General features: G+C 64.9%; 52 protein-coding genes and 3 tRNA genes. 24 read left to right on the top strand and 31 right to left on the bottom strand.

Features of this window, described 5'->3' with window-relative positions; genetic code table 11:
* The first annotated feature begins 87 nt into the window (after positions 1-87).
* Positions 88-255, top strand: coding sequence for a 50S ribosomal protein L33 (rpmG, locus tag L0963_RS15200; RefSeq protein ID WP_003042331.1), 168 nt, complete (start codon positions 88-90; stop codon positions 253-255).
* Between the two features lie 150 nt (positions 256-405).
* On the opposite strand, the gene L0963_RS15195 is transcribed toward rpmG, so the two are convergent.
* The 8 genes from L0963_RS15195 to ectA all read right to left on the bottom strand — a co-directional run bounded on the left by L0963_RS15195 (position 406) and on the right by ectA (position 8,930).
* Positions 406-1,446, bottom strand: coding sequence for a rod shape-determining protein (locus tag L0963_RS15195; protein WP_234180433.1), 1,041 nt, complete (start codon positions 1,444-1,446; stop codon positions 406-408).
* 181 nt (positions 1,447-1,627) lie between these two features.
* A complete protein-coding gene (locus L0963_RS15190) occupies positions 1,628-2,959 on the bottom strand; it encodes an MFS transporter (RefSeq protein ID WP_234180431.1) in 1,332 nt (443 codons plus the stop codon).
* Positions 2,960-2,966: 7 nt separating this feature from the next.
* Positions 2,967-4,205, bottom strand: a complete 1,239-nt coding sequence (locus tag L0963_RS15185; protein WP_234180429.1) for an MFS transporter — start codon at positions 4,203-4,205, stop codon at positions 2,967-2,969.
* Between the two features lie 23 nt (positions 4,206-4,228).
* Positions 4,229-5,689: an aspartate kinase gene (locus L0963_RS15180; protein ID WP_234180427.1), complete on the bottom strand. Its 1,461-nt coding sequence runs from the start codon at positions 5,687-5,689 to the stop codon at positions 4,229-4,231.
* Positions 5,686-6,606, bottom strand: coding sequence for an ectoine hydroxylase (gene thpD / locus L0963_RS15175; protein ID WP_234180424.1), 921 nt, complete (start codon positions 6,604-6,606; stop codon positions 5,686-5,688). The genes L0963_RS15180 and thpD overlap by 4 nt, the downstream gene beginning before the upstream one ends.
* 26 nt (positions 6,607-6,632) lie before the next feature.
* On the bottom strand, positions 6,633-7,058 hold the full coding sequence (locus tag L0963_RS15170) for an ectoine synthase (protein ID WP_062767508.1): 426 nt from the start codon (positions 7,056-7,058) through the stop codon (positions 6,633-6,635).
* Positions 7,059-7,074: 16 nt separating this feature from the next.
* A complete protein-coding gene (gene ectB / locus L0963_RS15165; protein WP_234180422.1) occupies positions 7,075-8,379 on the bottom strand; it encodes a diaminobutyrate--2-oxoglutarate transaminase in 1,305 nt (434 codons plus the stop codon).
* 38 nt (positions 8,380-8,417) lie between these two features.
* Positions 8,418-8,930, bottom strand: a complete 513-nt coding sequence (ectA, locus tag L0963_RS15160) for a diaminobutyrate acetyltransferase (RefSeq protein WP_081611148.1) — start codon at positions 8,928-8,930, stop codon at positions 8,418-8,420.
* 268 nt (positions 8,931-9,198) lie between these two features.
* Between ectA and L0963_RS15155 the strand changes: the two genes are divergently transcribed.
* A complete protein-coding gene (locus L0963_RS15155) occupies positions 9,199-9,678 on the top strand; it encodes a MarR family winged helix-turn-helix transcriptional regulator (protein ID WP_003042359.1) in 480 nt (159 codons plus the stop codon).
* 28 nt (positions 9,679-9,706) lie between these two features.
* Here L0963_RS15155 and L0963_RS15150 read toward each other — a convergent pair whose 3' ends face one another.
* Together L0963_RS15150 and L0963_RS15145 are read right to left on the bottom strand one after the other, a co-directional pair.
* Positions 9,707-10,087 carry a hypothetical protein gene (locus L0963_RS15150; RefSeq protein WP_086457911.1) on the bottom strand — a complete coding sequence of 127 codons (381 nt, stop codon included), beginning with the start codon at positions 10,085-10,087 and terminating at the stop codon, positions 9,707-9,709.
* An 11-nt stretch (positions 10,088-10,098) separates the two neighbouring features.
* A complete protein-coding gene (locus L0963_RS15145; RefSeq protein WP_062901355.1) occupies positions 10,099-10,776 on the bottom strand; it encodes an EI24 domain-containing protein in 678 nt (225 codons plus the stop codon).
* A 109-nt stretch (positions 10,777-10,885) separates the two neighbouring features.
* Between L0963_RS15145 and L0963_RS15140 the strand changes: the two genes are divergently transcribed.
* Positions 10,886-11,884 (top strand): adenosine kinase, encoded by a 999-nt coding sequence (locus tag L0963_RS15140; protein ID WP_062901354.1) that lies wholly within the window; start codon positions 10,886-10,888, stop codon positions 11,882-11,884.
* An 8-nt stretch (positions 11,885-11,892) separates the two neighbouring features.
* Here the strand turns inward: L0963_RS15140 and L0963_RS15135 are convergent, their stop codons facing one another.
* The 3 genes from L0963_RS15135 to tsaD form a co-directional block, all read right to left on the bottom strand.
* On the bottom strand, positions 11,893-13,431 hold the full coding sequence (locus L0963_RS15135) for a lipopolysaccharide biosynthesis protein (protein WP_234180420.1): 1,539 nt from the start codon (positions 13,429-13,431) through the stop codon (positions 11,893-11,895).
* Between the two features lie 94 nt (positions 13,432-13,525).
* Entirely contained in the window at positions 13,526-14,518 is a 993-nt protein-coding gene (locus tag L0963_RS15130) for an NAD(P)H-dependent glycerol-3-phosphate dehydrogenase (RefSeq protein ID WP_234180418.1), read from the bottom strand.
* Between the two features lie 11 nt (positions 14,519-14,529).
* Complete coding sequence (gene tsaD, locus L0963_RS15125; RefSeq protein WP_234180417.1) at positions 14,530-15,564, bottom strand: tRNA (adenosine(37)-N6)-threonylcarbamoyltransferase complex transferase subunit TsaD; 1,035 nt, start codon at positions 15,562-15,564, stop codon at positions 14,530-14,532.
* A 115-nt stretch (positions 15,565-15,679) separates the two neighbouring features.
* Between tsaD and hemC the strand changes: the two genes are divergently transcribed.
* From hemC to L0963_RS15100, 5 genes are read left to right on the top strand one after another with little or no spacing between them, the layout of a single operon-like run.
* Positions 15,680-16,633, top strand: coding sequence for a hydroxymethylbilane synthase (gene hemC / locus L0963_RS15120; protein WP_234180416.1), 954 nt, complete (start codon positions 15,680-15,682; stop codon positions 16,631-16,633).
* Positions 16,630-17,337, top strand: coding sequence for a uroporphyrinogen-III synthase (locus tag L0963_RS15115; RefSeq protein ID WP_234180414.1), 708 nt, complete (start codon positions 16,630-16,632; stop codon positions 17,335-17,337). Before hemC ends, L0963_RS15115 begins: the two co-directional genes overlap by 4 nt.
* Before the next feature lies 1 nt (position 17,338).
* Positions 17,339-18,250, top strand: coding sequence for a mitofilin family membrane protein (locus L0963_RS15110; protein ID WP_234180412.1), 912 nt, complete (start codon positions 17,339-17,341; stop codon positions 18,248-18,250).
* 45 nt (positions 18,251-18,295) lie between these two features.
* Positions 18,296-19,498 (top strand): acyl-CoA dehydrogenase, encoded by a 1,203-nt coding sequence (locus L0963_RS15105; protein ID WP_062901348.1) that lies wholly within the window; start codon positions 18,296-18,298, stop codon positions 19,496-19,498.
* 19 nt (positions 19,499-19,517) lie between these two features.
* Positions 19,518-20,636, top strand: a complete 1,119-nt coding sequence (locus L0963_RS15100) for a CaiB/BaiF CoA transferase family protein (RefSeq protein WP_234180410.1) — start codon at positions 19,518-19,520, stop codon at positions 20,634-20,636.
* 87 nt (positions 20,637-20,723) lie between these two features.
* Here L0963_RS15100 and L0963_RS15095 read toward each other — a convergent pair whose 3' ends face one another.
* Entirely contained in the window at positions 20,724-23,066 is a 2,343-nt protein-coding gene (locus L0963_RS15095) for a TonB-dependent receptor (protein WP_217372915.1), read from the bottom strand.
* 206 nt (positions 23,067-23,272) lie between these two features.
* On the opposite strand from L0963_RS15095, the gene L0963_RS15090 reads away from it, so the two are divergent.
* Both L0963_RS15090 and L0963_RS15085 read left to right on the top strand, forming a co-directional pair.
* The gene (locus tag L0963_RS15090; protein WP_234180408.1) at positions 23,273-23,938 is read left to right on the top strand and encodes a TetR/AcrR family transcriptional regulator; all 666 of its coding nucleotides are present in this window, start codon (positions 23,273-23,275) and stop codon (positions 23,936-23,938) included.
* 111 nt (positions 23,939-24,049) lie between these two features.
* Positions 24,050-24,562, top strand: a complete 513-nt coding sequence (locus L0963_RS15085) for a DUF1993 family protein (RefSeq protein WP_234180406.1) — start codon at positions 24,050-24,052, stop codon at positions 24,560-24,562.
* A gap of 39 nt (positions 24,563-24,601) precedes the next feature.
* Here L0963_RS15085 and metW read toward each other — a convergent pair whose 3' ends face one another.
* Both metW and metX read right to left on the bottom strand, forming a co-directional pair.
* Positions 24,602-25,189 carry a methionine biosynthesis protein MetW gene (gene metW, locus L0963_RS15080; protein ID WP_086457899.1) on the bottom strand — a complete coding sequence of 196 codons (588 nt, stop codon included), beginning with the start codon at positions 25,187-25,189 and terminating at the stop codon, positions 24,602-24,604.
* Between the two features lie 2 nt (positions 25,190-25,191).
* Entirely contained in the window at positions 25,192-26,313 is a 1,122-nt protein-coding gene (metX, locus tag L0963_RS15075) for a homoserine O-acetyltransferase MetX (RefSeq protein WP_062901342.1), read from the bottom strand.
* Between the two features lie 79 nt (positions 26,314-26,392).
* On the opposite strand from metX, the gene hisC reads away from it, so the two are divergent.
* Together hisC and L0963_RS15065 are read left to right on the top strand one after the other, a co-directional pair.
* The gene (gene hisC, locus L0963_RS15070) at positions 26,393-27,511 is read left to right on the top strand and encodes a histidinol-phosphate transaminase (protein WP_234180404.1); all 1,119 of its coding nucleotides are present in this window, start codon (positions 26,393-26,395) and stop codon (positions 27,509-27,511) included.
* A 5-nt stretch (positions 27,512-27,516) separates the two neighbouring features.
* Positions 27,517-28,425: a prephenate/arogenate dehydrogenase family protein gene (locus L0963_RS15065; RefSeq protein WP_234180402.1), complete on the top strand. Its 909-nt coding sequence runs from the start codon at positions 27,517-27,519 to the stop codon at positions 28,423-28,425.
* Between the two features lie 40 nt (positions 28,426-28,465).
* On the opposite strand, the gene L0963_RS15060 is transcribed toward L0963_RS15065, so the two are convergent.
* The 4 genes from L0963_RS15060 to ftsE are packed head-to-tail and all read right to left on the bottom strand — an operon-like array spanning position 28,466 to position 31,367.
* On the bottom strand, positions 28,466-29,197 hold the full coding sequence (locus tag L0963_RS15060) for a lysophospholipid acyltransferase family protein (RefSeq protein ID WP_217372917.1): 732 nt from the start codon (positions 29,195-29,197) through the stop codon (positions 28,466-28,468).
* Positions 29,194-29,724 carry a YdcF family protein gene (locus L0963_RS15055; protein ID WP_003042416.1) on the bottom strand — a complete coding sequence of 177 codons (531 nt, stop codon included), beginning with the start codon at positions 29,722-29,724 and terminating at the stop codon, positions 29,194-29,196. Before L0963_RS15055 ends, L0963_RS15060 begins: the two co-directional genes overlap by 4 nt.
* Entirely contained in the window at positions 29,721-30,626 is a 906-nt protein-coding gene (locus L0963_RS15050; protein WP_234180400.1) for a cell division protein FtsX, read from the bottom strand. Before L0963_RS15050 ends, L0963_RS15055 begins: the two co-directional genes overlap by 4 nt.
* Positions 30,627-30,638: 12 nt before the next feature.
* Positions 30,639-31,367: a cell division ATP-binding protein FtsE gene (gene ftsE / locus L0963_RS15045; protein WP_058810882.1), complete on the bottom strand. Its 729-nt coding sequence runs from the start codon at positions 31,365-31,367 to the stop codon at positions 30,639-30,641.
* Positions 31,368-31,572: 205 nt separating this feature from the next.
* Between ftsE and L0963_RS15040 the strand changes: the two genes are divergently transcribed.
* Positions 31,573-32,373: a zinc-ribbon domain-containing protein gene (locus tag L0963_RS15040; RefSeq protein WP_234180399.1), complete on the top strand. Its 801-nt coding sequence runs from the start codon at positions 31,573-31,575 to the stop codon at positions 32,371-32,373.
* 31 nt (positions 32,374-32,404) lie between these two features.
* On the opposite strand, the gene L0963_RS15035 is transcribed toward L0963_RS15040, so the two are convergent.
* Entirely contained in the window at positions 32,405-33,469 is a 1,065-nt protein-coding gene (locus L0963_RS15035; protein ID WP_234180397.1) for a YeiH family protein, read from the bottom strand.
* A 118-nt stretch (positions 33,470-33,587) separates the two neighbouring features.
* Between L0963_RS15035 and L0963_RS15030 the strand changes: the two genes are divergently transcribed.
* Positions 33,588-33,664, top strand: a tRNA-Arg gene (locus L0963_RS15030).
* 91 nt (positions 33,665-33,755) lie between these two features.
* On the opposite strand, the gene L0963_RS15025 is transcribed toward L0963_RS15030, so the two are convergent.
* The 8 genes from L0963_RS15025 to L0963_RS14990 form a co-directional block, all read right to left on the bottom strand.
* Positions 33,756-34,181 carry a hypothetical protein gene (locus L0963_RS15025; protein ID WP_234180395.1) on the bottom strand — a complete coding sequence of 142 codons (426 nt, stop codon included), beginning with the start codon at positions 34,179-34,181 and terminating at the stop codon, positions 33,756-33,758.
* Between the two features lie 553 nt (positions 34,182-34,734).
* Positions 34,735-39,372 carry a hypothetical protein gene (locus L0963_RS15020; protein ID WP_234180393.1) on the bottom strand — a complete coding sequence of 1,546 codons (4,638 nt, stop codon included), beginning with the start codon at positions 39,370-39,372 and terminating at the stop codon, positions 34,735-34,737.
* A 23-nt stretch (positions 39,373-39,395) separates the two neighbouring features.
* Complete coding sequence (locus tag L0963_RS15015; protein ID WP_234180391.1) at positions 39,396-41,081, bottom strand: hypothetical protein; 1,686 nt, start codon at positions 41,079-41,081, stop codon at positions 39,396-39,398.
* Between the two features lie 179 nt (positions 41,082-41,260).
* Complete coding sequence (locus L0963_RS15010; RefSeq protein ID WP_234180389.1) at positions 41,261-41,779, bottom strand: hypothetical protein; 519 nt, start codon at positions 41,777-41,779, stop codon at positions 41,261-41,263.
* A gap of 84 nt (positions 41,780-41,863) precedes the next feature.
* Positions 41,864-42,259, bottom strand: coding sequence for a winged helix domain-containing protein (locus L0963_RS15005; RefSeq protein WP_234180387.1), 396 nt, complete (start codon positions 42,257-42,259; stop codon positions 41,864-41,866).
* Positions 42,252-42,443 (bottom strand): helix-turn-helix transcriptional regulator, encoded by a 192-nt coding sequence (locus L0963_RS15000; RefSeq protein WP_234180385.1) that lies wholly within the window; start codon positions 42,441-42,443, stop codon positions 42,252-42,254. The genes L0963_RS15005 and L0963_RS15000 overlap by 8 nt, the downstream gene beginning before the upstream one ends.
* A gap of 131 nt (positions 42,444-42,574) precedes the next feature.
* The gene (locus L0963_RS14995; protein WP_234180382.1) at positions 42,575-43,330 is read right to left on the bottom strand and encodes a hypothetical protein; all 756 of its coding nucleotides are present in this window, start codon (positions 43,328-43,330) and stop codon (positions 42,575-42,577) included.
* Between the two features lie 106 nt (positions 43,331-43,436).
* Positions 43,437-44,612 carry a tyrosine-type recombinase/integrase gene (locus L0963_RS14990; RefSeq protein WP_234180380.1) on the bottom strand — a complete coding sequence of 392 codons (1,176 nt, stop codon included), beginning with the start codon at positions 44,610-44,612 and terminating at the stop codon, positions 43,437-43,439.
* A 273-nt stretch (positions 44,613-44,885) separates the two neighbouring features.
* On the opposite strand from L0963_RS14990, the gene L0963_RS14985 reads away from it, so the two are divergent.
* The 3 genes from L0963_RS14985 (at position 44,886) to L0963_RS14975 (ending at position 46,975) form a co-directional block, all read left to right on the top strand.
* A complete protein-coding gene (locus tag L0963_RS14985) occupies positions 44,886-45,449 on the top strand; it encodes a peroxiredoxin (protein WP_062901335.1) in 564 nt (187 codons plus the stop codon).
* Positions 45,450-45,590: 141 nt separating this feature from the next.
* Positions 45,591-45,664: transfer RNA gene (locus L0963_RS14980), tRNA-Gly, on the top strand.
* A 57-nt stretch (positions 45,665-45,721) separates the two neighbouring features.
* Entirely contained in the window at positions 45,722-46,975 is a 1,254-nt protein-coding gene (locus tag L0963_RS14975) for an MFS transporter (RefSeq protein ID WP_082819856.1), read from the top strand.
* Here the strand turns inward: L0963_RS14975 and L0963_RS14970 are convergent.
* Entirely contained in the window at positions 46,948-47,709 is a 762-nt protein-coding gene (locus L0963_RS14970; RefSeq protein WP_234180379.1) for a competence/damage-inducible protein A, read from the bottom strand. The genes L0963_RS14975 and L0963_RS14970 overlap by 28 nt on opposite strands.
* A gap of 99 nt (positions 47,710-47,808) precedes the next feature.
* Between L0963_RS14970 and L0963_RS14965 the strand changes: the two genes are divergently transcribed.
* Positions 47,809-48,444: a glutathione S-transferase family protein gene (locus L0963_RS14965; RefSeq protein WP_234180377.1), complete on the top strand. Its 636-nt coding sequence runs from the start codon at positions 47,809-47,811 to the stop codon at positions 48,442-48,444.
* A gap of 26 nt (positions 48,445-48,470) precedes the next feature.
* On the opposite strand, the gene L0963_RS14960 is transcribed toward L0963_RS14965, so the two are convergent.
* The gene (locus L0963_RS14960; protein WP_062903060.1) at positions 48,471-48,953 is read right to left on the bottom strand and encodes a flavodoxin family protein; all 483 of its coding nucleotides are present in this window, start codon (positions 48,951-48,953) and stop codon (positions 48,471-48,473) included.
* Between the two features lie 101 nt (positions 48,954-49,054).
* Here L0963_RS14960 and L0963_RS14955 point away from each other — a divergent pair, with 101 nt between their 5' ends.
* From L0963_RS14955 to L0963_RS14930, 6 genes are all read left to right on the top strand, one after another.
* Positions 49,055-51,016, top strand: a complete 1,962-nt coding sequence (locus L0963_RS14955) for an alkyl/aryl-sulfatase (RefSeq protein ID WP_234180376.1) — start codon at positions 49,055-49,057, stop codon at positions 51,014-51,016.
* Positions 51,017-51,041: 25 nt separating this feature from the next.
* A complete protein-coding gene (locus tag L0963_RS14950; RefSeq protein ID WP_234180374.1) occupies positions 51,042-51,572 on the top strand; it encodes a PH domain-containing protein in 531 nt (176 codons plus the stop codon).
* Positions 51,569-53,110, top strand: coding sequence for a PH domain-containing protein (locus L0963_RS14945; protein ID WP_234180371.1), 1,542 nt, complete (start codon positions 51,569-51,571; stop codon positions 53,108-53,110). The genes L0963_RS14950 and L0963_RS14945 overlap by 4 nt, the downstream gene beginning before the upstream one ends.
* Positions 53,107-54,876, top strand: coding sequence for a single-stranded-DNA-specific exonuclease RecJ (gene recJ / locus L0963_RS14940; RefSeq protein ID WP_234180369.1), 1,770 nt, complete (start codon positions 53,107-53,109; stop codon positions 54,874-54,876). The genes L0963_RS14945 and recJ overlap by 4 nt, the downstream gene beginning before the upstream one ends.
* A gap of 91 nt (positions 54,877-54,967) precedes the next feature.
* Positions 54,968-55,043: transfer RNA gene (locus L0963_RS14935), tRNA-Glu, on the top strand.
* A 195-nt stretch (positions 55,044-55,238) separates the two neighbouring features.
* Complete coding sequence (locus tag L0963_RS14930; RefSeq protein WP_234180367.1) at positions 55,239-55,793, top strand: hypothetical protein; 555 nt, start codon at positions 55,239-55,241, stop codon at positions 55,791-55,793.
* Positions 55,794-55,868 lie beyond the last annotated feature (75 nt).

The raw sequence follows: 55,868 nt of genomic DNA, 5'->3' as shown, positions 1-55,868 counted from the left end.
TTTTTCATAGCAACCGTCGGGGCCCCCAGTCCCGCCACATGTGCCGGACGATCCGGCGGATGTGCCAATAGTTCGAGGATCAGGGCCATGGCCAAGCCGACGACCGTCAAGATCAAGCTGGTGAGCACCGCCGACACGGGCTTTTTCTATGTCACCAAGAAGAACCCGCGCACGATGACCGAGAAGATGTCGGTGCGCAAATATGACCCGCGTGCGCGCAAGCACGTCGAGTTCAAGGAAGCCAAGATCAAGTAAGCGCGCTACCCGCGTCTTGATGGCGCGGGTCGGCAAAGGCTTGTCCCGGCATCGTCGGGATTGCGAAGGGCGGCGCTGAGCCGCCCTTTTTGCGTGCGCGAGCAGCGCGCCGTAAAGCGCCCGCACCGCAGGACGGCGCGGCCAGGGAAATCAGGCGGCCATCAATATGCCGCTGTAGGACCGGTCGTCGAACGTCAGTCCGGCGCCCATGGCAACGCAGATCAGCGCATCTTCGGCGACCAGCACCGGCAGGCCGGTCGCCGCCGAGATCGCCTGATCCATCCGGCGCAACAGCGCGCCGCCGCCTGTCAGCATGATCCCCGCATCGATGATGTCGGCCGACAATTCGGGCGGGGTCCGTTCCAGCGCCGCCTTTACCGCGCTGACGATCTGGCCCACCGGTTCGGCCAGTGCTTCGGCGATTTCGGCTTCGGAGACGCTGATTTCGGACGGGCGGCCACTGACGAGATCGCGCCCTTTGACGGCCATGACGACGCCTTCGCCCTGCGGCGGCACGGCGGAGCCGATCGCGAGCTTGATGCGCTCGGCCGTCATCTCGCCAATCATCATATTATGCTTGCGGCGGATATGCGACGCGATCATGTCGTCCATCTTGTCGCCGCCGACGCGCACCGAACTGCTGTGCGCGACACCGCCGAGCGACAGCACCGCCACTTCGGTGGTGCCGCCGCCGATATCGACAACCATTGTTCCCTGCGGTTCGGTGACGGGCAAGCCGGCGCCGATCGCCGCGGCGAGCGGTTCCTCGATCAACTGAACGCTGCTCGCGCCGGCGTTGGAGGCCGCGTCGCGGATCGCGCGCCGCTCGACATGCGTCGATCCCGACGGCACGCACACCACGACATGGCCGCGTCGCCGCAGGCGACTTGTGCCGTCGAGGGCCTTGTCGATGAAATGCTTGATCATCTGTTCGGCCAGATCGATGTCGGCGATCACCCCGTCGCGCAGCGGTCGCAGCGCATCGAGATTGGCGGGCGTCTTGCCCATCATCAGCTTGGCATCGGCGCCGACCGCCTTGACGCGGCGCACGCCGTCGCGCGTTTCGATCGCGATCACCGATGGTTCGTTGAGCACGATACCGCGGCCGCGGACATAGATGACGGTGTTGACCGTGCCGAGATCGATCGCGACATCTTGTGCGTGCGATGCGAAGCGTTGGAAAATCTTCATAAGCGGGGCGAAACCTCGATCCTTCCAGAATCCGATACAAGCGCCCCGCCCCCCGGCCTTCGCTCGCTCAATCCATAGATCGCCGCTTGGAAAACTGCGCCCGCCAGGTCAATGCCCGTGCGAGCCAAAGCGTGGGTTTCGCGCGCCTGATCGATAAGCTGGGCCGGAACTGTGCCGGTTTCTAGCGCCGGAACGGGTCGTCGCGCAGCGAACGGCCCGCGGTTTCGGGCATGTAATGAAGGGCGACGAGTCCGACGAGACACGCCCCCATCATGTAATAGGCAGGCATCAGCGGGTCGCCGGTCGCGGAGATCAGCGCGCTGCCGACCATCGGTGCGGTGCCGCCGAAGATCGACGTCGAGATATTATAGGCGATCGCAAAGCCGGCAAAACGCACCGCGGTGGGAAAGAGCGCGGGAAAGGTCGCCGAGATTGTCGCGAGCTGCGGCACATAGAGCAGGCCGAGCAGCAGGAAGCCGGCGACCGCCCCCGCGAAGCCCGTGCCGATCAGCATATAGAGCGGGATGACCGCGACGAGCAGCGCGAGGAGTGAAAAGCGCCACATCGGCCGCCGTCCGACCCGATCCGACAGCGCCCCCGCAAAGGGCAGAAAGACCATCATGAACAGCATCCCGATGATCGGAACGAGCAGCGCCTGATCGGGCGCCAAGCCGATCCGCCGCTCGAGATAGGTCGGCATATAGCTGAGCAGTGTATAATTGACGACGTTCAGCGCGACGACGAGCCCGCCGACGACGAGCAGCGGCCGCCAGTGATCCCTGCCCAGCGCGGCGAGTCCGGGCGAGGGCCGGTCTTCGGCCGACTGCTGCGCCTCCAGAAAGACGGGCGTATCCTCCATCTTCGAGCGGACATACATGCCGATCAACCCGATCGGACCGGCGACAAGGAAGGGGATGCGCCACCCCCATTCGTGCATCGCCGCATCGCCAAGGTGCAGCGAATAGCCGAGCATCAGCGCGGCGCCGAAGGAAAAGCCCGCGAGTGTTCCGAATTCGAGGAAGCTGCCATAGAAGCCGCGCCGGGCGTCGGGGGCATATTCGGCCATGAAAGTCGCCGCGCCGCCATATTCGCCGCCGGTCGAAAAACCCTGGATCATCCGCAGCAGGACGAGGATCGCGGGCGCCCAGAAGCCGATACTGTCGTAGGATGGGATCAGGCCGACGGCGAAGGTCGCGCCCGCCATCATCAGGATCGTCATCGCGAGCACGGACTTGCGGCCGATGCGGTCGCCGAGCGGCCCCCAGAACAGTCCGCCGAGGGGGCGGACAAGGAAGGAAATGGCGAAGGTCGCGAGCGCGAAGAGCACCGCCTCGCTCGCCTCGCCGGGGAAAAGCGCGGCCGAGATGTAGGTGACGCCATAGGCGTAAATGCCATAGTCGAACCATTCGACCGCATTGCCGAGCGCCGACGCCCCGATCGCGCGACGCAGCGTCGATTGGGTGGGGAGCGGCGCGGGCTGTCCGGCGGCGGGGAGCGGGGACGAACGGTCCATGGGTCAGTTAATCCTTTGCGGTGGCGGCTTCGGGGCCGGAGGGGTCGAGCAGCGCCGCGACCGGGGTCGTGCGGGGCAGCATCTGGAAATCCTGCTGCGCCGGACCAGGCACCGGCGCGGTGGCGGCAAGCCGCCACAGGCTGAACCCCAGCATCGCCGCGGCGCAGGCCGCGATGAACAGGAACAGGCCGCCCGGACCCATCCAGTTCATCGCCGCGGCGCCGCCAAGCGGGCCCAGCGCGGCTCCCGCCGAATAGAGAAGCACAAGCTGGCCGCTGGCGCTTACCCGCTCGGCCGGGAGCAGGCGGTCGTTGGCGTGCGCGACGCACAGCGGATAGAGCGCGAAGCTGAGCCCGCCGAAGGCCGCGCCGAACAGCAGCAGCAGGCCGCCCCCGGGCGCGGCGGCGAGCGCCACGCTCACCGCCAGTGCAAGCGCGAAGCAGGTGATGATGACGCGGCGGCGATCATAGCGGTCGGAGAGGCGTCCCAGCGGCCATTGCAGCGCCACGCCGCCGAGAATCACCGTCATCATGAAGGTGGCGATCGCGCCGAGACCCAGGCCGATCCCGCGCGCATAGATCGCAGCCATGCCGTAGAAGGCGCCAAGGATCAGCCCGGTGATCGCCGCCCCCGCCAGCCCGAGCGGCGAGGCGGCAAACAGCCGCGCGAGGGGAAGATTGTCGGCTTCTCCCAAGGTCGGTGCGGTGCTGCGCGTGAGGCAGACCGGCAGTATGGCGAGCGAAATGAGGATCGAGGCGATCTGGAAGGGTACGGCCGGCGTTGCCGCGCCGGTGCTCAGGAAAAGCTGTCCGATAGCCTGTCCCGAATAGAGGGCGACCATATAGGCGGCGAGGATACCGCCGCGCGTATCGGGTTCGGCGCGGTCGTTGAGCCAGCTTTCGACGCAGATGAACATGCCTGCGACGCACACGCCGTCGACCAGCCGCAGCAAGGCCCACAGCAGCGGGTGCTGGACCAGCGCATAGGTGAGCGTGCTCGCCGAAAGCAGCGCGACGAAGGCGGCAAAGGCGCGGATATGCCCGACGCGGCGGACGATCGCGCCGGCGCGCAAGGCGCCGAGCGTCAATCCGCCGAAATAGGCGGTGGCGACCAACCCGATCAGGATCGTGTCGCTGCCCGCCCGCTCGAGCCGCAGGCCGATCAACGTCGACAAGAAGCCGCTGCCCGCCATCATCACGAAGATGGCGAGCAGCAGGCTGCGAACGGGAGCGAGGGTGGCGAGCATCGGAAGGGTGCGGGTGCCGCGCGTCAGGCGGCGCGGCGCCCTTCTGCCCCGCCGGAATCCTCTTCGACCAGCGCGCGGTGCAGCGCGCGGACGGCAGCATCGAAATCGCGGCTTTCGACGATGAACTGGACATCGACGTTACGGATCTGATGCTGCATCGCGATCATTGCGACACCGGCGTTGTCGAGCGCGCGCAGCGCATCGGGCACCAGCCCCGGCCGCGCGATGTCGCTGCCGATCACCGACACCATTGCGACCGGATGCGCCGATATCGCGGCGTCGGGATATTGTTTTTGCAGATCGGCGATCACCTTCTTCACCGCGCCGGCGCTGGCCGACAGATAGTGGGTGATGGTGTTGGCATTCGACGCCTTGCTGACAATCCACAGGCCGTGACGCGTCAGCACGTCGAGGATTGCGGCATCATAGCCCTTCACCCCGACCATATCCTGTTCGAAGAATTGCAGCGCCTGCATCTGGCGGATGCCGGTGACGATCTCGACCCGCGGCACGTCGGAGACATAGGTGCCGGTGACGAGCGTGCCGCCATCTTCGCGGTCGAAGGTGTTGCGCACGCGTAGCGGAATGTCGGTCTGCCTGAGGCCGCGTCCGGCGCCCGGATGGATCGCCTCCATGCCCAGATTGGCGAGCTGGTCGGCGACATCGTAATTGGTGCGACCGATCTTGCGCGCTTTATCCTCGCCGACCAGCTTGGGATCGGCGCTCGACAGGTGAAATTCCTTGTGGATGATCGCCTCGCGCGCGCCGGTCAGCACCGCGATGCGCGAGAAGGTCATCTCGGTATAGCCGCGCGCAAAGCGTTTCACCATGCCGCCCTGGCAGCCGGCATAGCCGGTGACGATCGGCAGCGTCGTCGCCAGATCGATGTTGGCAAAGGCCTCGGTGATCCGCTCGTCGAGCGTACGCAGATCCTCCTGATCCCAGGGGGTCAGATCGATGAAGCGCGCGTTGACGTCGCGATCCCGCAGCAGCAGCGCGGTGCTGTGGGCGCTGTGCGCTTCGCCCAGCCCGGCGAGCAATTCGCGGGCGGTGACGAGCTGTTCCTTGACGCAGAAGCGGCCGTGGCTGCGCAGCCGCGCCAGATCGTCGAGGCAGGCCGCGACCGCATCGAGTCGCATGTCGACGAAGGCATCGGCCTCGTCGCGGCTCTCGCGGCGCGCGAACATCGCTTCGTTGCGCGCGTGCATCGCACCGCGCACCGCCTCCATCGCGCGGCGCCAGCCATCGCTGTCCTCGTCGTCGGCGACGAAGCGCCCGAACACGCCGGGTTCGCCGGTTTTCTTGTCTTCGAGCAGCAGATTGGTGATCCCGGCATAGGCCGACACCACGAAAATGCGATTGTAGAGATCGGCGCCCGAGCGGCCAGCGATCAGCACATTGTCGAACAATGTCGCGGTCGCCGCCATCGACGTGCCGCCGATCTTTTCGACGCTGTGTCCACCCTTTTTGACGTCCTGTGTCATGCCGCGATCCTTTCGATCAGCGGGCCCGCCTCGATGGCGAGCGGTTCGGGGACGCCGCGATGCGCGAGGAACCAGGGGCGCGGCTTGTCGACCCCGAACGGCTTTTCGAGCCGGTTGCTCACCGCATTATAGACGAGGAAGGCATTCGCGCGAGGGAAGGGGGTGATGTTGCCGTTCGACCCGTGCATCAGGTTGCAGTCGAACAGGATCACGGTTCCCGGCGCGCCGGTCGGCGCAACGATACCGTGATCATGCGCCAGTTCGGCAAGGCTGTCCTCGTCGGGAACCCCATATTCCTGGCGCTTCAGCGACTGGCGATAATGGTCGTCGGGCGTTTCGCCGACGCAGGTCAGATAGGTGCGATGCGACCCCGGAATGACCATCAGCGGGCCATTGTGCGGCGTGTTCTCGGCAAGCAGAACCGACATTGAAAGCGCGCGCATCCGCGGCATGCCGTCCTCGACGTGCCAGGTTTCGAAATCGCTGTGCCAGTAGAATTCCTTGCCCTTGAAGCCGGGTTTGTAGTTGAGGCGCGACTGGTGGATGTAAACCTCGTCGCCGAGCAGGAAGCGCGCGACCCCCGCCAGCCGCTCGTCGGCAGCAAGCCGCGCCATGATCGCGCTCTGGTTGTGAATGTCGAAGATCGACCGGATTTCGCGGCTCTGCGGCTCGGTGACGATCGTTTCCTCGTCGAGCGCGTCGGGATCGGCGAGCAGCTTGCCCGCGGCGCGCTGCAAATAGCTCACTTCCTCGTCGTCGAAGAGATTTTCGAGCAGCAGATAGCCGTCGCGATCGAAGGCCTCCGCCTGCTCGCGGCTGATCGGTGCGTCGGGCGTCCAGGCGCTGCGGACGATCGGGTCGAGCCGCGGCCGCATTTCTGGCGCGGCCGCGTGACGCGATGGGTAGATGTCGGTCATGGGACTTCCCCCTGTTGATATGGTTTTTACTCTGCGGGTGCGGCCTCGCGCGCCGGCTCGCTCGCCATGTCGGCCTCGGCCGGATAGGCGCCGCTTGCGTCATGCACTTCCTTACCGGTGACCGGCGGATTGAAGGCGCAGGCGGTCAGTATGTCGGTTTCGGGACGCACGATGTGGCGGTCGTGCTTGTCGAGCGCATACATCACGCCGGGTTCGAGCCGATGGATTTCGCCGCTGTCCAGATCCTCGATCGTCCCCGTGCCCTTGAGCACGAACACCGCCTCGAGGTGGTTCTGGTAATGCATTTTGAGTTCGCTGCCTGCGAACATGGTGGTGACGTGGAAGGAAAAGCCCATCCCGTCATCCTTGAGCAGCATGCGCGCGCTGGCCCAGCCGTTCGAGCGGACGTTGCGGTCGGATTTGCGGATCTGGTCGAGATTGCGGACGATCATGGTCGGTCTCCTGTCTTCATTCGGCGGCGACGGCGTAATCGTCGGCCATCGCTTCGCGGATCTTGGTTTCGAGAATGTCGAGCCCTGCCGAGAGCAGGGCGTCGTCGATGACGAGCGGCGCGAGCACCTTGACGATTTCGTCGTGCGCGCCGCTGGTTTCGATGATGAGGCCGGCGTCGAAGCAGGCGGCGGTGATCGCCCCGGCGCGTTCCCCCGACCCGACGTTGATGCCGCGCATCATCCCCCGACCGCGCGTTTCGAAGCCATGTTCGGCGGCGATGCGCGTGAGCCGCTCTTCGAGCAGCGCCCCGCGGCGGCGCACATCGTCGGCGAAAGCGTCGCTGCTCCAGAAATGGCCGAGCGCGGCGGTCGCGGTGACGAAGGCATGGTTGTTGCCGCGGAACGTCCCATTATGTTCGCCGGGCGACCATTGGTCGAGCTCGGGGCGGAAAAGGGTCAGCGCAAAGGGCAGGCCCATGCCCGACAGCGATTTGGCGAGCGTGACGATGTCGGGGGTGAAGCCCATTTCCTCGAAGCTGAAGAAGCTTCCCGTGCGGCCACAGCCCGCCTGGATGTCGTCGACGATCAGCAGCGCGCCGTGGCGCTTTGCGATGTCGGCGATCTTGCGCAGCCATTCGGGCGAGGCGGCATTGAGGCCGCCTTCGCCCTGCACCGTTTCCACCAGGATCGCGGCGGGGGCGTCGAGGCCGCTCGACGGATCGGCCAACCGCTGGTCGAGCAGTTCGGCGGTGTCGACCTCGGGGCCGAAATAGCCGTCATAGGGTTCGTGCGCGACATGGGCGAGCGGGACGCCCGCGCCGCCGCGCTTGGCGGCATTGCCGGTGCAGGCAAGCGCGCCGAGCGTCATACCGTGAAAGCCGTTGGTGAAGGCGATAACCAGTTCGCGACCCGTCACCTTGCGCGCGAGCTTGATCGCTGCCTCGACCGCGTTGGTGCCGGTCGGGCCGGTGAACATGACGCGATAGTCGAGTGCGCGCGGCTTCAGGATCACATCCTCGAACGTGTCGAGAAAGGCGGCCTTGGCATCGGTGTGCAGGTCGAGCCCGTGGGCGATGCCGTCGGCGGCGATGTAATCGAGCAGTGCCTGCTTCAAAATCGGATGGTTGTGACCATAGTTGAGTGTCGAACAGCCCGACAGGAAGTCGAGATAGCGACCGCCCTGATCGTCGTGCATCCATACGCCTTCGGCCTTGCCGAACTGACGCGGCATCGCGCGGGCATAGCTGCGGACCACCGATTCGCGGCGTTCGTAAATGCTCCGGTCGGGAATGGACTCGGACGGTTTGGGTGCGTTGATCATGTGAATACCCCTATTCTGCCTGTGTCATTGTGCCTGAGTCATTCAGGCGATGTCGTATCGGTCGGTGTCGTATCGATGGCGAATGGCCCGATGCGGGCTTGAAACTCGCTGGGATGGACGCCCGCGAAATGGGCGTCGCGCTCGAAGACGATACTGCGGTCGAGCGTCGTATCGTGGCGCCGGGCAAGGCCGTGGAACAGCGCCCACGACGCCGCATTGTCGGCGGTGATCGTCGCCAGAACGTGCGTCACGCCCGCCTGCGCCGGCCGCGTGAGCAGTTCGTCGAGCATACGGCTGGCGAGCCCCTGTCCGCGCCCTTCGGGCGCGACCGCGACCTGCCAGACGAAGAAGGCGCTCGGTTCGGCGGGCGGGCGATGCCCCGAAATCCAACCGAGAATGCGACCGCCGCGTTCGGCGATGATGCAATTGTCGGCGAAATGGGTGCACTGGATCAGATTGAAGTAGCGCGAATTGCGGTCGAGCGGCGGGCAGGCCGCGATCAGCGCGGTGATCGCCGGCCCGTCGGTAGCGACCGGCTTGCGAAATTGCAGCGACGCGGCGGGTCGGCCGGACGGCGTGTCCTTTGCGGATGGCGCCGTGTCCCGTTCCTGTGGCCGGTCAAATATCTTTCATCTCCTGAAATATTGCTATGCGCACATTCGAGCCAACCGGCCCGGAATGCCGCGAAATATAGGATGTTCGTCGCCTCGTTCAACCCCGCGGCGACCATAATGTTTCATATAATGAAATAAAATTCTGCATCCCGGCGGGCGCGACTTTGCAATTGGCGCCCTCCGCGGGCGCGGCTAACAAGGCGGGATGGAGTCCGAAATTGCCAACGCCACCCTGCGCGCGCTGCGGCGCATCCTGCGCGCTACCGAGACGGGCAGCCGCAAGCTGGGGGCGGCGACCGGCCTGACGCCGTCGCAGCTGCTCGTGCTGCGCGATGTGGCGGGGGCGCAGGGCGCCACGCCGGGGCAGGTCGCACAGCGCCTGCAATTCAGCCACGCGACGATCACCGCCATCGTCGATCGGCTGGTTGCCATGGAGCTGGTGACGCGGACGCGAAGCGAGCGCGACAAGCGACAGATGCTGCTGACCGCGACCGACGCGGGTCAGCGCCGCGTCGCCGAGGCGCCCGATATGCTGCAACAGATATTCGCCGACCGCTTCGCCGCGCTGCCCGCATGGGAACAGGCGATGATCCTGGCCGCGACCGAGCGGCTGGCGATCGTGCTCGGCGCCGCCGACATCGACGCCGCGCCGTTACTCGATACGGGCGCGATCGATCGCGCCTAGCGCACTTATTTCCGGATCGATCTTTGCCCTACCGCCGCAGCGCGGCGATGCAGCTGTCGACATTCGCGTCGCGCCCGTCGGGGGTGCGCGCGTCGACATGGGTGGCAAGCGCTTCGGCGCCTGAGCGCTGGGCGTAATAGTAAACATCCAATATGCACGCCGACCCGGCGAATTGCAGCTTGCGACCCGCGCCCTCGCTGACGTCGAGCCGCGGCTTGCCGAACAGACGCAACGCGCTGTTGGCATCGCGCCCGACGAGGGCATTATTCTGGGTGACACGCGGCGGGTTGAGCGGCGCCGGGGCGCTGCTTGTCGGTGGCGGCGTCACGCGCGGCACGGCGGTGGCGGCGCAGCCGCCGAGCATCAGCGAAAGGCCCGCGAGTGCGGCCATGTTGGTGGTGCGGGTCAAGCCGGTCCCCTTTATCTGTCTGCCCGGCGCAGATGGAGCATGTGGACGGCCATAGCCGCGCTCGCGATGGGCGCCAACAGATTGGCGACGGGAACCAGAAAGCTTGCGGCGGACAGCAGGCCGAGCGACCAGCGGGCGCTCCGCTCAAGCCGTGGCCGGCCGGGATGGCGCGCGAGAACCATCGCCTCGAGATCGCGGCCGAGCAGCATCGCGTTGACGAAAAGGGCAAGGATCGGCGTGCCGATTCCCGTCACCAGGAGGAGGACATAAAAGGGCAGCGCGGCAAGATTGCCAAGGAACAGGCGCGCGAGCGATGCGAGCGCGAGGGCGACCGACTGCCGCCAGCCGACATCGACCGCGCCTGCTGCGGCGGCGGGATAGTGGCGCCTCTCGACATCGGCGACGATGGCGTCGGCGAACAGCCCGACGACGACAATCGCGACGGCGCGAAACAGGAGCCAGCTCCCCGCGATCAGCAGCAGCAGGAACAGCACGCTCGCCATGTCGATCCCCGCCGCGCCCAGCCACTGCCAATGCGCGAGCGCCCAGCGCGCGCCAGCCAAAAGCGCCGCGCCCGCCGCAACGAACAGCAGCAGGGTGAGGGCAAGGCTGATCGCCAAGATACGCAGCACCCGCGGGCTCGACAGGTCGCCGATGGCGAGGAACAGGGCTTGGACGGCGCGGGCCATGCCCCCGAATGGCGCGGCGGGCGCTGCGCCGTCAAGCGTCGCGCTTGCCTTGGCGCCCGCGGCCCCCTAAGGCGCGCGGCATATTTTCCCACGCATCACAGGATTTTTCATGGCCTCCACCGCCCGTTTCGAAGTCGTTGCGATCGGCAATGCGATCGTCGATGTCATTGCTCGCGCCGACGACGCACTGATCGAGGCCGAGGGCCTGACCAAAGGGTCGATGCGACTCATCGATGCCGAAGAGGCTGGGCGGCTGTATGCGGCGATGGGCCCGGCGATCGAAATGTCGGGCGGATCGGCAGCGAACACGCTTGCCGGCATGGCGGCGCTCGGCCGCCGCTGCGCCTTCATCGGCCAGGTTGCCGACGACCAGCTCGGCAGCGTTTTCACGCACGACCTGCGCGCGCTCGGCGTTGCCTATGAAACCCCGGCGCTCAAGGAAGGCGCGCCGACCGCGCGCTGCCTGATCCTCGTCACGCCCGACGGCCAGCGGACGATGAACACCTTCCTCGGCGCGAGCCATCTGCTCGAACAGGCGATGATCGCCGAAGACTGGATCGCCGACGCCGACATCCTCTATCTCGAGGGCTATCTGTGGGATCCGCCGCTGTCGCGCGCCGCGATGCGCCGCGCGATCGACGTCGCACGCGGCGCCGGACGCAAGGTTGCCTTCACCCTGTCCGACGCCTTCATCATCGACCGCCACGGCGATGATTTCCGCGCGCTGATCGGCGAGGGACTGTTCGACATATTGTTCGCCAACGAGGTCGAGATCTGCGCGCTCGCCGGTACGCAGGACTTCGAAGCTGCCGTCGCGGCGATCGCGCCGCGCGTGCCGCTGCTCGTCGTGACGCGCAGCGAAAAGGGCGCGATCGCGGTCGCGAACGGTGAGAGCGTTGCGGTCGGCGCCGAGCCGATCGAGACGGTCGTCGACACCACGGGCGCCGGCGACCTGTTCGCCGCCGGGTTCCTTGCGGGCCAGGCCGAGGGCCGCTCGCTCGCCGATTGCCTGACGATGGGTGCGGTGTGTGCGCGCGAAATCATCGCGCAGGTCGGCCCGCGCGCGCAGACCGATCTCAAAGCCGAAGTCGCCGCGCGGCTCGGCTGACGCGCGAATCAGCTTGCCGGAGCGGCCGTTTCAGGCTGCTTGCGGAACAGCGCGCGGTCGGCCGGGCCAAAGCCGCGCGTCCAGATCAGCCACGCATAGATGCCGAGGATGAAGGGGACGCCGATCAGCAGCTCGGCCCATTCGGGCATCTGCGTCGCGCCCCAGCCGAGAACCGTCGCTCCGGCGGTCGCCCAGACGAGCGCCCAGCGCAGGCTGTTGACCGGTGCGCCGAGGATACGCGCAAGCAGCCGCGCCTTCACCACCGACGCGAAGCCGAGCGCGAGCATCAGCGCGAGCGCGACCGCGCCGGCATAAGCGATCGGCGGCAACCCCATCGATTTGGCGGTGAGGATCAGCGCGACGCTGAGCACCGCCTGCAGTGCGAGCGTCGCGACGCTGATCAGCAGATTGCGGTGGCGCGCGACATAGACGAGCGCGGCTTCGCTCACCACCGCCGTCGCCGCCACGACCTCCGCTGCGAGCAGGAAGGCGAGCGCTACATTGCCCTCGACGAATTGCGGGCCGACAAGGCCCATCACCGCCTCGCCCGGAATGCCGAGCGCGAGCGCGATTCCTGCTTGCGCCGCGATGATCCAGAAGCCGACCTGACTGACCTGCGCGGCGACGGCGGCAAGGCGGTTCTCGGCCAGATTGCGGGTGATGACGGGGCCGAGGATCGGCTCGAAGCTGGTCTTGAGCTTCTGCGGCAGCGAGGCAACCTGCTGCGCCATGTAATAGATGCCGTAGATCGCTGGCGAGGTGAATTGGCCGAGGATGAACAGGTCGAGCCGGCGCGTCCCCCATTCGATCGCATCGGCGGCGGCGAGCGGCGCGTTGCGGCGCGCGAGAGAGATGAGCTGCGCGGGATGCGGGCGCCAGACGCCGGGGCCGCCATAGTGGCGAATCATCGGAATGAGCGCGGTGAAGAAGGTCGCAATCATCGCGGCGGCGTAGGAAAGGATCAACCCGTCGCGCAGCGAATAGAAGGCGAAGCCGAAGGCGGCGGCGCTGATCGCCCAGGGTTCGACGATCGAACGCGCGCGCACCGTGGCGCCGATGTCGTAGCGATAGGCGCAGGCGGCGAGTGCGATGTCGGCACCGGCGATCGCGAAGACGGTGATCGCCACCCAGCGATCCCAGCCGTCGATATCGCCCGAGGGGAACATGAGCTGCGGAAAGGCGAAGAGAATCGCCGAGCCGAACGCCGAGGCGAGGAAGGCGACGAACATGCCATCCCACACGATATGGCGATGATCGGCGCCCGGCTTGCTGAGCTGTTCGGCGAGGCCCCGCTTGAGCCCGAGCGTCGCAAGCTGCGCGATCAGCTCGATGACGAGCACGGCAAAGGCGAAGCGGCCGACCGCTTCGGGGCCATACCAGCGCCCGGCGAAATAGAGAAAGGGCAGGCGCGCGACGAGGCGCAGGATAAAGCCGAAGAAATTGGTGCGGCCGCCCCTCGCGAGCGCGGCGGTGTCGGCATCCTGCCCGGCCGGGTCGGCCGCCGGGGATGCGGAAGGGGGCGCGGCTGCGCTGTCCGTCTGGCTCAAGCCTGGCGCCCCTTCTGCTGCTCCCCTGTGCGCTGTTTAGCGCGCGGAAAAGGGCGAGGCAATCCGGGCAATCCAGGCAATCGGCAGCAGTGCATCATCGGCCCTCGGGTCGCAGCGGGCGGCTGAGCAGGGCCTGAATGGCGTCGGCAACGCGCGTTTCGCCCGCGACGAGCCGCGCCACCGCGTCGGTGATCGGCATGTCGATCGCATCGGCGCGCGCAGCGGCGGCAATCACCGGGGCGCTGAACGCGCCTTCGGCAACGGTGCGGCGGTCGGCCATCAGGGCCGCTGCGCTCTCGCCGCGCCCCAGCCCTTGGCCGAGCGCGAAATTGCGCGAGTTGGATGATGTGCAGGTAAGGACGAGATCGCCGAGCCCGGCGAGTCCGGCGAGCGTTTCGGCCAGTGCCCCGCGCGCGAGCCCGAAGCGCGTCATCTCGGCAAAGCCGCGGCTGATCAGCGCGGCGCGCGCGTTGAGCCCCAGCCCGGCACCGTCGACGATGCCGCAGGCGATGGCGAGGACATTCTTGATCGCCCCGCCGATTTCGGCGCCGATCATGTCGGTCGACACATAAGGACGAAAATGCGGCCGGGCGAGCGCGCGGGCGAGCGCTTCGGCAAGCGCGGCGTCCTCGGCCGCCATCGTGATTGCGGTCGGTAGCCCCGCCGCGACCTCGTGCGCGAAGGTCGGCCCCGACAACACGGCAAAGCCGCGCCCGGGAAAGATTTCGCGCGCGATGTCGATCGGGAAGTCGAAGCTGCCCGCCTCCATCCCCTTGCTGCAAAAGATCAGCGGCGCATCGCCTGCGGGCAGCGCCGCGAGCACGGCGCGCAGATAGGGCACCGGCACGACGACGAGCAGCGCGTCGAGCCCCGACAGCGCGCCAAGGTCGCTCGTTGCCGTGAGCGAAGGCGACAGCGCCGCACCGGGCAGGAACAGTGAATTGCGATGCTCGGCGTTGATCGCCGCCACGACGTCTTCCTCGCGCGCCCACAGACGCACCGGCGCGCCCTCGGCGGCCAGAAGCTGGGCGAGTGCGGTACCCCAGGCGCCGCCGCCGACGACGCCGAACTTTTGAAATGACGTCATGCTGTCGTGCGTCATGCCTTTACCCCGGCGCCGCGCACCGCTTCGGCGGCGGGATCGAGCGGCCAGCGCGGCCGCGCCGCAGTGTCGAGCGGGTCGCTGAGCCCCGCGGCGAAACGCTCGACGCCCGCCCAGGCGATCATCGCGCCATTGTCGGTGCAGAGCCACAGCGGCGGCGCGACGAAGGATTTGTCGAACGCGGCGGCGAGGCCCGTGAGCGCGGCGCGGATCGCCCCATTGGCAGCGACGCCGCCCGCGACGACAAAGGCGGTCGCTTCGGGGCAGGCGGCGAGTGCGATGCGGCTGCGATCGATCAGGCAGTCGACGACCGCTTGCTGGAAAGACGCGGCTACGTCTGCGGGACGGTGCGCGCCCGATGCGACCGCGCGCGCCACGGCGCTCTTGAGACCGGCGAAGGAGAAATGCGGTTCGGCGCTACCGACCAGCGGGCGGGGGAGCGGCACCGCATGCGGATCGCCGTCGGCCGCAAGCCGTTCGACCGCCGGACCGCCCGGATAGCCGAGCCCGAGCAGCTTTGCGGTCTTGTCGAAGGCCTCGCCCGCGGCGTCGTCGATCGTGGTGGCAAGCCGCCGATAATCGTCGACACCGCGCACGAGCAGAAGCTGGCAGTGCCCGCCGGAGACGAGCAGCAGCAGATAGGGAAAGCGAAGGTCGGGGTCGGCGAGCCGCGGGCTGAGCGCATGGCCTTCGAGATGGTTGATCGCGATCAGCGGCTTGCCCGCGGCATGGGCGAGCGCCTTGCCGGTGACCAGCCCGACCATGACGCCGCCGATCAGCCCGGGGCCGGCGGTCGCGGCGATGGCATCGACATCGGCGAGCGTCACCCCGGCATCGGCGAGCACGCCTTCGACGATCGGGGCGAGGCGGTCGACATGCGCGCGCGCCGCGATTTCGGGAACGACCCCGCCATAGGGCCTATGCTCGGCCTCCTGCCCCGCGACCCGATGCGCGAGGATGCGCCGGTCGTCGGTGACGAGCGCTGCCGCGGTTTCGTCGCAGCTCGATTCGAGGCCAAGGATGAGAGACATAATGTTGCGCCCCCTTACCCGTGCCAGGGGGGCGGGGGCAAGCGGCGGACGATCGAGTCCCTGCGAGGCCGTGCGCCACCTTTTCTTTCGCGCGCCGAAGCCCTAGCAGGCGCGCATGGCATCGATTCCGCTTCCCACGCCCGACCGCCCGCTCCGCCTCGGTACGCGCGCCTCGCCGCTGGCAATGGCGCAGGCCAATATGGCCGCCGCGGCGCTGATCGCCGCCTATGGCATCGCGCCCGAGGCGATCGAAATCGTTCCGATGACCGCCACCGGCGACAAGATCCAGGACCGCGCGCTCGCCGAGGTAGGCGGTAAGGCGCTGTGGACGCGCGAGCTCGACGCGGCGCTCGACGGTGGGCGGATCGACATCGCCGTGCACAGTCTGAAGGATGTCGAGACGCTGCGTGATCCGCGCTTCGCGCTCGGCGCCATGCTCGAGCGCGCCGACCCGCGCGACCGGCTGGTGGTTCGCGACGGGATCGCGGGTGCGGCGATCGCCGACCTGCCGCACGGCGCGCGGCTGGGTACGAGCAGCCCGCGCCGCGCCGCGCAGGTCCGCCGCCTGCGTCCTGACCTCGAAACGACGCTGCTGCGCGGCAATGTCGCGACGCGGCTCGGCAAGCTGGCGGCGGGGGAGGTCGATGCGACTCTGCTCGCCGCGGCGGGGCTCGAACGGCTTGGCATGCATGCGGTCGGAACCGTGCAGCCGGCGGAGATACTCTTGCCCGCCGCGTCGCAGGGCGCGATCGGTATCGAATGCCGCGCCGACGATGCGGTCACGCGGGGGCTGCTGCGCGGGGTCGATCACGAACCCACCCACCGCGCGGTTGCGGCCGAACGCGCGTTTCTGGCTGCGCTCGGCGGCGATTGTCGGTCGCCGGTCGCGGCCTATGCGCGCTGGCTGGCCGACGGGACGCTGCGCCTCGATGCCGAAATCTATTCCGAAGATGGCGCCGACCATGCGATCGGCGAGACGCTGGTGCCCGATCCGGCCGCGGCCGAAGCGCTGGCGCGGCGTCTGCTGGTCGAGGCGCCCGAATCGGTGCGGCGCCTGTTCGCGGCATGACCGAATCGCTGCCGCTACTCGTGACGCGCGCCGACCCCGGCGGCGCGGCGACGGTGGCGCGGGCGCAGGCGCTGGGGCTCGACGCGCGCAGTATGCCACTGTTCGCTGCGCGCGCGATCGACTGGATCCTGCCCGATCCCGCGGGTTTCGACGCACTGCTTGTCACGAGCGCGCAGGCGATGCGGCTGGCCGGACCCGGTTTGCAGGCCCTTGCCGCGTTGCCCGTTCATGCCGTGGGCGCCGCGAGCGCTGCAGCCGCGGAAGCGGCGGGCCTGCGCGTCGTGGAGGTCGGTACGCGCGATGGCCAACAGCTTCTTGATGGCATGACGTCCAGAAATTATCGCCATATCCTGTGGCTTTGTGGCCGCGATTATAGCGCGCTGGCGGCGCGCGATGCTGCGTTGACCCCGCTGCCCTGCTATGCGGTCGATCCCGTCGAGCCGCCCGCCGATTGGGCCGCGCTGATCGCTGCGCCGGCGGTGCTGCTCGCCCATTCGGGGCGCGGTGCGGACCGGATCGCGGCGCTGACCGAAGGGCAACGCGGGCATTTGACGCTTGTCGCGATAAGCCCCGCTGTGGCAGCAAGGGCCGGGGGGGATTGGCAGGCGATCGCGCTTGCCGACCGGCCCGACGATGCGGCGATGGTGGCACAGGCCCGCGCTTTGTGCCACAAGAGCCCCAGACAGGGTCGTGCGAAAGAATAATATGGCAATCGAAAACGACAAACCCGTGCGTATGGACGATGGCGTCCGCGGCAGGGGGCTATCGTTCCGGACGTTGATAATTGCGGCGCTCGCGCTGCTCGTGGTCGGGATCGTCGGCGGCGGCTGGGCGATGAGCCGGCTGCTGACCGGCAAGGATGTGCCGCCGGTCGCCAAGGTCGCCGATGTCCCCGCGACCGGCACCGCGCCGCCCGCGGCGCCCGCCGGAGCCGCACCCGATGCGGGGCAGAGCGGGCAGCCGGCGCTGGTCGTCGCGCCGGTCGATGGCGCGAACGCGCTGGCGGCGCGCGTGGCCGAGCTGGAACAGCGGCTGTCGCGCCTCAATCTCGAAGCGGCGTCGGCGTCGGGCAATGCCTCGCGCGCCGAAGGGCTGCTGGTCGCCTTCGCGGTGCGCCGCGCGCTCGATCGCGGGCTGCCGCTCGGCTATCTCGAGGCGCAGCTGCGCCTGCGCTTCGGCGACGACCAGCCCAATGCGGTCAAGACGATCATCGATACGTCGCGCGATCCGGTGACGCTGGAGCAGTTGCGCGCCGAACTCGACGCGCTGGCGCCCGAACTCGTCGGTCGCAGCGACGGCGGCGGCAGCTTCTGGACCGGCCTGCGCCGCGAGGTCAGCGAATTGTTCGTCGTGCGTCAGGCGGGCACCCAGTCGCCGCGTGCATCCGAACGGCTCGATCGCGCGCGCCGCTATCTGGCGGGCGGGCAGGTCGACAAGGCGATCGAGGAGGTGCAGGCGATGCCCGGCGCCGCCGAAGCGAAGGACTGGCTGATCGCGGCGCGCCGCTATCATGAGGCGCGGCGCGCGCTTGACCTGATCGAGACCGCGGCGATATTGGAGCCGCGCGACGGACCGACCGCCGCGATGGCCCGCAAGCCGGGCGATCCGACCTCCTGAGCGGGCCTGTATCGACGGGTCCGCGCTTTTGAAGAAAGCTGACCCATGGCCCTCGCCGATCCGCAGCGCATCGAAGCGCTCGACCCGTTCGATCCTCTCGCGCTCGACGCGCAGCTTTCGGAAGAGGAGCGGATGGTCCGCGATGCGGCGCGCGCCTATGCGACCGGCGAGCTGTTGCCCCGCGTCACCTCGGCTTTTCTCGACGAACGCTTCGACCGCGAGATCATGTCGGAAATGGGCGCGCTCGGCCTGCTCGGCGCGACGATCGACCCCAAATATGGCGGCGCGGGGCTCAATTATGTGAGCTACGGCCTGATCGCGCGCGAAGTCGAGCGCGTCGATTCGGGCTATCGTTCGGCCTGTTCGGTGCAAAGCTCGCTCGTGATGCACCCGATCAATGCCTATGGCAGCGAAGAGCAGAAGATGCGCTTCCTGCCCGGCCTCGCCTCGGGCGAGCTTGTCGGCTGCTTCGGCCTGACCGAACCCGACGCCGGCAGCGACCCCGCCGGGATGCGCACGCGCGCCGAAAAGATCGCGGGCGGATACCGGATCAAGGGCGCGAAGATGTGGATCACCAATTCGCCGATCGCCGACGTCTTCGTCGTGTGGGCGAAGTCCGACGCGCACGACGGCGCGATCCGCGGCTTCATCCTCGAAAAGGGCATGAAGGGCCTGTCGGCTCCGAAGATCGAGGGCAAGGTCAGCTTGCGCGCGTCGATCACCGGCGAGATCGTGATGGACGGGGTCGAAGTCGGCGAAGACGCGCTGTTGCCGCATGTCTCGGGGCTGAAGGGGCCGTTCGGCTGCCTCAACCGCGCGCGGTACGGCATCGGCTGGGGCGCGATGGGCGCGGCCGAATTCTGCTATGAGGCGGCGCGCAATTATACGCTCGAGCGCAAGCAGTTCGGGCGCCCGCTGGCGGCGAACCAGATCGTCCAGCTCAAGCTTGCCAATATGCTCACCGAAATCGCGCTCGGCACCCAGGCGGCGCTGCGCGTCGGACGGCTGATCGACGAAGGGCATCTCGCGCCCGACATGATCAGCTTCCTCAAGCGCAACAATTGCGGCAAGGCGCTCGATATCGCACGGGTGGCGCGCGACATGCACGGCGGCAACGGCATCTCGGCCGACTATCATGTGATCCGCCACGCGGTGAATCTGGAAACCGTCAACACCTATGAAGGCACGCATGACGTCCATGCGCTGATCCTCGGCCGCGCGATCACCGGCATCAGCGCCTTTGCCTGAGGCATCGTCGCCAGCGCCGGTGGCCAAGCCCCTCGAGGGACTGCGCGTCGTCGAACTGGCGCGCGTCCTCGCGGGGCCGTGGAGCGGGCAGCTGCTCGCTGACCTTGGCGCCGAGGTGGTGAAGGTCGAGCGCCCCGGCGCTGGCGACGATACGCGCCAATGGGGGCCGCCCTTCGTCACCGGCGCGGCGGGCGAAAATCTGGGCGCCGCTTATTATCACAGCTGCAATCGCGGCAAGCGCAGCGTCGCTGTCGACATCGCGACCGCCGAGGGGCAGGCGGCGGTGCGCGCACTGATCGCCGAAGCCGATGTCGTCATTGAAAATTACAAGGTTGGCGGACTCGTCAAATATGGGCTCGACCCTGCGACGCTGCGCGCCGATTTCCCGCGTCTGATCGTCTGTTCGATCACCGGCTTCGGCCAGACAGGCCCTTATGCGCACCGCGCCGGTTATGATTTCATCGTCCAGGCGATGAGCGGCTTCATGTCGCTGACCGGTGAACCGGACGGGCCGCCACAAAAGGCGGGGATCGCCTATGCCGACATCTTCACCGGCATGTATGCGACCGTCGGCATATTGGCGGCGCTGCGGCGTCGTGACGCCACCGGGGCTGGCGCGCATGTCGATATGGCGCTGCTCGACAGCCAGGTCGCGGTGCTCGCCAATCAGGCCGCCAATTATCTGGCGAGCGGCATCGCGCCCAAGCGGATGGGCAATGCGCATGTCAATGTCGTGCCCTATCAGCTGTTTGCGACCGCTGACGGCCAGCTCGTCATCGCGGTGGGCAATGACAGCCAGTATCGCAAGCTGTGCGCGATTTTGGGCGCGCCCGAATGGGCAGAAGATCCGCGCTTCGTGACCAATGCGGCGCGGCTCGCCAATCGCGCCGCGCTCATTCCGCTGCTCGCCGCAAGGATCGCGACCTGGGACGCGCAGCCGCTGTCGCTCGCGCTCGAAGCCGAGGGCGTTCCGGCGGGGCCGATCAACGATCTGGCGGCGGTGTTCGCCGATCCGCAGGTCATGGCTCGCGGCATGCGCATCCGGCCCGACGGCGCCTTTATCGACGGCGTGGCGAGTCCGATCGTGATCGATGACGAACGCATGGTTGCCGCCACCGGCGCGCCGCCGCTGCCCTGATCCGCCGAGCCGCGACGCAGCGACCCAAAAAAAGGGGCGCCGCAGCGGGCGCCCCTTTCCGTTTTTTTTTGGCTGTTCGTCGGCAGGTCAGAATTTGACCGTGCCGGTGACGAAGACCTGACGCGGGTTGCCGTAGAAGGCGGTCAAAATGCCTTCGAGGCCGAGCGTCGAGGCGCCCGCCGCATTCTGATAATTGTAGCCCGACGTGATATAGCGCTTGTCGGCCAGATTTTTGCCGTGGAGGCCGATCGAATAATTGCCGCTGTCGGCGGTCCAGACGAGGCTGGCATCCCACAGCGTGTAGCCCGGCTGGTCGAGCGCGGGGATCGGCACTTCGAACTGGTGCGTCAGGCTGCGATAGGACAGCGTCGTCGATGCGTCGATATTGCCGCCCATCGCCGGAATGCCCGCGGCGAGCGTGCCCGACACCGTCCATTTCGGCGTGTTCTGGAAGGTCCGGATATTCGAGACATCGGTGCCGGTGGGGCCGATGAAGCGCTTGTACTTGGCGTCGATATAGCCGAGCGATCCGTTGAAGCGGATGGCCGAACCGGCGCCGGCAAAATCGCGCGCGAGCACTGCATTGGTTTCGGCCTCGACCCCCTGGAGGCGCGCCTTGGCGGCGTTGGTGGTGATGCCGCAGAAGCTCTGCACCCCGCCGACGAGGCAGCCGACCGACCCCGGAATCTGCACATCCTTATAGTCCATGTAGAAACCGGCGAGGCTCAGCGTCAGGCGGCGATCGAGCAGCGATCCCTTGTAGCCGATTTCATAGCTGTCGACCTTTTCGGGGTCGAAGGCGAGGAAGTTGTAGATATCGTCATAGGTGCGGCCCGCCGACGGATTGCTGATCGGTGCCGAGGTGCCCGAACCGCGCGGATCGAAACCACCGCCCTTGAAGCCCTTCGAATAGGAGGCATAGATCATATTGTCCGCATTGGGCTTGAAGCTCAGTGAGGCGCGCGGGGTGAATTCCTTGAAGGTGCGCTCGCCGCGGAAATTGGTCGCCACCGCGATGGCGATCGGAGTCAGCGTGCCGCCGAACTCCGGCGACAGGCCGGTGATGCGGTTCGCCTTGTAGACAAAGGCGTTGCGATTGTCGCTCGTGTAGCGACCGCCGACCGACAGGCTGAGCTGATCGGTGAAGTCATAGGTGAAATCGCCGAACACCGACCAGGTCTTGGTCCGCACGTCGCCCGCAGTATAGCCGTTGAGGCCGGGCAACGGCCCGCCGAACGCTGGCGGCAGCGCGGCGCCCGTCAGGCCGAGCAACACGTCGAACGACGTCGCGGCCTGCGCATCGAGATAATAGAAGCCCAGGAGACCTTTCAGCTTGTCGCCTTCATAGAGCAGCTGGAATTCCTGGCTGATTTGCTCGTTGCGGTAGACCGCAGGCACGTCGACGTCGACCGACGGCAGCGAGTCGAAGTCGATCGGGGTGAAGCTGCGGTCCTTGCGCCACGCACTGATCGAACGCAGCGTCAGCGTGTCGGTGAGATTTGCCGTGACATTCATCGCCAGGCCATAGGCCCGGACGTCCTGTTTCGGATCGTTGAGCCCGGCGCGGGTGTCGTAGACATTGTCGAGCACCGGCGCGCCTGAGAAGAGGCCCGGGATCAGGCGATGGCCGTTGCGCGGCGATGATTTGTCGTGGGTATAGTCGCCCGAGATGCGGATAAGCACCGGCGCGCCATTGCCGCCGAATTCCAGCGTGCCGCGGCCGGCCCACACATCCTTGTTGTAGTTTTCGAGGCCGGGGATGTTGAGATTGTCGCCGAAACCGCCGCGCGACAGGCGCGCAACCGACCCGCCGACGCGCAGCATGTCGTTGATCGGCACGCTGGCGGTGACGACCAGATCGGCCTGATTATAGCTGCCATAGGTGCCGCGGATGCGCAGCTCGGGCGAATCGGGGTTGAGCGCGCGCGTCACATATTTGACCGCGCCGCCGATGGTGTTGCGGCCATAGAGCGTTCCCTGCGGACCGCGCAGCACCTCGATCCGCTCGACGTCGTAGATGTCGAGCACCGCCGCCTGCGGGCGGTTGAGATAGACGTCGTCAAGGTAGATGCCGATACCCGCTTCGAAGCCGGGGACCGGATCCTGCTGACCGACGCCGCGGATGAAGGCGGTGAGCGTCGAATTGGTCCCACGCGAATTCTCGAGCGTGGTGTTCGGCGTCATGTTCGCGACATCGGTGATGTCGATCGCGCCGCGGGTTTCAAGCGCTTCGCCCGAAATGGCGGTGACCGCGACGGGAACGTCGATCAGCCGTTCGTCGCGCCGGCGGGCGGTGACGATGATCTCGGCGCTGTCGTCGGCGGAGCTGGCGCCTTCGTCCTGAGCGAAGGCAGCAGGGGTGAAAGCGATCATCGAGAGCGCGGTCGAGGCCAGAACGGCACGACGCAGCGGGCGAGCGAAGGAACGCATGATGTGTCTCCCATGTGACGGGTGACCCCTCGTCACCCTTTGCGTTTTTTTGGGCCGGTCCTTGCCAAGCCGCGCCGCACCCAATAATGAAACCTGAACCAAGTTTCAACTTGGAAGTTGTGAAGGCTATATTTTGCCCTCCGGTGATGCAAAAAGGCCACGCAAGGGGGCCGCCGGACATTCGGGGCGGAGAGGGAAGGCACAAGATGGATCAGCCGCGATCATCGGCACCGCCGGGCGAAGGGGGCGCAGGTCCCGTCGATGCGGCGGCGCCGGGCAATCCCGACAAGGCGCCGCGCACCGAACGCGGGCGGCGCACGCTGCGCAAGCTGCTCGACGCCGCGGCGATCGAATTCGGCGAGCGCGGGTTTCACGACGCATCGATCAGCGGCATCACGCGCCGCGCCGGAACCGCGCTGGGCAGTTTCTACACCTACTTCGATTCGAAAGAGGAAATCTTCCAGGCGCTCGTCCGCTATATGAGCGAGCAACTCCGCGACCATGTCACCCCGCTGGTGCAGGCGGCGCCCGACGAAATCGCCGCCGAACGCGTCGGCCTTGAATCCTTCCTCCGCTTCGTGCGCGAGCATAAGGAAATCTATCGCATCATCGACGAGGCCGAATTCGTCGATTATGCCAGCTATCGCCGCCACTATGAAACAACGGTCGAACGCATGCGCCAGCGCCTGGAAAATGGCGCAGCGCGCGGCGAAATCCGCGCCGATGCGGGCGAGGTCAATGCCTGGGCCATCGCCGGCATGAACGTCTTTCTGGGCATGCGCTACGGTCTGTGGGACGAAAGCGCCGACATCGCCGACGTCGCCCGGATCGCCAACGACATGCTGGCGAACGGGCTCAGGAGGAAGGATTGATGCGGACGGCGACGGCGATATTAGCCGAAAAGGATGACATTGCCGGGCGTTGCGATTAACGGCCCGCGCCGATGTTCTAGCGTCAGGCACCGCCCGCCATAAAGGATCATCATGACTTACGCGCAATCCGCCCGGATGACCTTCGCCAATATGCTGGGCACGCTCGATCATCTCGTCGCCAAAGCCATCGATGCCGGAATGACGGATGAGGTGCTCGCGGACAAATTGACTGATGACATGTTTCCGCTCGAACTGCAGTTCCGCGTTGCCCTCAATCAGGTGGTGTTGGCGCTCAATCAAGTAGGCGGACAAGCGCTACCGCTCGAAGAGGTGGCCTACAAATCGCTCGCCGAGGTGCGCCAGCGAATTTCCGCGATTCGCTTGCTGGTCGAACAGACCGGCCCCGCCGAATGGGCCGACGCCGATGCCCTCGTCGATCTGACCTTGCCCAATGGCGTTCGTTTCCTGATGTCGGCGGAGGAAGACATCCGCGACTGGATCCTTCCGAACTTCTACTTTCATGTTACGATGGCCTATGCCTTGCTGCGCAATGCGGGTTTGCTCATCGGAAAGGTGGATTTCATACCCCATATGGCGCGCCACAAGGCATCGACTGCGGAATAGAGCAAATGTTCCGGACTTCTTGACGCCGCGCCTTGCGACTCAGCCGCGCGAAATCAGGAAGATCGCATGTTCAGCGCGCCAGGTTGCGGCAGCGGCGCTGGTCGGCTTGTCGCCCGATAGATACCAGGCCGCCTCGACGCCGATCCCACGCGCGCGCACCAAGTCGCGAAAATCGGCGACGGTGACATGGTGGATGTTCGGCGTTTCATACCATGCGACGGGCAGCAGGCGCGTCACCGGCATCCGCCCGTTCCACAAGAGCGCGAGCCGCACGCGCCAATGCGCGAAATTGGGAAAGCTGACGAAGGCGCGCGGGGCGATGCGCAGCAGCTCGGCAATGACGCGGTCGGGGCGCTCGGTCGTCTGCAGTGTCTGCGACAGGATCGCATAGTCGAACGCATCGTCGGGATAGTCGGCAAGGTCGTGGTTTGCGTCGCCCTGGACCACCGATTGGCCGCGCGCGATCGCCGCGGTGACATTGGCGGCATCGATTTCGAGTCCGCGGGCATCGACGCCCTTGTCGCGGAGCGCCGCGATCAGGTCGCCGTCGCCGCAGCCGACGTCGAGGACGCGGGTGGCCGCGGGGACCGCGCCGGCGATGATCGCAAGGTCGGGACGCAGCGCCATGCTCAGCCGCCGTTCCGCAACGCACCGGCGACGAGGCGGTCGAGCGCCGGGACGTCGAGCAGGAAGCTGTCGTGGCCGAACGGTGCCGACAGTTCGACGAAGCTTGCCGCCGCGCCGACGCTTTGCAGCGCCTGGACGACGCGGCGCGATTCGCTGGTCGGATAGAGCCAGTCGGTATCGAAGCTGACGAGCGTGAAGCGCACGTCGCGCGCCTTGGCAAATGCGCCTGCGAGGCGCCCGTCATGCGGTTCGGCAAGGTCGAAATAGTCCATCGCGCGCGTGATGTAGAGATAGGCATTGGCATCGAAGCGGTCGGTAAAGGCCAGCCCCTGATGGCGCAGATAGGATTCGACCTGGAAATCGGCGTCGAAGCCGAAGCTCTTGGCATCGCGTGCCTGCAGCCGGCGGCCGAATTTTTCGGTCAACCCGGCTTCGGACAAATAGGTGATGTGCGCCGCCATGCGCGCGACCGACAGCCCTTTGGTCGGGGCGCGGTCGCTGCCGTAATATTGGCCGTCCTGCCAGTCGGGATCGGCCATGATCGCCTGCCGCCCCACCTCGTGAAAGGCGATATTCTGTGCCGAATGGCGCGCGGCGCTTGCGATAACGACCGCCGACGCCAGCCGTTCGGGATAGGCCGCAGCCCAGCCGAGCGTCTGCATTCCGCCCATCGATCCGCCGATGACGGCATGCAGCCGCGCAATCCCCAGATGGTCGAGCAGCATAGCCTGCGCGCGCACCATGTCGGCGATAGTGATGACAGGAAAAGCCATGCCGAGTGGTGCGCCGGTGGCCGCATCGGGCGTCGCCGGACCGCTCGTCCCCATGCAGCTGCCGAGGACGTTGGCGCAGAGGACGAAATAGCGGTCGGTATCGACGGGCTTGCCGGGACCGACCATGCGCGCCCACCAGCCCGGCTTGCCCGTCGCCGGGTGGTCACTCGCGACATATTGGTCGCCGGTCAGTGCGTGGCAGACGAGCACCGCGTTCGACCGGTCGGCATCGAGCGTGCCATAGCTTTGATAGGCGATCGTCACCGACGGCAACGCCTGACCGCTGTCGAGCGGCAGGGGCCGGTCGATCGTCACGCTCTGGTGCCGGATCTGATGGAGGAGGCTCGCCATGCTTTCCGGGGCGCTAGGCCGGTGCGCGAAGGCTGTCAACGTACTGGACTCGGCGCGCACAGCCGCTAAACGGCGCCGCATGACCGGTGACAGCAAAACCCTCGCCCCCAAGCCGTGGATCAGCGGCATCGCTCCCTATGTGCCCGGCAAGTCGGCGGGCGCTGACGGCCGGCCGCTGATCAAGCTTTCGGCGAACGAAAATCCGCTCGGCACCGGCGACAAGGCGCGCGAAGCCTTCCGGGCGTCTCAGGCGGCCGCCGACGCGCTCTCGCGCTATCCCGATCCGGGCGCCGACGTGCTGCGCGCGGCGATCGCGGCGAAGTTCGGGCTCGATCCGGCGCGCGTTATCTGCGGCAACGGGTCGGACGAACTGCTTCACCTCGCGGCGGGCGTCTATGCCGGCGAAGGCGACGAAATCCTGTATGTCCGCTACGGCTTTGCAGTCTATGAAATCGCGGCCCGGCGGGTCGGCGCGGTGCCGGTGGAAGCCGAGGACCGCGACTATGCGACCGATGTCGATGCGCTGCTCGCCGCGGTGACCGGCAAGACCCGCGTCGTCTATCTCGCCAATCCGAACAATCCGACCGGAACGCTCGCAACGAAGGAAGAGGTTGCGCGCATCCACGCCGGCCTGCCCGGCGACGTGCTGTTCGTGATCGACCAGGCCTATGCCGAATATCTGGATGCCGATCAGGATGATGGCGGCCTCGAACTGGCGAAAAGCGCGCCCAATGTGTTCATCACGCGCACTTTTTCGAAGATCCACGGGCTGGCGGCCGAGCGGATCGGCTGGGGCTATGCGAGCGCCGAGGTGATTTCGGCGCTGCACCGTATCCGCCTGCCCTTCAACGTCACGCGCGCCGGACAGGCGGCGGCGGTCGCGGCGCTGGCCGATGATGATTTCGTCGCGCGCAGCCGCGCGCATAATGCGAAATGGCGCGCCTGGCTGGCGGGCGAGATCGAAAGCCTGGGTAACCACGGGCTGCGTATCGTCCCGTCGGCGACCAATTTCCTGCTCGTGCTGTTCGAAGGCGCGATCAGTGCCGAGACGGTCTACAACCGGCTGATGGAGGCGGGCTATATCGTCCGCTGGCTGCCTGGACAGGGTATCCCTGAGGCGCTGCGCATGACGATCGGCACCGAAGACGAGACGCGCGGGCTCGCGGCGGCGATCCGCGCCGCGATCGCCGCGGGCTGACTGGCATGGCGCGCGCGATCGGGCGGGTTGCGATCGTCGGGCTGGGCCTGATCGGATCGTCGGTGGCGCGCGCGATCAAGGCGAAGCTGCCCGATTTGGCGGTAACCGGCCACGATGCCGATCCTGATGTCCGCGCCGAGGCGCGCGCACTCGGCTTCTGCGATGCGGTGAGCGACGATGCGGCGGTGGCAGTAGAGAGCGCCGACCTGGTGATTCTGGCGGTACCCGTCGGGCGCATGGCGGAGGCCGCCGCGGCGATCGCGCCGGGCCTGTCCGCGCATGCAATCATTTCGGACGTCGGGTCGTCGAAGGCGGGGGTCGGCGCCGCGCTGCGCGCCGCTCTGCCCGATCATGTCGTGGTGCCCGCCCACCCGGTCGCGGGGACCGAGAACAGCGGCCCGGCCGCGGGCTTTGCGACGCTGTTCGACGGACGCTGGTGCATCGTCACCCCGGCGCCGGACGCGCCCGCCGATGCGGTCGCCGCGGTGACGGGAATGTGGCAGGCGCTCGGCGCGAAGGTCGAGACGATGGACGCGGCGCATCACGACATGGTGCTGGCGGTGACAAGCCATCTGCCGCACCTCATCGCCTATACGATCGTCGGCACCGCCAGCGAGCTCGAGGAAGTGACCGAGAGCGAGGTCATCAAATATTCGGCGGGCGGTTTTCGCGATTTCACGCGCATCGCGGCGAGCGACCCGGTGATGTGGCGCGACGTGTTCCTTGCCAACCGCGATGCAGTGCTCGCGACGCTGCAGCGCTTCAACGAGGATCTGACGGCGCTCCAGCAGGCGATCCGCCGCGGCGACGGCGACCGGCTCGAAGACTGGTTCACGCGGACGCGGGCGATCCGCCGTTCGATCATCGAGCAGGGTCAGGATGATGCGGCCCCCGATTTCGGGCGCAAACACTGACCGTTGCCCCCTGTGAGGGCGGGGACGACGACCGTTATTGCTATTGCTCGGCCGGCTTTTCCAGCAGTGCTTCGGGCGGGTTGAGCGCGTTGATCGCGCGCCAGACGCGTTCTTCGGCTTCCTCGCGCGGCAGGCCGGCGGGGATGGTGTCGCCGATGCGATAGGTGATGGTTCCCGGCCATTTTACCCAGCGGTGCGGCGGATAGGCGATGCCGCTGTTGACGGCGACCGGGATCACGGGGACGCCCAGCATTCGATAGACGCCCGCAAAGCCCGACCGCAGCGGGGGCGCCTTGCCGTGCGGCACGCGCGTGCCTTCGGCGAACAGCACCAGCGGGCGACCGATCGCCAGCGCCGCCTTGGCCGCGTTCAGCATCGCGCGCATCGCCTTGCTGCCGCCGTCGCGGTCGACCGGGATCAGCCCATAAAAGCGCGCCGCCTGTCCCCAGACGGGAATCGAGAATAATTCCTCCTTGGCGAAGACCGCGGGCCATTTGAACAGCATCGGCTGTTCGATCGTCTCGAACGCGCCCTCATGCTTGAAGACATAGAGGACGGGGATGTCGGGCATCTCGCCCTCAACGATCACCCGGTGCCCCAGGATGAAGCGGCAGATCAGCCGGTGGAACTTCGCCCAAGCGCGCACGAACCCGCGCGTCGCATGGTGCGAGATCGGCAGCGTGACGATCGCGCCGATCGAGCAGATGCTGCTCATCAGGACGAAGGCGATCCAGAACAGGATCGAACGCACGAGGGCGATCGGATAGCTCACAGTCCGAGCAGGCCGCCCGCCAGACCGGCCAGATATTTGTGATATTCGCGAAACAGCGTCGAAAAGCTCGGCTGGCTGCGCACCGCATCGGGAAGGATCGTCACCTTCTTGTCCATCGCGCGGCCGAGTTCATATTCGGCGCGGCGCATGTGCCAGTCGGTGGTGACGAGCCGGATGCTCTTGTAGTTGCGCCGCGCAACCCAGCTTGCGACCTCGGTCGCGTTCGAGCGTGTATCCTCGGCCTCAAAACCCAGCGCGACACAGCAATCGAACAGCTTTTGCGGCCGTTTATATTCGGCGGCGAGTTCCTTCGGCTTCACTTCGCGCGCGACGCCGCTGATCAGGAGCCGCTTGGCGCGTCCCGCCTCGAGCAGTTCCAGCCCGCGGTCGATCCGGCCGGGGCCGCCGGTCAGCACGACGATCGCGTCGGTCGTCTGGTCGCCCGCGGGCAGCGGCAAGAGCAGCGCGAACCACGCGAAGCCCAGCACCCAGGCCAGGAACAGGAGAGAGATCAGCCGTTTGATCATAAAATCTTCTTGAGCGCGGCGAGCAGGGTCTGCCGCGCCGTCAGTGCCGCGAGCGCGATAGCCAATAGCGGCAGCGCCAGCAAGAGCGCCCAGCCGATCGGGCCAAGCGACGCGGTCGCGGCAAGTCCCGATGTCACGCGCGACCATTGCCAGCCGATCAGCAGCAGGATGGCGGCGGCCACCGCGGTACCGAGCGCGACACCATAAGCCGTATCGATCGTGATGCGGCGCTGGAACAGGCGGGCGATCTGCTGGTCGGTGGCGCCGATCAGGTGCAGCATCTCGATCGTCGCATAATGGGTGCCCAGCGCGGCACGTGCCGTCATGATGACCACCGCGGCGCTGGCGAGCGTCATCAGGATAACGAGACCGCCCGCGATCCAGGCGAGTGAGCGGATCAACCGCGCGACGGGGCCGAGCCAATCCGCATGCGGGATGACGCGCGCGCCGGGGGCCTCGCGGGCGACGAGCGCGCGCAGCTGGCCCATATGACCCGACCGATCCTCGCCGACGAAATCGACATCGACGAGCGCCGGCATCGGCAGCGAGCGCAGCACCGGATCGTCGCCGTCGGCGGTGCCGAACCATTGGCCGAGCGTCGCCTGCAGCTCGGCCGGATCGACCGCGCGCGCCGATCGCACGAAGGGTTGTGCAGCAGCCGCGCGGCGCAGTGCCGCCGCCTGCTCTGCGCGCAGCACGGGATTGGCGGTAATGATCTGCACCGTGACGCGCCCCGCAATTGCCTCGCCGATCGCATCCGCCGATCGCGCAAGGCCGACGCCGCCCGCGGCGGCCAGCAGGGTGAGCATCATCAGGATCGCGATGACCCACGGTGTCGGGCCCGACAGGCGGCGATCGGGAAGCAGGCGGCGATGCTGGACGGGAACGCGCGCGAAGATCATCGGCCTTCCATCCTAGGCGCGGTTCGGCGGATAGCGCAGCGCGCCAGTGGGATCGGACAGCCGCCCCTTTTCGAGCCGCATCATCTGGGCATTGTCGATGCGGCTGATCAGATGGATGTCGTGGGTCGCGACGACGACCGTGGTGCCGAGGCGGTTGAGCGCCTCGAACAAGCCCAGCAGGCGCATCGCCATCTCGGGATCGACGTTACCCGTCGGTTCGTCGGCGACGAGCAGTTGCGGGCGGGCGATCACCGCGCGCGCGATCGCCACCCGCTGTTGCTCGCCGCCCGACAGCGTCGGTGGAAAGGCGTGCGCGCGTTCGCTCAGCCCGATCCAGCTCAGCATCTCGCCCACCGGGCCCGACAGATCCTCCTCGCTGACCCCGGCGATGCGCAGCGGCAGCGCGATATTGTCGCGCGCGCTCAAATGCGGGATTAGCCGGAAGTCCTGGAAGACGACGCCGATGCGACGGCGAAAGCCGGGCAGGCGCTGGCGCGGCATCGTCCCCAGATCCTCACCGAACAGGCGCACGATGCCGCGGCTCGGCCGCTGCGCGAGGTAAAGCATCTTGAGCAGCGAGGTCTTGCCCGCGCCCGACGCGCCGGTCAGGAAATAGAAGCTGCCGGGCTGAAGGTTGAAACTGATGTCGGACAATGTCTCGGCATCGGGCCCGTAGCGCAGGCCGACGCCGTCGAATTCGACCATTGCGCCGCCGGGCCGGCCGGGGGCGGTCGCCGTCATGACGCCACCATCGCGCGCCGCGACGCGCCTTGGTGCCGGTCGAAAAGGGGAGCCCCGCCGCTCATGTCGCTGCCTGTCGCACGGCTGTTTCGCGAGGACAAGCGCCAAGCGTCGGCTTTTCGACCGGCGCTCGCCATGCCCTGTCGGCACGCCCGGCGCACGCGGCGCTTGCAACACCGCGAATCAGCGTGTTTAGAGAGACGCCATGATCCTGTCCTGCCCGTCCTGCCATACGCGCTATGTCGTCCCCGACACAGCGATCGGACCCAATGGCCGAACGGTGCGCTGTGCCAGTTGCCGCCATAGCTGGTTCCAGGAACCCGCTGCAGCGGCCGCGGCGGCGCCCGTGCCCGCTGCGCCGCCCGTCCCGGAGCCGGTTTCGGCGCCCGAGGCCGCGCCTTCCGCCCCCTCGTCTGTATCCGCACCGCCCGCATTCGATCCCGCACCGGCCGCGCCGCCCGTGGTCGAGGAGTCCGCGCCGCCGCCGCCGCCGCAGGCCTTTGCGGTGCCCGAGGCCGAGCCGCGCGTCATTCCGGCCAGCGAGGCCGAGCCGCCGCTGCCCTTCCGCCGCGCCCGGCGCAATCCCGCCAAGCGCTGGACGATGATCGCCGCTGCCGCCGCGCTGCTGATGATCGGCGCGACCGGGGCGCTCTACTGGTTCGGCCTGCCGGGCTGGGCGCAGGGTCTGGGTATTCCGGGGATGACCGACGAGCCCGATCTGGTGATCGAGCTTCCGCCCAATCAGGATCACCGCGAACTGCCCGACGGCACTATCTATTTCGCGGCGAGTGGGGTCATCATCAACCCGACCGATCGCGAACAGCGCGTGCCGCCGATCCTCGCCGAACTGCGCGATGCGCAGGGGACGATCGTCTATAGCTGGACGATCAAGCCGCCGGTGCGGATGCTGCCGCCCAACGAAAAGGTCAATTTCAGCGAGGCGAAGCTCGATATTCCGCGCCGAGCGACGCAGTTGACCGTCAGCTGGGCGCTCCCGAAAGGCTGAGCCTCAGCTGCGCCGTCGTGACGTCACGGCGTCACAGGCTGACGGCGGCGGCAAGCGCCAGCAGAAAGCTGGTCAGCGTCGCGACGATGATCGGCGCGAAGCTGCGCCACCCCTGATCGAGCAACAGCGCAAGCCGTGCCTTCATCGCCGTCGCGACGATCGCGAGCAATAGCAGCGCCTGCGCCCCGGTCGCCGCCGCGCCCTGCACCGGCTTCGGAATTGCAACGATCGAATTGATCGCGGCGATCAGCAGAAAGCCGGTGATGAACCACGGCAGGCGCAGCGGGATCTTGCGCTTTCCGGCGGGCGCGTCGCCGGCGCGGCCCAGCCACATGGCGACGAGCATCAGCATCGGGGCGAGCAGCGCGACACGGGTCAGCTTGACGATCGTCGCGACCTCGCCCGCCTGCGGCGAAAAGGAAAAGCCGCCGCCGATCGCCTGCGCGACGTCGTGGATCGACGCACCGATCAGAAAGCCGGCCTGCGTGTCGGTCAGGCCGATTTCGGCGGCGAGAATGGGGTAGAGCGACATGGCCAGCGCGCTCGCGACCGTGATGCCGACCAGCGTCAGCGTGAAGCGCGCCTGGTCGACGCGCTTGTCGCCGATCAGCGAATAGAGCGCGAGCGCCGCCGACGCGCCGCAGATTGCGGTCGCGCCGCCCGCGAGCAGCGCGGCGTGACTGTCCTGCCGGAACAGCCGCGCGCTCGCGACGGTGATCAGGATGACTGCGAGCATGATGACGACGAGCAGCGCAAAGGGGAGCGGCCCCAGTTCGACGAGCTGTTCGGCGGTAATCCGGGCGCCGACGAGGACAATGCCGATCCGCAGCGCGGTCTGCGACATCAGGTCGAGCCCGGCGTGGGTGCGCTTGTCCTGCGACAGAAAACTCATCGCGAGGCCGATGAGCAGCCCCATCAGCACAAGCGGGGCGCCATAATGATCGGCGAGCCACGCAGCGGCGAGCGCCGCGATCGCGGTCGCAAAGGCGCCGGGAAAATAATCGTGCCAGCGCCGCGCGGCCGTGGGCGTTGTTTCAAGCTGCAGCTCGCCATAAAGATCGGCGGCCATCGGCCAGCCCTGGTTCGTATCCGCCATCACCGTCCCCGCACCGGCCGCCGCATCGCGGCCCCGACGCCGCTTCGCATATACGCGCCGCGCGGTCGATAGACCATTGCTGGCAGGCGAAGCTCTTGCTAGAGGCCGCGCTCTACCGGCACCCGTAGCTCAGCTGGATAGAGCGCTGCCCTCCGAAGGCAGAGGTCACAGGTTCGAATCCTGTCGGGTGCGCCAGCTTTTCAATGGGTTAGTGAAGCGTCAGTCGTTCCGTATGGAATGAGTATGGAAAACAGGGGTTCCCATCCGTGCTTCTAGCCCATTAGCCCTAGGCGCGATTCAGCCAGCTAATCGCAGCATCAAGCACGGCATGCGCTTCTTTTATGAGCGTGAGGTCGCGTGTCCATTGCCCGTCAGGGCCGCCAGTAAATTTCTCTCCGTGGAGATAACTATTTCGCACGCGGCATACGCCCTGCACGATTAACTCCTGTACGTTTGCGAGTGGGATCGGAACCTCGGGCGCCCATTGAAGATTCTTCATTAGGCGACGCGGCGGTTCGCTGATCAGTGTCTTGGCTATGCCTCGGTCGACGACTGTAGCAAAGAAGTCAGGGCCTAGGTCGCGAGCGAAGCTGTCCCAGTCGGCCTCTGCTACATCTTTGTTCTCACGGAGATGGGAAGAGCGCTTCAGGGCATATTCTGTTTCGCCAAACGACCTGGCGAAGGAGGCTGCCAATTTATAGGGGTCTTCCATTAGATACTCAGCAGGATCGTCGCGTTTTGGTACTCTTTTAGCATGGCACTCTGGTGCGGCAAGGAACGTCCATTTTACGGGTCCTACTTGCCGGATGCGCCAGCATGAAGCGCTAGCAGACCGCTTTTTCTCCGGCTGCGCTGCCTTTAGGCATTAGTTTCAGTTAGAAGTTACAGTTTGATCCACGATGGCTTGGCTGCTTGAGGCGGGGGAACTTTATGGATCGCTGACCACTCGCGAACATTGGCGAAATTCAATCGTCATTTCATAACCTTGTCCCGCAATGAGTTGGCTGCGGGTCGGTGCAAACCCGCTCAACTCGCAGGCGGGTGACTTTCGCCCAAACCACTATTCTGCAAAGTTTAGAAAGCCTTATATCCCGAAATCGCGGGGTAGGGTGTGCACGAAGCTGTCCCGAATTTGGGCCGCCATGTTCAAAAGTCGACCGGCCAAGTTATGGCAGTGGAGGGTTGAGCGTCCACGTGGGGTGTAGAGCCAATCTGGCGCGTGAAGGATGATGGCTTTTAGAAGAGTGTTGATGGCGCCAGCATCGCTATTCGCCGTTGATTAGCTTGCGGTAAAGCTCACCAAGGTCAGAATCATCACTCCACATATCATTGCCTTGTGCTGGCGAGGGTTCGTGCGGTCTTGAGTAAGCGTTAGCAACCTCAGGCGACGGCTGGCTTCCGAGCAGGCCCTCAAGTTGCTCTTCAGTGGGATACTCGCGCTCCGTGTGGATTTCGCGAGAGAATCCATTCGTGTTCAACCGATAGATTGCAGTGTGGCAAACGCGGCCACCGTAGCCGCGATGAGGATCGCGCCCCCCAAACACTCCCTTCTCTCCAGAGATGATCCAGATTGCCGCAAGATTTTCACGCGCCAGCATGCTTAGAAACGCATCTCGTTCGACCAAGGCGGCATCATGCCCAGGAGCGGACACTGAAGGGTCAAAAAATCGCGTTTCGCCTGATGCATCGACAAATTTAGGATGCTGGCCGTCATAGAGTCTTAGCCCCATTGCGTCGGCCAACCATGGAGCGGGCAATTTGACACGGATTGTCTCATCGATGGAGTAGTCATACCCTCCCCGCTCGCAAAGGTATTCAGCAGTTGTTGCACGAACAGGTGCGCCAAAATTATTCCAGCTATCCGGGGGCACCCAGTTATCACTCTCCCGCAGGGAAGGATGCCAAGGAAACTCCCCAAGATAATAGTCGCTGTCGAGATGGAACTGGGGAATGTCGCGCAAGCGTGCGCCATCTAGTAGTGCTTTCGCGACCTTGGATTCGTCCTCCTTCGCCATGACAATGCAGTGAACCTGATACCAGGTTTGCCGCTGCATCTCTCGACTCTCGCCTTCGATCCCGGACTGTCTCCAAGATGCGTGGACATTCAAAGGCAGCCACCTCCGAGAGGTTTTAGGATCAGTGAGATCGATCAACTTTGCGTCATTCAGCAGATCACTGTCACTTTCCAACCAGACTAACCGATCCATAGGTTCGATTTGGCGCAGCCGCGGTTCGACCGGCACCCACCAGCTGCGCGGCCACTGCTTCCAACCATCATAATGTGTCTTGGTTACAAGAAGGGACGGATCAATATCTCGAAGGCCGATTTCCCGCGCTCCCGTGTACGGACGGGGCCCCTCATCGCCATATCCCTGACCCATAAACATCAAGTTGTCGGCCATTCGAGCGATCAATTCGCCCAGCGCGAGCCATTGATATTTTTTGCCTATGCGCTCAACGCGATGGTCATGCCGGTCAGAACTTGAGTTACGTTCAATTGCAGCAAACCTCTCGGTAGTCCAACCAAGCTCATGTGCGCGTTTACAAATCCACCGCCGGGCCCAGCCTTCATCAAATCGTGCTGAATAATTATGTGGTCTCTCGGCGAACTTCCATTGCCTTATGTAGTGCTTGGCTTCGACCCGATATTCCTCCCACTCCGCGGCTGAGACGGCCCCCTGGAAGGCCAACTCAGCGCTTTCGAGCGCCAACTGCTCAGGTGACTTTTTGTAGCTGAGTTCGCCTCTTGCAGCTTTGGCGGCTGTCAGCAGTGCTTCGAATGCTGCAATCTGTTCGGTAGTCGCGGACGAACGAAATCTGTCTATCCAGTCCTCGGCCAACTGAGCGCTGCTCGGACACTCAGCCGCGGAAAGCGGGGATGGGGACCATCTGTCAACTTTGTGACGGACAACGTACGATGCAAAGTCGCCATGATCGCCAACCGAGCTGACGATTGCGTCATGAAACAATTGGCCGTTGTAGTCCTGCTTGAAGGTGTCAATCAGCGCGTCGGGCACATACTCTATAGGCCAGCTGCTCTGGTAGGGTGGCTTTGTCAGTGCAATGTCGATGGAAGCTGGCAAAACACCGCGCCAATCGGAATATGCCACGATGCCCCGCGCGTGATCCCGTAACAGTTCATTACACGGCGGCGCACCACTTTCGAATGTGAGCTCGTAAGCAGTCAAAGCCAGATCAGTCAGGCCTTGCGTCACTTTGCCTTGGAGCGCCGCTCCGTAGGCTGCGGCAAATAAACGTTCTCGGACGTAGAGGTCGTCTACATCGGCAAACAATCGAAGTGTGGAAGAAGCGAGATCCAAGCGCTCAGCAAAAAGGCAGCCAAGCGCTTTCGTGGCGCGATCCCTTATCATCCGATTTGAACTCGTAAGAAACCAACCAAGCGCAATCGCGGTCAGCCGCGCACGTTCATCTTCGACTGCGCCCATTCCATTCTGCATCGCCCATGAGATCAGTTGGCCGAGTGGGTCTGACTCGTCGCCTCGTGCATTAACGTAGACCGACCATTCGAAATCCCGCTCGGGCATTGTCAGTATTTTGAGCTGCTCGTGTAGGTAGTCGGCATTGAACTTGTTATCTGGCTCCGTGGCTACGGAAACGAGCACGTCTTTGACGCCGTCTTCATCGTTAAAGTGATGGACCAGCTCAAGAGTTCTGTCGGAGAAAAAGGCCTGATTTCGCCACAGCAGGCTCTCCTGAAAGGCATTCTCGACGGTCCAGTCGATCTCAGCTCGGAAGTCAGCAATCTCGATCCGAACGGCCTCAGGCAGCTGAATGGCGAGTGCTTCAATTATGCCCGCAAATCGATAGTTCTGAGAGCCAAACGCAAGCTCACCCAAACGAGTACCCTTCGCAAACGAGCCGTGAGGATTGGAAGGATCGAGGTGCTCGTCCAACAGTCGTTTCGCGATGGCGTGGTCGCTGTAGCGCTCGAACGTAAATCGGACCATTGTAGCGAACGAACCATCATCTTGCCGGACGGGTTCGAGCGCTATGACGCCTTCGCTTTCAAGTTGCGCGAGCAGGCTTCGCTCGAGGCTACCACTAGGCGCCAATATCTCGTCGAAAGCTGCAATTGCATCTGACTTGGAAGCATAGCCGACCCCCTGTGAAACAATCAAATCCGCAAAACGCTTTAAGGCTCGTTCCACAACGTCCAAATGGGGATCGAGTTTCATCCGCTTTGTCACGGCGCGTACGACGGCATTGTTATAGAATTCGAATATCGCGCTTACACCTCGCAAGCCGCGAGGCAGCTCATTCTTCCCCTCAACATCCAAGAAATCGCAACAAGTTTTGAGAAACAAGGGATTGAGGAATTCAGGGACGAGATTTGGCGCGCCAGGACGAACGATACCGCGCTTGGCGAGATAAACGTTCGCCGCTTCACCGCCGCGGCCACCGAAGCCTTCATGCTTGATCGAACTGAGTTGGTGGTCGCTGAGCGTGTCGGGCACCACATGCCGCACATATGTTGACCGGCACGAAAGAACGATCCCAACCCTGGGAAAAGGCTCAGCCGCCTTCAGGAACGCCGCCATGCGCTCCGGCCAAATTTCTGGGCCGTGCCGCTCGTTGATTGCGTCGATACATACCAATGCGCGCACTTCTGCGGCTTGTGCAGCAGCATCGAGCATGCCCAAGAATTGTTTGGCCTGTAGATCGGATGGAAGATCCAACTGGGTCATAATTTGACGCCAAGGATCACCTTCGATCATGGCGCTGCCAAGCACCACGAGAGCCGGACGCCCCAGATTGACTTGGTGCTCCACAACATCTGCAAGCAAGTGAGATTTGCCGGTTCCGGCTGCGCCAGTGAGCAATACTGCGTGCGCATTAGCAAGCGCCCATTGGCTTGAGTCCAAAGCTTCTTGGATTTCCGTAAGCAGGTCGCCGAAACGAAAGAGATTATGGCGGGCCCATCCTTGGTCTGTCGTGCCGTGTTTTTTCTCTTCCTCTGGGAGAGTGTAGACCCAGCTTAGAGATCTCCTCACAGCAGCGTAACAGTCAGTCACGGCACGTTTCCACCGTTCTACAGGATAGAGGGCCTCAGGCCCAACCGGATCAATTCGAAGAGCCTCGTTCAGCTCATTGAGAGCCTCGGAGAGTTCTGTGATCTCCGTTGAACTCGATCCACCGTTGGCCCGCTCTAATGACCGGAGAGTGGAGGCGCCTTTTTCGGGTAAACTAAGTGCCCATTCTTGGACCATTTCTTCAAGGAAAGGATCTCTCGCGAATGCTAGGAAATCGCGACGGATGGGGAGTTCGACGTTGGTTTCCGGGGTGTAGCGAGAGCCGAGTGAATCTTTTGCCTTCCCGAATTGCTCAACCAGCCACTGGGTTGTCAAAGCTTCTTGGTCGAACCAGTACAAGAGCCGTCCAGTCTGGGCCGGCTGGTCAACGGTGAGCTTTGAGATAAGTTCGCTCTTCCCCCAGAGACCGATCGTAAGCGACCGCTTTTGGCTCTTGGCCTTCTTTTCCCACTTATCCTTCCAGTCTTCCCACTTCTTCCGCGCACTCTTTGTTGGGCGCCCACGTTTGCCCGATTTCGGTCGTGAATCCGGAAGGTCGAATGGTAGACAAACGACAAGACGGGAAAGGTTTGGATGCTTTTCGAGAGCAGCTTCAACTGACTTATCGAGTTGTGAGCCCAAGCTCGCATCCCACTCGAAGACATATTTGGCCTGCCACCCAACTTCCTCACCACTGGGAAGCTTAAAAAAGCACTCTAGACCCGCATCACCACCGCGACCCTTTCTGGTGAAAACAGCTCCGGGGCCCTCAGTTTCCAATGAAGCGAGCTGAGAACAAAGCTCCTCAAATCCGGTATGACGGGTGCCGTCAAGCGGACGAATTCGCGTAAAGTCGATGTCAGGCAGATTCATGAAGTAACCTTGGAAAAGAACGCCTAGAGCAGTTCGATGATGCGGTCGAACGACACTTGAACAGATGAAGCAAGCCAACGGAAATGGGCGGGAAGTGAACCATGATCCTTCTTCGCCTGTTTGATTAGGGCTTGCTTTTCTGTGTTCGCCGCGTGGCCTTTGGTCTTGGAGCGCAGATGATGCAGCAGCCTCAGCGGCTCCAAGATCTCTTTTGCTTCATCCTCGTCCAAACCCCCAGCCAACAACACTTCCTGAAGGAGCTTGAGTGATTGCCATGCCTTCTCGAATTCGCGGCCTGCCGACTTCAAGCGCTGGCGAAGCGCTTTCACGACGAATCCTTCAACTACCAGTTGATCGAGGGCCAGAAGTGAATTGGCCCATTCCTCGGTAGATGCAGAGATTGGATAGTGAACCGTATCAGCGAGGTCTCTTCCCCGCGCGTCCCAGTAATCAGGTTTGATCTCGTCGAGTTTCGCAACTTCATGTTTCAAGTCGACGAGCGGATCTGGGATTGAGCTGAAGCTACCTTCAAAATCGGTCTGGTAGGCGCGCTCCGAGATAGGTGCCTTCGGCCACTCGTTGAAAGACTGCCAATATAGCTGCTCGCTGTAAGGCAGCTTCGCTAGGTCATAGAGGTAAGCATGCACTTGGCCTGCTTCATTCACGTCATACGATTTGAGGTACCAACCTCCGCGTGCTGAGATCGATCGATGTTCGAGCCGATATTTCTCGGGGTCGGCTTTGTATTTCTGCAACACCTCCGGCCGGAAAAAGGCTGGCGTCACCTGGAAGGGCAGGTCGGAGTCTTTATCGAAATAGCTCGCCAGCGCCCACGGAGCGCAGGAAATTTCGGCGAGCTGGTTATTCTTCCAGTCTTGAGCTTTGAATGTCGCGTACTCTTTGCCTTCGTCATTCCATTGCCGATTGGCCTGAGCAATCAACATCTCCTTTGTGAGAACGGGGCGGAGGATCATCGCGCCGTTGGCAAAGCTAGCATTGTTTTGGACACCGGCGTGGTAAAAAAGGTCGTTGTCGTTGGTCTCCGAGCGCTCAGGATCATGCCAGCCGAAAAAGGACCCAGAGGGGTACCGTGTAAAGTCGAACTTCGTGACGAGTGCCGTATCGGTAACCGCCATGTAGCGATGTAGCTGCTCGGCATCGATCGTAACGAGCGTTGCAGAGTTCTGTCCCAGCGCCTCGCTGAGATCTCGAAGCCGAATGATCGGCTGAATATCTCCGTGCTCGTCAAGCTTGCAGTAAGCCGCCTCTTCGTCGAGCCAATATAGATCGAGAGCCTGAACGAGTTGCTGAGACAACTCTGTCCGCATTGCACCTTTGTCGACGCCTGTAAAATCTCGTCGAAAGACGAGTTGCTCTGCACCGTCCAAAGCTGAGCAACCGTAACTGTCGACTGGGGATGACAAATACATACGGTCCGGTTCTCCGCCTCCTGAAACATGCTCAAGCGCCCAATGCCCCGTTGGGTCAAACCTAGCATTTTGAAGCGCGTCTCCGTCTGGCGGTGTAAGTCGGCTCTGTGGTGCGAGAACCGTGAACGCAATCATCTGGCCAGGATTTGCGAAAAGAATGACTTCATCGGAGGCGGAGTTCCGCTTCAGATATTGAGCTCCAGATTTTGCATCACGCAGCCAGTGATTGTCACCGGGATTGGGCCCTGCCACTTTCAAAAGTTCATCTAGGTCAAACATTCCGTGCCGATTCATTGGATTAGGGTGTGATTGCATACAATAGCTGCAAAGAGCCTACCCATGGTAGCAGCTATGTGTGCGTAGGAATCCAACACAAAGAGGAATGGCCAAATTCCGCCGTTTCGGCCTCTCAGCGTATTGGAAACCGACACCGCTATTACTTTCAGTTTGGTACAGTTTCAGCCGTCTGTGTCGGAATCCAATACCGGCAATCGACCTGAATCCCGCGCCTTACGAAAGGTCTTCAAAGCCCGCATTCCGCGCTCCATTCGCTTGTGCGCTTTGGTTCCGGGTTGCGGCTGGCAATCCATGAATGCCATTGAGGGACCTTTACGACCGGGACCGGCAAGCCAGGTCAATCGCCAGCATCTAGCGCGGGACCTTTCAGCCGCTTTGACATGAAACGAAGCGGCCTCGGTCATCTCGACAAAGCCGAGTTCCTGCAATTCATCGAAAGCACTTCGCACGGCTGAAAGGTCGGCCATACCCAGCCGCCCTGCCGCGTCACGGATACTGAGGTAGAGACTCCCGTTGTTCTCGCCATTGTCCAGCATGGTGAGCTCCACGAGCAGGGCTCGCGCTGCGGTGCTGAGCGCACGATAGGCGGGCGAATTCAACAGGCGATGATCCAGCCTAGCGAAACGCGAGGTAGGGTTGCGGCCTTTCTGGTTGGGTTTGTTTCTGTTTCGCTTGCGCACGGCAAGGCACTCCCATGTGCGGGATTGACCCTGCGAACGGAAACAGGGCGACCGTTGCCAGCCGCCCCGCGTTCATCCGCCTTGTCAGTCGGAAATCACTTCGAAGATGGTCACAGTTGACCGCAGGATGTAGCGGGCATGGCACCCCTCATCATGCTTTTCCCGTAATGTGACGATGACCAAGCTGCACCGATTTTTCAGCTTGCGCACATGGTCCCACAGTCGGAGCGACCAAGTCTCTCGTGCAAGAGGTGTGATCCCTGCTTCGCCTGCCTCCACAAGCGCCAGCAGCACCCTCGCGACTTGGCCCGACACTGTGAACGGCTGGTCATCAGGCCCGATCGCTTTCACGATAATGCGCTTGCGAGGTGTTCTGGGCGAATGGTAGTGGTTCAACTGTCCGTTGACATCCTGGCCTTCGACATTCGCCCCCAGAGCCGCTGCAACGGCGCTGGGGGCATCTTTCTTGCGGTCATCCATTGGAAGCCTCTCCGCCCTGCGTCGGCAGGCTGGAAGCCCACGCTTCTGCGTCGGCGACTGCAATACGAGTTGCACGGCCGATTTTCTTGATGGGGATGCGGTTGGCGGCCACCTCGCGATAGAACGCGGAGTGGCTGATTTTGTAGCGGTCCTTGAACTCCGCCACGGTCAGTAGTTGGCTCATTGTTGGTTCCTATGCCTCCGTAGAGACTACGCTGAATTGCGCAGCACCTCAGGGCATGGCTTGGGATGCCACGGAACAGTGTGGCGATTGCAGCAATGGGGATGCGAAAGTTCGCGCGCTCGTTGCGGCAATCAGGGATAGCGCATTATTCGCGCGACCTTCCCTCGCAGATTCCTCACTCTCGTTGCCACGTTATCAGGATTGATCGAGGCGTCAGGATCATCAGAAAATGCGGTCGCAAACTCTGCAATCGCTTTCCACGGTAGTTTGGGAGACAAGACGGCTGGCCTAGGGAAATGGAGTCCTCCAGCGCGATGGTCGTCCTTGCGGAATCCTGTCACGAAGTCGGCAAGCACCAGTGCTACAGCTATTTCACGTTTAGGCAGGCGCGTTGGGAATGTATCGTAAAGCAGCGGACCAAAGCGTACCGGGAAACGGTCGGGCCGCAATGACTGCTTCTCGAAGTCGCGAAGCGCACTGACTACGGCGCTGCAGCCATCTTCGTATGTCATTTCAAGCTTGGCGCTCGGGCACAACGCAGTGGCAATCGAGACGCCCAAATCTCGCTCAGCTCTCCTGAAACTTGAACTACCAATTGCTTGCCGGAATGCGCGAGTGGCCTTCGCCAACGTTTGCCGGTGCTTCGCGTCTCGCTTTCTCGCGGCAATCAGATCCCAGTCAGCTTGCCAATTGTGGGTCTGCCACTTTTCGCAAGCTCCAATGAGATAGTGCCTGAGCGGGAAAAAGCCGCTTGCATCATTGTCCGGCCAATCTGGGCCGGCCCAATCAGCGAGCGAAAATGAGGCGGCGTGATAGCGCTCTGGAATTGGCGCTCTGCCCGGCGCAACCCATAGCGGGGTAACGCCTTCGAAATAGGCCGAGTTCACGGCATCGGGACGATTGCGAGGCCTGGCCATGTCTAGACAGCCGTAACGGCAATGCCGCCTTCTATTCCCACGGTAGGGCCATTTCCACGGTAGGGTGCCCTCTCGCTCACAACGCCAACTCTCCTAGCGCCTTGACCGCTGCATCGCTCGCGAGGTGCCCATAGTGACGCTCGATCATTTCCGCGCTCGTGCCGGAAATCTGAGCGATGGTGAGCAATGGCAGACCAGCGCTCACGAGGTCAGTGATGGTGCTATGCCGCAAAGTGTATGCGGTGGCATCGGCTGGCAGATCGGCAGCCGACACAGCGCTTGCAATGGGCCGTTTCCAGCTGTCCTTGTCCCATGCCTTGCCGTTAGCGCGCATGAAGAGCGGTGCGCCTGGCAGCTTGTTCTTGGCCTGCTTGGCGAGCAGTTGTGCTGCTTCTTGCGGCAACTGGATGCGGCGCGGTTTCCCGGTCTTGTCCTTGCCAATGGTGAGTTCGGCCGTGCGCTTGTCGAAGTCGCCAGCCGTGAGCGCCGCCATAGCGCCGGGACGAAGCGGCAAGAGGCACAGGGCGCGGACGAAAGGCGCTGCGTATGCATCGGTGCACTCGATCAGTTTCTTGCGCTGCTTGCGGTCCAGATAGAGGGTACGGCGTCCATTGGCGTTGGGGATGGCCTTCAAGGCTTCCTGCCATGCCGCTTCGCTATTCGGTGCGCCGGGTGACAGAACCTTGCTTAATGCCGCTCTCAGCACGGCCATTTCGCGATTGACGGTAGATGGTGCTCGCTCGCGTTCGACCGGATCGCCCTTCTTGCGTCGGCTCACCAGTGCAGGTTGTGCTTCCAGCCGCTCGCGCCATTCCTTGACGTGACGGCGGCGTAGCTTGTCCAGCTTCAGCTTGGCGATAGAGTCCTCATAGACGTAGCGCTTGAAGCGCTGCTCGGCTTCAGGCCGGTCCTTGGCGTACTCACGGCAGGCATCGGCAACGGTCTCGATCTTGGCGCGGATTTCGCCGCCCGATTCCACAAGCTCGGCAAGCTTCTCGGCCTCCTTCTTTGCCGCTGCGAACATCTCGTTTCCTGGGAGCGTGCCGAAATCCCCAAGCGACTTCACCTGATAGCGGCTGGCATCCTCGTCATAGACGCGGGCAATCCATGTGCCCTTGCCCCCGCGCTTGGAAGGCCTGAAGCCAAGGAAGCATCCGGCGCGCAGCCTTTGCCAGTGCGGCTCGCGTTGCACTTTCAACCGCTCCCGGTTGCCGACTTTGCTTAGGTCCAATGCCACTGCCAATTCTCTCATTCCGTTTTGTATGGAATACGTATGGAATACATGCAGGGATTATCGGAAACAAGGAGAGATAGGAAATGACGTTATTTCAGAGCTTTCGGCGTTCCAGCTTGTCCCGCATTGTGCGTAAACTCTGCACTCCGAAGGCAGAGGTCACAGGTTCGAATCCTGTCGGGTGCGCCAGTTTTCTCCAAGACCATGACCTCGACGGGCGTCCGCGTCGGCGCGCTGGACGCCCGCGCATTTTTTGGTCATGCTTGGCGACATCGGCCAAATGGGAGAGCGATGATGAAATTCCGGGGCATGACGGCAATCGCGCTGGGTGTCGGGCTGCTCTTGGCTGCCGCGCCGCTGCAGGGCTTCGCGGCGCTCAAGCCCGGCGTGAAGGCGCCCGATTTCACGCTGGATGCGGCACAGGGCGGGAAGCCTTTCAGCCTGTCGCTGAAACAGGCGTTGAAGCAGGGTCCGGTCGTCCTCTATTTCTTTCCCGCGGCTTTCACGCCCGGCTGCACGATCGAGGCGCATCTTTTTGCAGAATCGACCGACGATTTCAAAAAGTTGGGCGCACGCGTCATCGGTGTCACCGCGGGCAATATCGACCGCGTCGCCGAATTTTCGCGATCGGAATGCCGCGACAAATTTGCCGTGGCGGCCGATCCGGGCGCGAAGGTCGCCGCCAAATATGACACGACGATGCGCACGGCGGACAACCGGATTCTCTCCGAACGTACATCCTATGTGATCGCGCCGAACGGGACGATCCTGCTCAGCTACACCGACAGCAAGCCGCAGGCGCATATCGAGAAGACAATCGCGGCGGTGCGGGCATGGAAGGCGCGGAAACGCTGATCGCCGCCGCGTGCCCGCGCGATCCGCAAGAGATATGTTGACGACAGCGCGGTCATCGTGGCACTCGGACGCCGCATCGCGAGGGCAACTGCAAAACGCGCTTTAAAACAGCACGGCAGGCAGGGGCCAAGTCGTTGAAATGCGGGTGTAGCTCAATGGTAGAGCAGAAGCTTCCCAAGCTTACGACGAGGGTTCGATTCCCTTCACCCGCTCCAGCCCTGCCGTAAGAGGCCCGGCGCAGGCCTCCCGCTTCCGACATTCAGGATTTTCTTGTGACGGCAAAGCGCACCATTCCGTTCATCGTGGCGACCATCTTCATCGATGCGATCGGGTTCGGAATCATCATGCCGGTGCTGCCGCAGCTCGTGATGGAGGTGGGGCGCATCGACCTCGCGCATGCGATCGAGGTCGGGGCGTGGATCGGGCTCGTCATGGCAGTGGCGACCTTCCTCGCTTCGCCGGTGCTCGGCAATCTGTCGGACCGGTTCGGGCGGCGGCGCGTGCTGCTGCTGTCGCTTGCCGGACTCGCCGCCGACTATGCACTGCTGACGATCGTCGACACGCTGCCCTGGCTGTTCGTCGCGCGGGCGCTGTCGGGGATTTTCGGGGGTAGCTATGCCGCCGCGATGGCGGCGATCGCCGATGTCACGCGGCCGCAGGAGCGCGCGCGCAACTTCGGTTTCGTCGGCGCCGCCTTCGGTGTCGGCTTCGTCGTCGGCCCCGCGATCGGCGGCTTTCTGGGCGAGTTGTCGCCGCGCGCGCCCTTTGTGGCGGCGGCGCTGCTCGCGGCGGCGAACATGATCTACGGCGCCTTCATCTTTCCAGAGACGCTGGCCCCCGACAAGCGGCGCGGCTTCGACTGGCGCCGCGCCAATCCGCTCGGCGCGGTTCGCGCGATGCGCGCGCTTCCGGGCATGAGCGGCGCGGCGGCGGTGCTGCTGCTGTGGCAGATCGCCAGCCTCGTCTATCCGATGACGTGGAGCTTTTACTGCATCGCGCAGCTCGGCTGGACGCCGGGGATGATCGGCGCGAGCCTTGCCGCGGTCGGCGTCGCCATCGCGCTCGGGCAAAGCTTCGTCGTCGGGCCGATGGTCGCGCGTTTCGGCGAACGCGATGCGGCGACGATCGGCATCGCCGTCGCGGTCGCGGTATTCGTCGGCTATGCGTTCGTCACAACGACCTGGGGCGCCTTCCTGCTGATCGTGCCGATCATGTTCCAGGCGCCGGTGCAGCCGTCGTTGAGCGCGATCTTGTCGCGCCGCGCCGATGCCGGCGCGCAGGGCGAGGTGCAGGGGATTTCGGCGATGGCGATGGGGCTGGGGCAGATCGTCGCGCCCCTGCTGCTCACCGGCACCATGGCCTGGTTCACGGGCGCGAACGCGCCGGTGCATTTCCCCGGCGCCGCCTTTCTGGTGGCGGCGCTGTTCGGATTGTTCGCGATCGCGATGCTGCGCCGCCTGCCCCGCGCGACGCGGACGAGCGACGCCGACGCGGCCGATCAGATGCCGCCGTCGGTCACCGTATAGCCCGCCGCCTCGAGCGCCGTGCGCACGGCGGCAACGCAGGCGGCGACCCGTTCCGCGTCGGTCGAGCGAAAGACGAAATTGGCGCCGACGCGGCCGTCGCGAAAGAAGGGATAGCTGCCGATCGCGACGCCGGGATGATCCTTTTCGCCCGCGCGAAGCAGGTCGGCGACCTCGCTTTCGGGTGCCCATGCGCCGATCGTGTGCGCGACGAGCGGCGCCCCGCCTTCCAGCGCTCCGGTCAGCGCATCGAGCATGCCCGCGGTGATGTGCGGCACACCCGCCATCACGAACAGATTGCCGATGCGGATGCCGGGCGCGCCCGACATGCGGTTGGGGATCAGCTCGGCGCCCTCCGGGGTGCGCGCCATGCGCAGCCGCGCGTCGGTCAGTTCGCCGCCGCGCGCCGTGTAATAGCGTTCGAGGATCGCGCGCGCATCGGGGTGGACGATGACCCCGACGCCGAGCGCCTTTGCCACCGCATCGACGGTAATGTCGTCGTGGGTCGGACCGATGCCGCCGGTGGTGAAGACATAGTCGTAACGCGCGCGCAGCGCATTCAGCGCATCGACGATCTCGTCCTCGACATCGGGGACGATGCGCACTTCGCGCAGGCGAATCCCCTGCACGTCGAGCCAGGTCGCGATTTGCGCGACATTCTTGTCCTGCGTGCGGCCCGAGAGAATCTCGTCCCCGATCACCAGCACGGCGGCGGTCCAGATGCGTTCGTCGCTCATCTTCTTGCCTTACCGCGCCCGCATGACAAAACAAGGCTTCTGGATCGCAGACGATGTTCCTGATATGTTCTTTGCGACTCGCAGCAAGGGAGAGCAACCATGGCCGACGATCTGATTTTCTATACCAACCCCATGTCGCGCGGACAGATCGTCCGCTGGATGCTCGAAGAGGTCGGTGGGCCCTATCAGACGCAAATCCTGGGCTATGACGACAGCATGAAGGGCGCCGACTATCTGGCGATCAACCCGATGGGCAAGGTGCCCGCGATCGTCCACCGGGGCAAGGTCGTCACCGAATGCGCCGCGATCTGCGCCTATCTCGCCGATGCTTTTCCCGATGCGGGGCTAGCGCCGCCGCTGGAGGCGCGCGCTGACTATTACCGCTGGCTGTTCTTTGCCGCCGGGCCGCTCGAAACCGCGGTGACCAACACCCACGCCGGCTGGGTGCCGAGCGCCGAGCAGCAGCGAATGGTGGGATACGGCTCGTTCGAAAAGGCGCTCGACGCGCTCGAAACGGCGGTGGCGGGCAAGGCCTTCGTTGCGGAGGAGCGCTTCAGCGCCGCCGACGTCTATGTCGGCAGCCAGCTCGACTGGGGTCTGCAATTCGGGACGATCCCGACGCGCCCCGCCTTCGAAGCCTATGTCGCGCCGCTGCGCGAGCGCGCGGGATACCGGCGGGCCAAGGACATCGACAACGGGCTGATCGCCGAGATGCAGGCGGCGAGCCCGGCCTGACGGCATCCGGCCCCAGGGTTATGGTCCTAGAAAATTCCCGCCGTCAGCCCTTCCGCGAGCGCCGCGCCCAGATCGCGCGCTTCGGCGAGGCGGTCCGCCGCAATCGTCTTGGGGGCGAGGATCGCCTCGGGCGTCTGGGCATCGGTGTTGACGATGACCGGGTCGGCGACACGCCGCAGGCGCCAGCCGGTCGCGATGCGATCGAGCTGGCGCTGGGCATTCTCGCCGTCGGAGCCGGCGCAGATGATCGTCGCATAGGGGCGCCCTTCGATCCGGCCGAGACAGGGATAATAGCAGCGGTCGAACATCTCCTTCATCGCGCCCGAAAGCGCCGCGAGATTTTCGGGGCCGACGAACAGATAGCCCGCCGCCGCTTTAATCATCTCTGGCGTCACATCGTCCGCCGCGACGCGGCGCGCTGCGTCGCCGGCGCCTGCCGCCGCCGCCTCGGCGAGCGCGGCGCTGCCGCCGGTGCGGCTGTGCCAAATGATAAGCAATTTGCATTTCATCGCCGCAATATCCTCTAGCGTCGCGCGAAGCCCGCACCGCCGGGCCGCCGCTTGCCAAGCCATGCCACAAGGCGCAAGCAGGACCAAAAGGGGAGGATGCGATGAAGCGTGCGATCTGTCTGATTCCGATCATGCTGTGGGCGAACGGCGCGGCCGCGCAGGATGCGGCCAGCGAGGCGACCCGCGCCGCGCAGGCCGAACTCGCGCAGCGCCTGCCGCTCGACGACCCGCGCGACGAGGCGAATGTGCTGCGCGGCAAGATCGCCGAGATTCCCGATGGCGTCATCATGGGCAAGGATGGCCGGATCGTCTGGGATCGCCGACCCTATGACTTTCTGAACGGGGCGAAGGCCCCCGACACGGTCAACCCGTCGCTGTGGCGGCAGGCGCGGCTCAATGCGGTGCACGGGCTGTTCGAGGTTGTGCCGGACAAGATCTGGCAATTGCGCGGCTATGACCTGTCGGTGATGACGATCATTCGTGGCAAGACCGGGTGGATCGTGGTCGATCCCCTGCTGTCCGAGGAAACCGCAGCGGCGGGGTGGAAGCTGTTCGCCGACACGGTCGAGGCAAAGACGGGCGTGCTGCCGATCCGCGCCGTCATCTTCAGCCACAGCCACAGCGACCACTTCGGCGGCGTCGGCGGCATCGTGACCCCCGAACAGGTGAAGAAGGACAAGATCCGCATCATCGCACCGCACGGCTTTTCCGAAGAGGCGACGTCGGAAAATGTCCTTGCCGGCCCGGCGATGGGGCGCCGCGCGCTCTATATGTTCGGGGCCATCCTCGCGCCCGGGCCGACGGGACAGGTCGATACCGGGCTCGGACCCAAGCTTTCGTCTGGGACGATCGGCTATATGGAGCCGACCGAAACCGTGTCCGCGCGCGGGACGACGCTGACCATCGACGGCCTGGCCTTCGACTTCATGGACGCAGGCGGCACCGAGGCGCCGGCCGAGTTCGTCTTTTACATCCCCGCCTACAAGGCGCTCCACACGACCGAGGTGGTGACCCACAATCTGCACAATGTACTGACGCTGCGCGGCGCGCAGGTCCGCGACGCGCTGCGCTGGTCGAAGGTGATCGACGCGATGCTGCTCAAATGGGGCGGCAGCGCCGAGGTTGCGATGGGATCGCACCATTGGCCGACATGGGGCGCGGGCGAGGTCCGCACGCTGCTCACGAACCAGCGCGACGCCTATCGCTACGTCCACGATCGTACCCTGTTTCTCGCCAACCGGGGCGCGACGCTGCATGAGCTGGCCGACCAGACCCCCGAAGCGGCGGTGCAGGGAAGCGATTTTTCGACGCGCGGCTATTATGGCACCCTCAATCACGACATGAAGGCGACCTATCAGCGCTATTTCGGCTGGTGGGACGGCAATCCGGCCAATTTCAACCCACTGCCGCCCGAAGAGAGCGCGCCCAAATATGTCGCGCTTGCGGGCGGCCCCGACAAGCTGCTCGCAGCGGGCAAGGACGCCATCGCCAAGGGCGATTATCGCTGGGCGGCCGAAATGCTGAACAAGCTCGTCTTCGCGGCGCCCGACAATCAGGCGGCGCGCGCGGCGCTCGCCTCGGCCTATGACCAGCTGGGTTATCAGGCCGAATCGGGGGCGTGGCGCAACTATTATCTCGCCGCCGCCGCAACGCTGCGCGGCAATGCGGTCGCTGGCGGCACCAGCAACGGCCAGAGCCGGTCGTTCATTAGCGCGATCCCGACCGCGGTCTTCTTCGATTCGCTTGCTACCCGCTTCGACGCGGTGAAGGGCGCGGCGCAGAAGGGCGTGTTCCAGTTCGTGATGCCCGACAGCAAGGAAAGCGTCGCGGTCGTCGTCGAGGGCGGGGTCGAATTCCCGCGCTATGGCGTCACCGACGCCGCGCCGACCGCGACGATCACGCTCGATCGCAGCACGCTCGACGATGTGATGCTCGGCCAGGCGCAGTTTCCGGCGCTCATGCAATCGGGCGCGATCCGCATCGAGGGCGACCGCATGGCCTTTCTGTCGTGGTTCGCGATGCACCCGCCCGCCGACCCGCGCTTCAATATTGTTGTGCCATAGGGGGCGCTGCGCTTAACGAAGGGCAATGACCGATACCGACGCCGCGCCGCCCATCGACCCTTTCGCACCCGATGCGCTCAACGCGGTGGAGGGGCTCGACCCGGTCGATCCCGCCTATCGCCACGTTCTGCGTATCGCCGCGGCGCTCAACGCCGTCCCGCTGGCGATCGGCGCGAGCGTCGCCGACGCGCTGCTGATCCGCAGCATTGGCGGCCCGTTCGGCCTGCTCACCGCGCTGGCCTGGCTGATCGCGCTCCTCGTCATCGTCATGCTGCCGTCGCGCCGGATGCAGCGGTGGGGCTATCACATCGGCACGGGGCAATTGCGCGTCGCGCGCGGCTGGATGTTCCGCACCGACACCATCGTCCCCTTCGTGCGCGTCCAGCACATCGACGTCGGGCAGGGGCCGATCGAGCGATGGTTCGGCCTGTCGCACCTTGTCGTCCATACCTCGGGGACGCACAACAGCACGGTGACGCTGCCTGGCCTGCGGTCCGATCTCGCCGCCGCGATGCGCGAGACGATCCGCCACCACATCCAGACCGACTTCGCATGAGCGAGGGCGAACCTGCCGCGGCGTCCGCGCGGGCGGCCGATGTCGAACCCGACTGGCAGCGCCTGCACCCGGCGACGCTGGCGCTGGCGATCGTCAAGCTCGGCCCGCGTTCGCTCAATTTTCTGCCCGCGCTGGCGGCGATCGGCTTTGCGGGCAAATGGGCCTATGTCGTTCCCGCGCTGCTCGCCTTTCTGCTGTTGTCGCTGCTCGTCGCGATCGCTGCCTGGCTGCGCTTCCGCTATGCCGTGACCGATGATGCGGTGGTGATCGAAAGCGGCGTGTTCGCGCGCCAGCACCGCACCATCCCCTTCGACCGCATCCAGGACGTCAGTATCGAACAGGGGCTGATCGCGCGCGCGCTGGGCATCGCCAAGGTCGATTTCGAAACCGGCGCGGGCGGCGGCAAGGAAGGCGACGGCGATCTCGATGCCATCGGGTTCGACGAAGCGCAGGCGCTGCGCGGCGCGATCCGCGCCTGGCGCAGCGATGCCGCCGACACGCAGGTTGCCGATCCCTCGGGCGTCGCAATCGAAGGCGGCGGCGATGCCGCGGAGGACCGGCTGCTCTTCGCAATGGATCCGCGCCGGCTGCTCGTCGCGGGCCTGTTCAACTTCTCGCTCGCCGCGCTCGCGGTTGTCGGCGCGTCGATGCAGCTGTTTGACAATCTGCTGCCGTTCGATTTCAACGTCTTCAACCCCGTCGACTGGGTCGATCTGGCCGAAGGCTATGGCCTCGACAATTGGGTGCTCGCGCATCGCTGGGTCGCCGGTATCGGCGCGCTCCTGTCGCTGCTCGTCATCGGCTTTGCGAGCGGGATCGCGATGATGGTCTTCGCCAACTGGGGCTTTCGTCTCGTGCGCGAACCGCGTGCGCTGCGCCGCACGCGCGGGCTGACGACGCGCACCGACGTGGCGATGCCGGTCAAGCGCGTGCAGGCGGCGATCCTCGTCACCGGCTGGCTGCGACAGCGCTTCGGCTGGCACGAACTGCGCCTGCAAAGCCTGGCGAGCGACGGTGCGAAGGAACCCGACCATCAGGTCGTCCCCTTCGGCCGACTCGCCGAAATCGACCGGGTGCTCGCCGAGGTGGCGATGCCGCGCCCCGGCCCCGGCGAGACGTGGCAACACAGCCACCGCATCATCGCCATCGGTCCGGTGATCGGCGCGGTCGCGGCGGCGACCGGCGGAACCATCGCGCTGATTCTGGGCAATGCGGTCGGCTGGCTCGGCCTGATCGCTGCTCCCCTGCTCGCGGCCGGGGCGCTGTTCGCGACGCGCTTTCATCTGTGGACCGACCTTGGCGAGATGGTGGTGATTCGCCGCGGCTGGTGGAAGCCGAAGACGACGCTGCTGCCGCACGCGTCGGTGCAGAGCGTCGATATCAAGACCGATTTCCTCCTCCGCCCGCTCGGCCTTGCAACCCTCGTTTTCGGCGTGCCCGGCGGCAGCGCGCTCGGCGCGCATGAAATCCCCGCCATCCCGCTCGCCGCCGCGCGGGATTTACGCGCACGCATCCTCCAGGCAGGAACGGCGGCATGACTACGGCCGCCCTCGGTATCACTCGCTCGATCCTCGGCCAGCCGTGGCATTGGCGCCGCACCAGCGCCGAAATGGGCGGCGAAAGCCTTACACCCGACGATCTCGTCACCCAATTGCTGCTCGCGCGCGGCGTCGCGCGCGACGACCTCGACCGCCAGCGCGTTCCGACGCTGCGCGGTTTCATGCCCGACCCCTCGCTGTTCCGCGACATGAACGCCGCCGCGGCGCGGCTCGCCGATGCGGTCGAGGCGCGCGAGGCGGTAACCATCTTCGGCGATTATGACGTCGACGGCGCGACATCGGCGGCGCTGCTCGTCCGCTTGCTTCGCGCGCTCGACGTGCCGGTGGGCGCCTATATCCCCGACCGGCTGATGGAAGGCTATGGCCCCTCGGGTGCCGCGCTGGTGCGCATCGGCGCGGCGGGGTCGCGGCTCGTCGTCACCGTCGATTGCGGCGCGCAGGCGTTCGACGCGATCGCCGAGGCGAAGGCCGCGGGGGTCGAGGTGATCGTCGTCGACCATCACCAATGCGCGACCACGCTGCCGCAGGCTTTTGCCGTGGTGAATCCCAACCGGCTCGACGAAGCGCCCGATGCGGCCGCGCACGGCAATCTTGCCGCGGTCGGCGTCGCCTTCCTGCTCGGCGCGGCGCTGCTCCGCACGCTGCGCGCGCGCGGCTTCTTCGGCAGCCGCCCAGAACCGCAGCTTATCGAGCTGCTCGACCTCGTCGCGCTCGGCACCGTCGCCGACGTCGCGCGTCTAACCGGCTTCAACCGCGCGCTCGTCACGCAGGGGCTGAAGGTGATGGCGCGGCGCGGCAATATCGGCATGGCGGCGCTGATGGACGCGGCGCGGCTGACCAAGCCCCCGACGGCGAGCGACATGGGCTTTGCGCTGGGGCCGCGCATCAATGCGGGCGGGCGCGTCGGCAAATCCGACCTCGGCGTCCGGCTGCTGACCACCGGCGACCCGCAGGAAGCCGCGGACATCGCGCAGGAGCTGTGCCGGCTCAACGAGGAGCGCCGCGCGATCGAGGCGGCGGTGCTCGACGCCGCGATCGAGGCGAGCGGCGCAACGGCGAACGCGCCGGTGGCGATCGTCGCGGGCGACGGCTGGCATCCCGGCGTCATCGGTATCGTCGCGGGGCGGCTCAAGGAGAAGCTGCACCGCCCGGCGATCGTCATCGCGTTCGACGAGGATGGCGTCGGCAAGGGATCGGGGCGCTCGATCTCGGGCGTCGATCTGGGAGCCGCTATTCTGGCCGCCAAGGAGTCGGGGCTGCTCATCGCGGGCGGCGGTCATGCGATGGCCGCGGGGCTGACGGTCGAGCGCGCGCGGGTCGATGCGCTCGGCGCCTTTCTGAACGAGCGGTTGGCCGCCGATGTCGAGCGGGCGAGCGGGGACAGGTCGCTGCTGATCGACGCGGTGCTCGCGCCGCGCGGGATCAATCCCTTGTGGTGCGAAGCGATCGAGAGCGCCGGTCCTTACGGCGCCGGCTGGCCCGCGCCGCGCGTCGCCACCGGGCCAGTGCGAATCGTCGAATCGGGGGTGGTCGGCACCGACCATCTGCGGCTGATCGTCGCGGGCGACGATGGCGCGCGGTTCAAGGCGATCGCTTTTCGCAGCGCCGAAACCGAACTGGGCCAGACGCTGCTCCATGCGCGCGGTGCGCGCAAGCTGTGGCTGGCGGGGCGCGCAAAGCGCGACGATTGGGGCAGCCGCCCCGCCGCTGAACTCCATCTCGAGGACGCCGCCTGGGCCGAATGAAACCGCGCGGCGCAATATTTTTGCGCACGCGCCGCCACCACGGCTTGACCGCACCGACGGGCCCGTCTAAGGCGCCGCTTCACCGAACGACGGCCCCTTCGTCTAGCGGTCTAGGACGTCGCCCTTTCACGGCGAAAACACGGGTTCGAGTCCCGTAGGGGTCACCAAATCGCCGGAAAGGCGCAGAAGTCTCGGTTTTCTGTTCGTTAGTGACTCGGTGGGTACACCAAATGAGTACACAAAGGACGAACAATCATGAATCCGAAGGGACTCTGGCGCGATCCTCGCAGCGGCATTTTTTACCTCCGCCGCCGTATCCCGCTGCCGTGCAAAGCGCCTTCGCTTGCGGCCAACTCTATAAGGTGAGCCTCGGCACCGCCGATGCCCGCGATGCAGAACGCAAGCTGGCAATAGCCAATGGTGAATTTGAGCAGAAGTGTGATCAGTTTCGCGCCACGCTCGCAAACGGTGTCGCAGGATCGTTCACCTCCGACGAGGCACGCGTCCTGGTCGACCGGCTCCTCACTGCTCGATCCGCTACCGGGTTCGCGAGCGGCGGTATGGATGTTGCCTTTTTCCTCAAGGACCTCGACGACGCTGTCGCGGATCAAGCGGGAGACCATCGGTCCACTGCACAGGACATGAGCCCCGCCGAATGGATCGCTTATCGCAAAAACTTGGCGGGAAGCGATCACGGCGATGAGTTTTCTCCCGAAACACTCGCGCGAATCGAGGCTCACCATGCTTCGGTCCATCGAGACCCTGGCGAGCTGTGGTTCAGTTTTCAGAAACGGGTACCGCGCCGCCGCTGGCGTCCCCTGCTCAGCTTCGCGGTCGCTAAAATTAAGCGTGAACTAAAACTACCCGAGGATGTCCGCCGTCAGCGCCAATGGCACAGATTTGAGGTTGTGATTTAAGGAGGATTTGGGCTTCGTCGTAGTGACGAAGGAACGAAGATGAAGCCCAAATCCTCCTTGAAAAAATCGGCGCCG

The organism is Sphingopyxis sp. NFH-91 (genome assembly GCF_021401285.1).
GTDB lineage: Bacteria > Pseudomonadota > Alphaproteobacteria > Sphingomonadales > Sphingomonadaceae > Sphingopyxis > Sphingopyxis terrae_A.
The sequence above is the reverse complement of the archived record's forward strand: the minus strand, read 5'-3'. Positions and strand labels throughout refer to the sequence as shown.

What these genes read in the sequence shown, in the direction of transcription:
- rpmG (WP_003042331.1), top strand. Translation starts at nt 88, where the DNA reads ATGGCCAAGCCGACGACCGTCAAGATCAAGCTGGTGAGCACCGCCGAC.
- L0963_RS15195 (WP_234180433.1), bottom strand. Translation starts at nt 1,446, where the DNA reads ATGAAGATTTTCCAACGCTTCGCATCGCACGCACAAGATGTCGCGATC.
- L0963_RS15190 (WP_234180431.1), bottom strand. Translation starts at nt 2,959, where the DNA reads ATGGACCGTTCGTCCCCGCTCCCCGCCGCCGGACAGCCCGCGCCGCTC.
- L0963_RS15185 (WP_234180429.1), bottom strand. Translation starts at nt 4,205, where the DNA reads ATGCTCGCCACCCTCGCTCCCGTTCGCAGCCTGCTGCTCGCCATCTTC.
- L0963_RS15180 (WP_234180427.1), bottom strand. Translation starts at nt 5,689, where the DNA reads ATGACACAGGACGTCAAAAAGGGTGGACACAGCGTCGAAAAGATCGGC.
- thpD (WP_234180424.1), bottom strand. Translation starts at nt 6,606, where the DNA reads ATGACCGACATCTACCCATCGCGTCACGCGGCCGCGCCAGAAATGCGG.
- L0963_RS15170 (WP_062767508.1), bottom strand. Translation starts at nt 7,058, where the DNA reads ATGATCGTCCGCAATCTCGACCAGATCCGCAAATCCGACCGCAACGTC.
- ectB (WP_234180422.1), bottom strand. Translation starts at nt 8,379, where the DNA reads ATGATCAACGCACCCAAACCGTCCGAGTCCATTCCCGACCGGAGCATT.
- L0963_RS15155 (WP_003042359.1), top strand. Translation starts at nt 9,199, where the DNA reads ATGGAGTCCGAAATTGCCAACGCCACCCTGCGCGCGCTGCGGCGCATC.
- L0963_RS15145 (WP_062901355.1), bottom strand. Translation starts at nt 10,776, where the DNA reads ATGGCCCGCGCCGTCCAAGCCCTGTTCCTCGCCATCGGCGACCTGTCG.
- L0963_RS15140 (WP_062901354.1), top strand. Translation starts at nt 10,886, where the DNA reads ATGGCCTCCACCGCCCGTTTCGAAGTCGTTGCGATCGGCAATGCGATC.
- L0963_RS15130 (WP_234180418.1), bottom strand. Translation starts at nt 14,518, where the DNA reads ATGACGTCATTTCAAAAGTTCGGCGTCGTCGGCGGCGGCGCCTGGGGT.
- tsaD (WP_234180417.1), bottom strand. Translation starts at nt 15,564, where the DNA reads ATGTCTCTCATCCTTGGCCTCGAATCGAGCTGCGACGAAACCGCGGCA.
- hemC (WP_234180416.1), top strand. Translation starts at nt 15,680, where the DNA reads ATGGCATCGATTCCGCTTCCCACGCCCGACCGCCCGCTCCGCCTCGGT.
- L0963_RS15115 (WP_234180414.1), top strand. Translation starts at nt 16,630, where the DNA reads ATGACCGAATCGCTGCCGCTACTCGTGACGCGCGCCGACCCCGGCGGC.
- L0963_RS15110 (WP_234180412.1), top strand. Translation starts at nt 17,339, where the DNA reads ATGGCAATCGAAAACGACAAACCCGTGCGTATGGACGATGGCGTCCGC.
- L0963_RS15105 (WP_062901348.1), top strand. Translation starts at nt 18,296, where the DNA reads ATGGCCCTCGCCGATCCGCAGCGCATCGAAGCGCTCGACCCGTTCGAT.
- L0963_RS15095 (WP_217372915.1), bottom strand. Translation starts at nt 23,066, where the DNA reads ATGCGTTCCTTCGCTCGCCCGCTGCGTCGTGCCGTTCTGGCCTCGACC.
- L0963_RS15090 (WP_234180408.1), top strand. Translation starts at nt 23,273, where the DNA reads ATGGATCAGCCGCGATCATCGGCACCGCCGGGCGAAGGGGGCGCAGGT.
- L0963_RS15085 (WP_234180406.1), top strand. Translation starts at nt 24,050, where the DNA reads ATGACTTACGCGCAATCCGCCCGGATGACCTTCGCCAATATGCTGGGC.
- metW (WP_086457899.1), bottom strand. Translation starts at nt 25,189, where the DNA reads ATGGCGCTGCGTCCCGACCTTGCGATCATCGCCGGCGCGGTCCCCGCG.
- metX (WP_062901342.1), bottom strand. Translation starts at nt 26,313, where the DNA reads ATGGCGAGCCTCCTCCATCAGATCCGGCACCAGAGCGTGACGATCGAC.
- hisC (WP_234180404.1), top strand. Translation starts at nt 26,393, where the DNA reads ATGACCGGTGACAGCAAAACCCTCGCCCCCAAGCCGTGGATCAGCGGC.
- L0963_RS15065 (WP_234180402.1), top strand. Translation starts at nt 27,517, where the DNA reads ATGGCGCGCGCGATCGGGCGGGTTGCGATCGTCGGGCTGGGCCTGATC.
- L0963_RS15055 (WP_003042416.1), bottom strand. Translation starts at nt 29,724, where the DNA reads ATGATCAAACGGCTGATCTCTCTCCTGTTCCTGGCCTGGGTGCTGGGC.
- L0963_RS15050 (WP_234180400.1), bottom strand. Translation starts at nt 30,626, where the DNA reads ATGATCTTCGCGCGCGTTCCCGTCCAGCATCGCCGCCTGCTTCCCGAT.
- ftsE (WP_058810882.1), bottom strand. Translation starts at nt 31,367, where the DNA reads ATGACGGCGACCGCCCCCGGCCGGCCCGGCGGCGCAATGGTCGAATTC.
- L0963_RS15040 (WP_234180399.1), top strand. Translation starts at nt 31,573, where the DNA reads ATGATCCTGTCCTGCCCGTCCTGCCATACGCGCTATGTCGTCCCCGAC.
- L0963_RS15035 (WP_234180397.1), bottom strand. Translation starts at nt 33,469, where the DNA reads ATGGCGGATACGAACCAGGGCTGGCCGATGGCCGCCGATCTTTATGGC.
- L0963_RS15025 (WP_234180395.1), bottom strand. Translation starts at nt 34,181, where the DNA reads ATGGAAGACCCCTATAAATTGGCAGCCTCCTTCGCCAGGTCGTTTGGC.
- L0963_RS15020 (WP_234180393.1), bottom strand. Translation starts at nt 39,372, where the DNA reads ATGAATCTGCCTGACATCGACTTTACGCGAATTCGTCCGCTTGACGGC.
- L0963_RS15015 (WP_234180391.1), bottom strand. Translation starts at nt 41,081, where the DNA reads ATGTTTGACCTAGATGAACTTTTGAAAGTGGCAGGGCCCAATCCCGGT.
- L0963_RS15005 (WP_234180387.1), bottom strand. Translation starts at nt 42,259, where the DNA reads ATGGATGACCGCAAGAAAGATGCCCCCAGCGCCGTTGCAGCGGCTCTG.
- L0963_RS15000 (WP_234180385.1), bottom strand. Translation starts at nt 42,443, where the DNA reads ATGAGCCAACTACTGACCGTGGCGGAGTTCAAGGACCGCTACAAAATC.
- L0963_RS14990 (WP_234180380.1), bottom strand. Translation starts at nt 44,612, where the DNA reads ATGAGAGAATTGGCAGTGGCATTGGACCTAAGCAAAGTCGGCAACCGG.
- L0963_RS14985 (WP_062901335.1), top strand. Translation starts at nt 44,886, where the DNA reads ATGATGAAATTCCGGGGCATGACGGCAATCGCGCTGGGTGTCGGGCTG.
- L0963_RS14970 (WP_234180379.1), bottom strand. Translation starts at nt 47,709, where the DNA reads ATGAGCGACGAACGCATCTGGACCGCCGCCGTGCTGGTGATCGGGGAC.
- L0963_RS14965 (WP_234180377.1), top strand. Translation starts at nt 47,809, where the DNA reads ATGGCCGACGATCTGATTTTCTATACCAACCCCATGTCGCGCGGACAG.
- L0963_RS14960 (WP_062903060.1), bottom strand. Translation starts at nt 48,953, where the DNA reads ATGAAATGCAAATTGCTTATCATTTGGCACAGCCGCACCGGCGGCAGC.
- L0963_RS14955 (WP_234180376.1), top strand. Translation starts at nt 49,055, where the DNA reads ATGAAGCGTGCGATCTGTCTGATTCCGATCATGCTGTGGGCGAACGGC.
- L0963_RS14950 (WP_234180374.1), top strand. Translation starts at nt 51,042, where the DNA reads ATGACCGATACCGACGCCGCGCCGCCCATCGACCCTTTCGCACCCGAT.
- L0963_RS14945 (WP_234180371.1), top strand. Translation starts at nt 51,569, where the DNA reads ATGAGCGAGGGCGAACCTGCCGCGGCGTCCGCGCGGGCGGCCGATGTC.
- recJ (WP_234180369.1), top strand. Translation starts at nt 53,107, where the DNA reads ATGACTACGGCCGCCCTCGGTATCACTCGCTCGATCCTCGGCCAGCCG.